Below are 57,671 nucleotides of genomic sequence, written 5' to 3'. Positions count from 1 at the left end.
AGCACAACGAACAGTTTTGCACGTTCCAAATTAAAACAATCTGTTTAAACAAAACGGCTCAATACTTGGTAAAATCGTATCATTTTTGGGGCAAAAGGGCGCTTAGACTAAAGAAAACGGTAATTATAGCACCACCATATAATCGATATCATTAATTAAGCTATGGCGTAGTTAAATTTATTATTGAACATTATACCGATACACCAATCGCCCTAAATTGCCATCTTCATCAATCCCCTCAATAGCTATGCGATATGAGCCCGTTCCGTCGGCATTGAAATAATTAAACAGCGCCTGGCCATTTTTATCTGTCATCAACTCCGGTTGCCAATAAATAGTACTCCGCAAGTCGGGGCGGTTACCGGCTTGTTCAAGATTTTCATATTTAGGAGAGTAAAATACACGCGCCTTATAAAATCCGGGGACCGAAATTGGCAATATCCCGGTTGATGTGATTTCTTTTTCGGTAAGCCCTCCTTTTGCTTTTGTGGTTACCACAATTACTCCATGGCCACCCCGCACTCCATACAATGCGGCATTTGCATTGTAAAAAAACTCTACCGTTTCAACATCCGAGGCGCTTATGAAATCAAGCGAACCTCCGCCCGGTATTCCGCTCGCTGTAATATGACTATCCATTGCCACCCCATCCAAAATTACTAAACCATCAAAATCGCCCTTTAACATTGCGTACGCTCGTCCGCCGTGTACTCTGCTTTCTAACATTTGAGTTAACGAACCCGAAACAGGAAGCTGCCCCAGTTGTATCACCTGATCGGCACTACCCGGCCCTCCTAATACCGAAGAGCGGTATTCATTCTTTTTAACGGCCTTGATCTTCACCTCTTTCAGCATTTTTATTTTGCTATACTTCAAATAATCGTCTTGCCGTAACTTGTTATTTTCAAGATAGTTCGTCATTGATAAATTAATATCATTTGGCACAGTATTTAAACCCAATGACGACACTGGCAGTTTTTGATTATTTTTGTTATAAGTCAATCTTGTTGAGTTATCGCCTTTAGCTGTAACAGCCTGTAAAATGAACCTGCCGGTATCGGTAAAAAACAAGTTACTAAACGCAAAATCGCCCCTATCGTCTACCGGTTGACTTAACACCGTTGTTGGTTGCGAAGAGATTAGAGAAACAGTGCCTTCATGCATGGCGCTCCCTCCCGAACGCTTTACACTACCACTTATTTCCAAACCTTTTTCGGGCTGGTAGGCTATGGCCGGATAAGAGCCGCTTAATAAAGGCTTCCATTCAAAACCACGATAACCATTAGTAAGCATTACCAAGTCCAGGTTTTTCGTTGTTTCGCCATTCACATTAGCAAAATAATAGTTTGGTTGCTCTACATTTCCCTTCAGATCTGAAGTTAACAACAGATCAGTTAGTATAGTATGTTCTGAATTTTCAACTACCGGGACTTTATTTTCATCTATAACAGATACCGAAAAATGGCCAACTGACGGATCACCCGCCCTGTTCTTTACATTCAGGCTGATGTCAACCCGTTCCCTTTTTTTGTAATCTGCTTTGGGGCTGTTAATGGCCAGGCTCATTTGATCGTAGTTTTGCACAAAAATCAGGCGTTCGCAAAGGGGCTCATTAGCGGCAGAAAACAATGTTATGGTAGCTATCCCGGTTTTTAAACGCCGCTTTAAAATATCACGTGTTATTGTCTGACTATCTAACCTGCAGGCAATGGTTGAAGCCGTGCCGCCGGAATAAATGAGTAATGTAAACTCCCTTCCATTGTTTTGCTTGTAAAAAGCATCAGCAGCATTTATTTTAACAATGGCACGGGGAATTTCACTATTATCAACAGATAAGCTAATTCCGTTCTCTATAGGCATCGGAAGATTGATAGTATTTTTTGTTCCGTCGGCGTAATTGAGTTCGGCTTTATAGCTTTTACCCGGTTGGGCTTTCAGGTAAAAAGATCCCATCCCCAAATGCGATGAAGCAAATGTGGCTACGTGATTGTTTTCATTATCAGTAATAATCCCGCTAACATTTACCCCCGCTCCGTCGGCACCAATAGCCTTGAAGGCTATTTTAGACTGAATGCCGGTAATCATATTGCCACCTTCGGCAAAGAACTGCACATCAATTTTATTAGTGGCAACCGGCAGCGGCGCTTTAGCAGCGCTTTCAGCTATTTTATTATTTGTTGATCCAATTTTAATTTCCCGGTCGAAATAATTGTTATTACCCTGATTTTGCATCCATTTAGTATACGCCCGAATATGGTAATTCCCTTTAGGCAAAGTATCCGGCAGAGCGAAATCCCCCCAGGCCACACCATCAGTTATCTGTAATTTAACAGCCTGATCGATGCTGTTTGCTGTATTGATCAACTCGGCATGCAACACGCTGCTTATATCCGACAGTTCGTGACGATCGCCCGCGGTTATGTATGCTTTAAAATAAACAGTATCGCCGGCTGCATAGTAGGGTTTATCAAAATGCAAATAAACTTTTTCGGCAGTATATGAAGAGTTGTAATTTCTAAGCTTATTTATTACATCGGTCAATCCTGGTTTTTCACTTACAGCCCGAGTGTTTAAAGGCTCGTAATCAATTGGCAAAAGTTCGGCTACCCGGTTATTGCCCCATGCGCCGCTATATGTTACACTATTAGGATCAAGCAGGGTCCCGTTACCATCAAACAGGGCGTAAGGCACGTTAAAACTCAAAACCGTTACATCATGGTTATCGGTGCCATTTATATTATTCATTTGCCCACGTTTCGGAAAACGATGATCTTCATTATAAGTGATATGGAACGAATCAAAATCGCAACCGAGGGCATGCACACCAGGCAGATCGGTTTTAGCCATCATTTCATCCTCATTTAAAGGATAGGTCATAAGTATTGGGCGCATCTTTTTGCTTAACTGCGATTCAGGCACATCCCTTCGTTCGGGGTTAGCATACTGCAATACACGAAAGCCCTCCTCATCCAAATGTTTAGCCTGCAGCGCACGTAAAAAATGCATAGCAGATCCTTTGTAAACCTGCAATCTTGCCCTTTGCCAATCTTTCTGTTGTGATGGCGTGCCTTTTAACTCTTCAAACAGTACAAAACCTTCATAGTGCAATTTCCTGTTTGAAATGTCTTTATCATTATAAGTAAAACTTGTAATGAGATACTTTACCCGGTAACCAAGTCCGCGATTTTCAACATTCAAAAAATCAATGGAGGATGCGGTGAGTGTTTTCGTGTCATCATCGTAGGCAAAATCAAGCATTTCCGGATTCAGAAGTTTACATTGATCGGCCAGTTCAGATTTGCCTAAAAACTGCTCTTTAAAAGCTGCTAAATACTGTGCCCGATTGGGATCGGTGCGTTGCTTTATGGTTACCTCCTTTAAAGCATAGGTTTTCGGCGACACGATAATATCAGGTAAAACCATATCACTACCCATTATCGTTATGTTTTGCTTATAGGTTTCAAACCCAACAATGGAAACTACCAGTTCATATTTGCCATTTTTGGCATCAGCGAGGGTAAAAGTTCCTTCCGGTGTTGTTTTTGTCCCTACAGTAGCATTACTTAAAAATACACTTGCATTCGCGATAGCTGTTTTATCTGTTGCATTGACAACCCTGCCTGTTATCCTGGTTTGAGCCAGGCACCAAAAAGGTGTAACCAGCAAATAAAACAGAAACAATTTCTTTAACATAATGCAAACGATTTAGGTATATAACAAAGTAAACAGCTGGCGCCGTTACCTTTAGGAGGCTTTGGGTAATGATAAAGTTATTAAATATCATTACTAAAACCAATACAGCATTTTATACTAACTTTCAGTTTTATCGCGAACATGAAAATGTATAATTCACTCACCGAAAGATTAAGAAACCAACACCTTGCTATAGCAGAATTGGTTGCAGGTACAAGCAACGATAAACTGACTTTACCTTCAATGCCCGGAAAATGGAGTGCATTGGATAATGTAGCTCACCTCACCCGTTACCAAAAAATATTTATAGACAGGATGCACCAAATACTTAACGAAGATGTACCGGTATTTGATCGTTATAATGGTGACCTTGATCCTGAATTTACGCCTTTCAGATCGATGGAGCTACCTGACCTGCTGGATATTATAAAGGCAGACAGAGTAACAATTATCGATCTGGTCTCTGGGCTCACTGATACGGAGCTACCGCGCATTGGCGTACACCCTAAATACGGCAGGCTTACCATTTCAAAATGGGCCGAGTTTTTTGTACTGCACGAAGCCCATCACCTATTCACCATTTTTCAACTGGTAAACAGTACCGAATAATTTTACCCAACAAAAAAGGCAGCCCGATGGACTGCCTTTTACTTTTATTAAAAGTTTTTATTTACTGTGCTAACTTTACTTCAACACGACGGTTAAGTACACGGCCTTCTTCGGTAGAGTTATCAGCAATTGGTTTGCTTTCGCCCCAACCTTTTACAGTCAGGTTATCGCCATTAACACCACTGTTAACTAAATACAATTTTACAGAGTTTGCCCTGTCAACAGATAATGACTGATTGTGCTCGGCAGAGCCTTCGGCAGACGCATTACCATTCAAAATGAATTTAGCCGATGGATCTAATTTCAGTTCTTTAACAATGTGGTCTAACGTTTGGTAAGAGGCAGTTTTTAACACTGCCGAGTTAAATTCAAACTGAATATTTGTAAAGTTATAGTCTGGTTTTTCAGGAGCCGGAGCTGGTGGTGGTGGCGGAGTTGGCGCTGGTTTTGGAGCAGGCGGCGGTGTTGCCGGTTGTGCAGGCTGAGCCGGAGGCGGTGTTTGCACTACGGCTTTTTTGGTTTTGCAGGCTTGGGTAGTGATAGCTAAAACAGCTATTGCAAGAGCTAATAAAGGTGTTTTTAGAGTTTTCATATCTAATGATTTGCGTAAACATAAAAAACGTTGGCATAATGTTTATAGTGCCTAACCATAATTTTATGGTTAAATAATGCTTTTTACGTACAGATGTAGTTTATTTAATCAATAGTTATGCCATTTGCCTTGGGGGACTTACAAATCCTGATGAAGAATCGCCTTTAAGGGTCCTCTTACTTCAACGTTTTCGTTAAAAAAAGCCTCTGCAAATCCCCTACACACTAAAAACACCAACCCAATTCCCTTGGCTATTCTTATCTTGCCGACACCATTATAAACCATCGCCATGAAAAAAATATTTGCTGCAATTTTAATTGCAGTTACAACCCTTACGCAATTTGCGTTTACGCCTGACCAAGCCAAGCCAGATAAATCTCCTGCGGAAAAAGTAGCCGGACAAACCCTCAAAAAACAAATAATAACAGAAGCTGCCTGGGCTATGCAACAGCAGCCGGTTACAGTAACCGCGTCATCATCGCCAAGAAGCGCGGGCGGCAAACACGATTTTTTTTCGGAGGCTGATTATTTCTGGCCAGATCCTAAAAATCCCGACGGTCCTTACATTAACCGCGATGGAATGACTAACCCGGACAACTTTGTTGAACACCGTAAAGCCATGATCCGATTCAGCAAGATCATTGGCGCACTGGCTTCGGCTTATAAACTAACCGGGGATGTAAAATATGTTAACCAGGCCGTCATTCACCTCAAAGCCTGGTTTCTTGATCCCGAAACCTTGATGAACCCGAGCCTTTGGTTTGCACAGGCAGTTAAAGGGCAATTTACCGGTCGCAATTATGGCATTATCGATACCATTCACCTGATGGAAGTTGCACAGGGCATCATTGTGATGGAAAAGGCCATGGATGCTGAAACCACCGCAGGCGTTAAAAAATGGTTTGCCGACTATACCCAATGGCTCATGACGAGCAAACCGGGCATCCAGGAAAGAGATGTCAAAAACAATCATGCCACCTGCTGGGCCATGCAGGTAGCCTCTTTTGCCAAACTTTGCCAAAATAATGCAGTGCTTGATTCAATACGGGTACGTTATAAAACCATATTACTTCCGCGCCAAATGGGTACTGACGGCAGCTTCCCTTTAGAACTGGAACGAACCAAGCCCTATGGCTATTCTATTTTTAACCTTGATGCCATGACCATGCTTTGCCAGATTCTTTCAAGCCAACAGGATAATCTATGGGATTTTGAAACAGCAGACGGGAAATCCATTAAAAAAGGGATAAACTACCTGTACCCTTTTGTGGCAGATAAAACCAAATGGACTTTAAAACCAGATGTAATGTATTGGAATAACTGGCCGGTGGCGCAGCCCTTCCTGCTATTTGGGGCTAACGCTTACAGTGAAAACACATGGTTAACAACCTGGAGAAAACTGGATCACAACCCTCAGGTTGAAGAAGTTATCCGCAATTTACCCATCAGGCACCCGCTTATCTGGTTTTAAACCAGATAGGCGATTTATCCCAATAGCTCATTTTCTCCAGCTATAATAATATATAACTGTGAGTTAAGCGTATCACAAAAATATTTCTTTGCAAAAAAGGTGGATTTTCCCTGTTAAGGTTGCACTACAAAAGCACTACTACGCTTGTGATTGAATCGTATTGAGGTTATTATTAGGTATTTATAATTAGATGTTTATATAATTTTACTCGTACCAAAACATCTATTACACCTATTAACGCGCCTTTCCTGATATTAGTATATGATATTCATAAGTATCATGAATTTGGTTAACAGGTTTGTGTTTTATTGCCCGGCTTATTTATAAACCAAATAATACATCAAAAACCACTTAACAAACTTAACTTATGAGATCAAAATCTAACTCTTACCTCCTTGGGCTATTCCTGGTCGCGATGGCGGCACTCTCATCCTGTAAAAAGGATAACATGAACCAGTTTAAAACCGGGGGCGACGCTAACACCGATAACAGCAATAAAACAGTAGCTGTTAACAACGCGGTTCCGATTGCTTCATTTAAAGTAGTTGGCTACCTCCCCAGCTGGCAGGGCGATGTAAATACGGTACAGTACAGCAAATTAACCCATGTTAACTACGCCTTCCTTACCCCAACAAACACCGGGGGACTAAACCCGCTTGATAACCTTTCAAAATTTACTACCCTGGTATCAAACGCGCACAATAACAATGTTAAAGTAATTATATCTGTTGGCGGCGGCGGTGGCGGTGATGCCTTTCACCCCATTGTAGCTAATGCAGGGTACCGTACCGCATTTGTTAATAACATGGTTAATTTTTGTAACCAATATAATGTTGACGGTGTAGACATCGACTGGGAATTTCCGTCTGCAGGTACCGAAACCAATAATTTTTATCTGCTATTACAGGAATTATCAACCGCCATGCACAACAGCGGCAGGGTATGTACTATTGCTTCCATTTCGGTTGGCGCAAGCTATGTTACCAACAACATGTTCAGCATCCTTGACTGGATCAACATCATGGATTATGATGATAACAACTTTCAGCACTCTACCTATCAATCGGCAGTTGATTGCTTGAGTTACTGGGCTGGCCGCGGTTTACCTGTTGCCAAAACCATACTGGGCGTTCCATTCTATGCAAGGGATAACCGGTACGATTATTCGACCATGAACTATGTTGATGTATTGGCTGCGGGAGGCAGTCCCAATTCCGATACCTTCCAAACTTTTGGCTATAACGGCATCCCAACCATTAAAAGCAAAACCACACTGGCGCTTAACCAGGCCGGTGGTATGATGATCTGGGACTTGGGCGGCGACGCCACCGGGGCTAATTCATTGCTTTCGGCCATTAACTCCGTTATTACAGGTGGTACTACTACCCCTCCCAATACGCCGCCAATTGGCACTGTAATTTCGCTGAAAGGCTTTAACGGCAAATATGTAAGCGGCGAAAATGGCACCCAGGCCATGACCTGTACCCGAACTACAGCGGGCGACTGGGAACACTTCACGGTGCTTGATGCAGGCAGCGGTAAAATTTATCTGCGCAGCATGGGTAAATACGTATCCTCAGAAAACGGCACACAAGCCATCACCTGTAACCGCACAACTCCCAGCGACTGGGAAAAATTTGACTGGATAGTTACTACCGATGGCAAAATTACCCTCCGTGGCAACAACGGTAAATTCATTTCCAGCGAAAACGGCACCCAGGCCATGACTTGTAACCGGGCGACAGCATCGGGCTGGGAAGCTTTTGGGTTAAACCAATAAAACTACTAACTGCTTATATAAAATGCCGGGGCTATGATACTGAAATCATAGCCCCGGCTGCTTTTATTTTCTTTAATGTAGAGACGCATAATTGCGTCTCCGAATATGCAGGTCTTGTGATGCCTTCTTATCCTGCGGGAGACGCAATTATGCGTCTCTACGACGTGCTCTTACTTCACAAACCTCGGCAGCAGATTAATCGCGGCCCCCATCATTTTTATTTTATATCGATAACCTCCGCCAAAAGCATCTTCTTCTTTTAAAAACTCGTGGTTCTTTTTACTGATCCAGTATGTTTCGGTAAAGTGACGGCCATTGTAATCACTTTCATTGTACAGCTTCCAGCAATCAACTTTGCTACCATTTAAAGTTGATATTACTTCGCTGCCGGTTACTTTATAAAGCACATAAAGCGGTGCAGGGATTCCAGCCTCGTAAAAAGGGATGGCGAAACTTTTGCCTTCGGCCAGCGGTAACATCTCAAAGGTTTCAATGTCTAAATTCCAGTTAAGGTTAGGGAAAGTAAAATCAAGCTCAAAACTCTTCGCCTCGTTGTTGGCAACGGTATCGGCACTTGTAATTTTGTCAGAAGCCCAGTTAAATGCTTTTGTTTTTTTGCCGATAGTTTCTGAATGATAAAGAGGTGCAAAATCGGCGGCCCTGTTAATAGAGTAAACAGAGCGGTACGATGAACTATCGTTACCATACCAATGCTGGGTTACAGTAAATACTTTTTCGCCGTTACGGGTTTCGAGGTTTATATCACGCAGCCAAAGCCAGAATTTTAGGCTATGACTATCTTTGGTATTTTGAAAATATACAAGGTATTGTCTTAAGCCCGGTTTAAGCGTTGAGGTAAGCAAACGCTTATCTTTTACGCGGATGGTATCGGTTTGGGCCAGTACTTTAGGCGTGTGCGAAAGCAATAGCAAAAGGCTGAGACTGACAGCTATGATCTTTTCGGCTAAGTGTTCGGGTTTCATGATAACTGATTGTTTGATAAGGATAATTTTCTGTTAATAGTTCAAAACTGTCCTTTATCAACCGGCAGATAAAATCAGTTAAACCACTGCCGCTTTCTTTTTAACCCGATACGGTATTTATTCAACAATGTGCCTGTAGCAATGTTTATTGAACCAATAACGCCATTTATTGAATAAATGCAGGCAATGGTTTAAAGCCGGCACCAGCAAACAAAAAGCTTAGTAATTTTAAAAATGCAACTATTTAAAGCCAGACCATCCATTAAAAAACTCCAGCTTTTGGTATGGATATCAGTATGTCTGCTCCTGTTTTTTTCTTATTTGCCCATGGATGGCGTAGCCCAGTCGGCTATGTACGCCAGTGTAACTACCGCTTTTTACGCCATCATTATATATGGCAACATATTGGTTTTATATCCCCTTTTTTATCAAACAGGCAAATATGTTTGGTACGTACTCCTGGTGATCATATTCATAGTGGCAACCGGTGCGCTGCGCGGATATATTACTTTATTACTCTACAATAGCTACTTTGCAAAAACGCCGGAACCGGTCAACTTAAAAGCTATTACCAACTATATTTCGGGCGGCGTACTTATTTATATGCTGAGCCTGATATTCCGGATAGCGCTGGAATATTTTAAGCTGAAACAACAAACCGAAGAGATTATCATACAAAAAAGCCAGGCCGAACTGAACCTCTTAAAATCTCAGGTTCAGCCGCATTTTTTGTTCAATACCCTCAACAATATTTATTATGAAGCCTATCGCGAAGCACCCCGGACGGCGGCATTGATCGAAAGACTTTCGGATATCATGCGCTATTTTGTTGATGAAAGTCCGAAGGATGATGTAACCATCGGTACCGAGGTACAATTCATTGAAAATTATATAGCGTTAGAAAAAATCAGGATAAGGCACGAGGTGGTAGTGTTTTTTGAAAAAAATTTCAATTCAGATCTCCGCATTCCGCCTATGTTGCTGATGACCTTTGTAGAGAATATTTTTAAACATGGCATCGATAAATCGAGCGAACAAAACCTTATTGGCATATCTTTGATTCAGCAGGATGGTTACCTGTTTTTTAAAACCAATAACACCATCCATGTTCAGACAACAAGCAAACGTGTAACAGGCTTTGGTATTGCCAATTTAACCAAAAGGCTAACCATGTTATATGGCGCGGACTTCGACCTGAAAATTGACAACAGCAATAACACCTTTTCTGCATTTTTAAAGATCCCGGTAGCATGAACTTAAGTTGTATCATAATTGACGACGAACCCAACGCGGTAAACCTGCTCGAAATCCTGGTGCAGCAAAGTACCCAGTGGCAGCTGAAAGCCAAATGCTACAACGCGCTTGAGGCATTGGCTTTCCTGAAAAACCAGAAGGTCGATTTCATTTTCCTGGATATCAACATGCCACAGCTAACCGGTATGGAATTGGCCGGTCTGCTGCCGCCCCAAACCAAAATCGTGTTCACAACTGCCTATTCGGAATATGCCGCCGAAAGCTATACCTATCAAACTATTGATTACCTGCTTAAACCCATCACGCTGAAGCGCTTCCTGGCAGCCATGCAAAAAATTGAAGCCTATTTTGGTAAGACCGACCAAGTGATGCCTAAAAGCCAAACCGCAGATGAGGGTTATTTCTTCGTAAAATCGGGCAAGGTATTACGCCGAATCTTATTGGATGAGATCCTGTATTTTGAAGGCGAAAAAGAATACGTGCGTCTTGTTACAGGGCAGGAGCAGTTACTTATTTACCGTCGGCTTAAAGATATTGAAGAACAATTATCCGCTCCATTTGTCCGGGTACATAACTCCTATATTGTAAATACTAAACAGCTGGCAAAAATCCAGGACAATCATATTTATATCGCCGATAAACATATCCCTGTAAGCGAAAAATTTAAAGAAGGTTTTATGGCGATAATTAATAAAAGGATATTTTAAATCCGTCAGCACTCTACTTTCTTCCCATCATCTCAAAGTCATTTGAAATAAAAATATAATAAGTAAATAAACATTTACTTATTATTGTATCATAATTCAACTTACTTGTGTTATGAGGCCAAAGAATTTAGAGAAAGAGCAAGCCATTCGCACCATTGCCCTTGATATTATTGCCAAAGAAGGACTGGAAAACCTGAGTATGCAAAAGCTGGCTAAGGCGGCCAATGTATCGCCCCGTACCATCTACATCAAATACGAGGATAAGGATGACCTGCTGATCAAGCTTTTCATTACCGAAGTTTTAGGAGCTTATGAAGCAGCAACTCTGAAGGGGTTTGATGAAAGAATGGATTTTAAGACCGGCATTAAGAAACTCTGGGATAACGGTTTTCAGTACCTAAAAAACAACCGTACACACTTCGCCTTAATCTTGTATGGCAAATCATCTCCGATGCTTAATAAAGCCTATCAACGGGAAAATATTCAGCAGGGACAGTTCTTTGCCCCTATTCATCGTTTCATTCAGGTAAATGTTGAGGCAGGCATAATCCAAGATCTTCCGTTCGATGCACAACGGGCGCTGATGTTTTCGCCGCTGCTTGACCTGGTGAACGAGTATTTTGACCATCTCAACAGACCTGTACAAATCATCACAGACGAAGTGATAGCGAACTGCTGTGATGCGGTAATAAAAGGTATGATGAAATAATTAAACAACATGAAAGCAATTAAAAACAAAAATATAGCTATAATGGGCGGCGGCCCGGGTGGACTTACACTCGCACGCATTTTACAAATGAACGGCGCCAACGTAAAAGTTTACGAGCGCGACTTAAACCGTGAAGTGCGGGTTCAGGGCGCTACGCTTGACTTGCATGAAGAATCGGGCCTAAAAGCTTTGGAAGTGGCCGGGCTGATGGACTCCTTTAACGCCAACTATCGTCCCGGTGCCGACAAACTAAGGGTTGTGGATAAACACGGTAACATTGTGCTTGATGAGCATGGAGCCGACGGAGGTTCCTATAATCGCCCCGAAATTGACCGCGGACCATTAAGGAAAATCCTGCTTGACTCCCTGCAACCGGATACTGTTGTTTGGGATAGCCAGTTTGCCACACTTCATGAACAGGAAGGCAGAATTAACTTGGAGTTTAAAAACGGCTCAACGGCCTGGGCTGATCTGGTGATAGCCGCCGATGGTGCCAATTCAAAGATCCGACCATACATTACACCTATCAAACCATTTTATGCCGGAGTAAGTGTAATTGAAGGTGCTGTTTATAACTCAGAAAAAGCAAGTTCCCGGATTCACGAGCTACTGAATGGTGGTAAAATATTTGCGATGGGCGATGAGAAAACACTGATAGTAAGCTCTAAAGGAGATGGCAGCCTGGTATTTTATGCGGGTATTAAATCAGCGGAAACATGGCTGCAGGATAGCGGAATTGATTTTAAAGATAGGGCGTCGGTATTTACCTGGTTTAAGCAGGAGTTTGCCGGCTGGGACAATATCTGGGATGAATTGTTTGAAAACGCCGAACCCGTATTTATTCCCCGCCCGCAATATTGCATGCCTTTAGACCAAACCTGGGAAGCCTTCCCCAACCTGACTATGCTTGGCGATGCTGCTCACCTGATGCCACCTTACGCAGGTGAAGGCGTTAACATGGCCATGCTTGATGCATTGGAACTGGCCCAACACTTATTAAGTGACAAGTTTGAAAATACCCGGGATGCTATAGCCGACTACGAAAAAGAAATGCGCGCAAGAGCATCCGAAACCGCCGCTATGACATTAGAACAAACAGATTCACTGCATTCGGCTGATGGGCTAAAGAATTTGGTGGCGATGTTTAATCCGGAAGACAATTAGCAGAGTTTACCGAGAGACCGCCAAAAACGTCATTGCGAGGTACGAAGCAATCCCAAACTATACAGGGCGGACCTGCTTATAGGGGATTGCTTCGTACCTCGCAATGACGTTTCTTAATATATTATCTTTCTGTAGTGATATCGAAAAAATTTACGATACTGTCAACTCGCCGCGCAAATCGGTCTCCAGCCACTCCCTAACCTGGGCAGGGTTATCACTCTGACCAAGCAGGTACATCATTTTAGTAACTGCGGCTTCAAAGGTCATGTCGTAACCGTTGGCTACACCAATATCTTTCAGATGCTTACTGGTCTCGTAACGGCCAAGTTCTACTGTGCCCACCTTACATTGCGAAATATCAAGGATCACCTTGCCGCTATCGATGGCGTTTTTCAACAAATCAATAAACCAGGCATCGGTAGTGGTATTACCCGCACCAAAGGTTTCCATTACTATACCACGCACATCGGCGCTTAATATATTTTCAACCACTTTAGGGCTTATGCCCGGGTACAGTTTCAACACGCCAACATCGCTAACCAGGTTATTGTGGATAATAAGAGCGCTTTCATCTTCAGGGTGCCTGATGTCGTTTACACTAAAACGTAAATGCACACCCGATTCCGCCAATATTGGATAGTTTGGGGAACGGAAAGCCTCGAATTTTGATGAATTATATTTAAAAGCCCTGTTACCGCGGAAAAGTTTATAATCAAAATAGATACAAACTTCAGGCACACGGGCACGGTCGTTCTTTTTTGCTTTGGCTATCTCAATAGCCGTCATCAGGTTCTCCTTCGCATCCGTACGGATAGCGCTGATAGGCAATTGTGAGCCTGTGAAAATGATTGGCTTGCCTAAGTTCTCTAACATAAAACTTAATGCCGATGCAGTATAAGCCATGGTATCTGATCCATGCAAAATTACAAAGCCATCGTTATCATGGTAGTTGGACTGGATAAGTCCTGCCAGTTCGCTCCATATCTCAGGGTTCATGTTTGATGAATCGATGATCTCATCAAATGAATGCACTTTGATACGGCAGTTAAGCTTTTCAAGCTCGGGCACATTATCCATTATTTGCTCAAAGTTGATAGGCTTGAGCACCTTTGTAACCGGATCACTCATCATACCTATTGTCCCTCCGGTATAGATGATTAAAATTTGGCTCATTAATTAAGTTTATGCTGTGGTAAAATATTAAACAATTTAAATTCCGAACACAAGCCTGGAATTTTCAGTAGTGACCTCGGCCACTTTTTCAATGCTTGTGTGGTGAAGCTCGGCTACTTTTTCGGCAATATACACCAGGTACGAGCTTTCATTAGGTTTACCCCTGAACGGAACGGGCGTAAGGTACGGAGAATCTGTTTCTAAAACTATATGCTTTAAGTCAATTTCCGGTATTACTTTATCAAGTCCCGAGTTCTTATAAGTCACAACTCCACCTATCCCAAGATAAAAGTTAAGGTCGATCACCTGTTGCGCCTGCTCAACCGTACCGCCAAAGCAATGAAAAATACCGCGCAGTTTTTCATCAGCCTCCTGTTTCAGCACTTCGTATACCTCGTCAAAAGCATCACGGCAGTGGATCACTATTGACAGGTCAAGACTTTTAGCCCAATTGATCTGCTTTACAAAGGCATCTACCTGTTCCTTTAAATGTGTTTTATCCCAATAAAGGTCGATACCGATCTCGCCTATGGCATAAATTTTATTTTGCTGATGGGCATCCATAATCACAGCAAGCTCGGCCTCCCAATTCTCCTTTACATCGCAGGGGTGTAAACCAAGCATGGGGTAGCAATATTGAGGATAATCGTTTACCAGGCCATATACTAATGGCACAGAAGCAGCATCAACATTGGGCAAAAATAAACGGGTGATGTTATTATCGATACAACGCTGCATTAAAGCTGCGCGCTTTTCAGGAATGGCTTCGTAATATAGATGGGTGTGCGTGTCGGTTAAAACCATGCTGCAAAAATAAACCTTGAATACTTAATAACGAATTTATAGCTGCAAAGTATAAACCCGCTTAATTAAAAATTGCCTCCTGTAAACAAAAAACCTCCTGCTTTTTGGGCAGAAGGTTGATTATGATGCATTTTCAATCTATTAATTGGTCTTTTTGGCAGGTTTCACCTTTACCAGTTCCATGTCAAACGCCAGCGTACTGTTTGGCGGGATAGCTCCCGAACCTCTTTCGCCATAAGCAAGCCCCGACGGAATGATGAAGGTAGCTTTTGAGCCTTCGTTCATCAACAGTAAGGCTTCTTCCCATCCAGGTATTACCCGGCCTTCGCCAACAACAACACTGATAGGCTCATAAGGGCGGCCAGGCTGATCTAAACCTGCAGCTTTAGCGTTAGCTTCGATACTGCTGTCAAATACCTTCCCGTTAAGTAATTTACCTGTGTAATTTACCAGTACGGTATCGCCATTTACCGGTTTGTATTTATCGGTAGGCGCTGTAATAACATATTGAAGGCCAGAGCTTGTGCTGGTAGTTTTAAGTCCGTGTGAGGTTACGTATTCATTAGCCGCAGCAACTTCAGCTTGCTTTTGTTTTTCCATCGCAGCATTTCTTTCGGCCATAGCCTCATTTATTGACTGGATTTTTTCCATTTTCAAAATAAAGGTCAGGAAACTGCCTTTGGGGAAAAATGGCGGACGGGCTTCTTCATGGCCTTTAAATATCGAATCGGCAGGGATCTTCACCAATGCGCTGTCTTTAACGGCAAGCAATGGAAAAACATCCATCATATCGCCTAAGCCACGCGAAGGCTGAATTTGCGCCTGTGCCGGGTGTCCGGCAGTATAACTGCTAAACAGCACAGAATCCTTACCTGTTTTTTGAATAAAATTAAAAGTGATCACATCGCTGATCTTAGCCTTTGGACCAGGGTTTGCCGTGTAGATTTTATAAAATGAACCTTTACTTGTTTTAAGCATTCCGGCCACCTCGGCAGGAGTAATGCTTTTTTTCACAACAGCGGGCTTTTTTACAGCTCCGCTTTTAGCGGTAGCAGGACGTTTTTTCACAGCACCTGTTTGCGCATTGACAGTTAAAGCCGAAACGGTTAGCAGAGGGGCTATAAAATAAAAGATGTATTTTTTCATAAGCTATAAATAAAAAAGCCTTTCCTGTTTTGAGCAGGAAAGGCTTTGTAAAATAGTATTATTATTTCGTGGCCGGTGCTGCCGTTGGAGTTGGCATTTGCATTTGCGGAACAACCGGTTTTGGTGCGTTTGGATTTGGATGAACGATATTTACCAGCTCAACCTCAAATACAAGCGGGGTATATGGCTGCATTTGCGGGCTGCCCTGATCGCCATAACCTAATGATGACGGAACAACCAATACTGCTTTGGTACCTTTGTTAAACAATTGGAAAGCTTCATCCCAACCTTTAATCACTTTACCTTCACCTACCGGGATACGGATTGGCTGATAAGGGTTCATTGGGTTGATCTGCATTTTTTCTTTTACAGCAACTTCTTTAACACTTGTTTCCAAAACTTTGCCGCTAACAAGCCTTAAAGTATAGTTGATTACTGCAGTATCACCAACCGCTACATTTGCACCACTGCCCGGAGTAGTAACAGCATAGTTTAAGCCTGAAGCTGTTTTTACAAATTTCAGATCTTTATGACCATCTAAATAACCCTGGATTTTAGCAGGCTCCTTACCTTTAAGCGCATCGGTTTGACCTTTCATGTATTGAGTAACACGATCGCGGAAAGCTTGCTCATTAAGAGCGCCTTTTTGAATAACCTTTTCAATTTTAATTGTATAAACCAGGTATTTGCCTTTAAAGCCCGGCGGGCGTTGCTGGCCACCTTTAAATACTGAGTCGGCAGCTATTTTGAATGTAGCACTATCGCCTTCGCCCAGTAAGCTTAAACCAGAAACAATATCACCTTTAGTTTGAGGCTTAGGCATCAGTGTTGGTATAGGCTGGCCATTATCATATGAGTTATTGATAATAGAATCCTTATCCGTTTTAAGGATCATGTTCAGTGTTATAAAATCACCTTCCTTAACTTTAGGATTGCCTTTTGAAGTGTGGATATTGTAAAGCAAGCCGCCTTCGCCCTGCTTAAACCCACCGTTGCAACTTGCAAATCCTATAGCCGCAAGTGACAGAAACATCAGTTTTTTTTTCATCATTACTTTTTTACTGTATTAATAGCTTTTTATATTCGGGTAAAATTTGTTTAAATTGAGTTATAACCTCTTCGAGGCTATGTTCAGAATGGCCCCCGGCAGCATTACGGTGACCTCCTCCATTAAAGTATCTTTTGCAAATCTCATTGGCCGGAAACTCTCCTTTTGACCGTAACGAAAGTTTTACCCTATCGCTGCGTTCAACTATAAAGGCGGCCAAACGAATGCTTGCCATTGATAAAGCATAATTCACTACACCTTCTGTATCGCCGGTTTCAACGTCAAACCGTTCCAGATCTTGTTTGCTAACCGCAATAATAGCAGTATTAAATTCGGGCAGTACTTCCAGGCAATTAGCCAGGCAATGGCCCAAAAAGCGAAGCCTGTTTTCAGACGCACTATTATATACTAATTCATGGATACGCCAGTTCACCGCACCTGCATCAATCAGATCAGCTACTATGCGATGTACTCCAGAAGTTGTATTAGGAAGTCTGAATGAAGCGGAGTCGGTCATGATACCTGTATATAGACAGGTTGCCACATCCTTGTTTACAAGCTCTTTATGGTGAAGTTCATTAACAATAAAATCATATACCAGTTGCGCTGTTGCGCAGGCGTTGATATCCCAGTGCCTGTAATCGTCAAAATCGGCAGGCTCCAGGTGATGATCGATCATGATTTTGTAGGCACTGCTTTCGCCTACCAGCTCGCCCATATCATTGATACGGCTCAAGGCATTAAAGTCAAGGCAAAATATAAGATTGGCGTCGGCTATCAGCGCGGCAGCTTCTTCGCGGTGCTCAGTATAAATAATAACATTCTCATTACCGGGCAGCCAGCTTAAAAAGTCAGGATAATCTGTAGGGGCAATAACCCTGGCATGATGGCCCTGCTGTATTAAATAATTATATAAGCCCAATGACGAACCCATAGCATCACCATCAGGTTTATGATGGGTAGTGATCACTATTTTTTGAGGTTTCGTTAAAAGGTCAGTAAGCGAAGCTAAATCTAACATCAATTCTTAAAAAAAGAGTTGCAAAGCTAAATAAATAAATGAAATACAAACCATCTAATTTAATTCAAAAAGCTTTATGATACAGTTACAAAAGCCTATTTTTGCCGCAAATTTTAAATATCTGCACAAGTGCGGATTAAAACTAACCCAACAAAGGCAATTAGTTTATTAATAACCCAAAAAAGAAACAATTATTTCAATGAAAACTAACAGAACATTTACTATGATCAAGCCTGATGCTGTTGCTGACGGCCATATCGGTGCTATTTTAGACATTATAACCAAAAACGGCTTCAAAATCGTAGCTCTTAAATACACTAAACTATCTGCAGAAAAAGCCGGACAGTTTTACGAAGTACACAAAGAGCGTCCTTTTTATGCCGGTCTTGTTGAGTTTATGTCATCAGGTCCTATCGTAGCAGCTATCCTTGAAAAAGACAATGCTATTACCGAGTTCCGTACTTTGATTGGCGCTACTAACCCGGCTGATGCTGCTGAAGGTACTATCCGTAACCTTTATGCAAGGTCAATTGGCGAAAATGCTGTTCATGGTTCAGATTCTGACGAAAATGCAGACATCGAAGGAAACTTCTTTTTCTCGGCTTTTGAAAGGTTTTAATTAGCCTTATTTCGGGCGCAATCAGGCAATCAGCGGGTTGCACCCGAAATGTTTACGTTTTTCTTGCAAGTATGGTTACATTTTTTTTAACTTTACATCCGCACCTGAACTGTATTGCATATTTAGAAAAACCGATAACCCAGAACACCATGAAACCACTATTCAAATACATATTTTACGTACTAATACTGGTATTATTGGTTATTGGCTCTATAATGCTTTACAGAACACACCCTGAAGCCCAGCTTGCCTTCACTATTCCCGGCTTGTTCATTCTTGCCTATTCAAAGCTTACCGACGATCTTAAATTGAAACAGCACGGCTTGCGCATGCTTAGAGGAAGATAATCTCTTCGACAATAATACTTTTAGCTTCGTTATTTATCTTTTCAATTATCTGGTTACGCATCAGCATCAGTTCATTTTTTATTACTGATGATTCTATCCGCAGAAATAATTTCTTATCGCGTACAAATAACTCTTTAGTACGGTTAGCTACCGATTTACCAACCAGGCCTGGCCATGCTGTAACCACACCGGTTTCGTCAAAACGCCGTTTGATCTTATATACATTAAGCATTTGCTCAATAGCTTCCTTAAGTGTTTTGTCGTTGGTTTTACGCATCAATCGTTCCTCCCTTTACTTTAAATAGTTTAACCGGTACTCCTATTTTATTAAAAACATTTTCAACACGCTCAACCCCGGTATCGGTTATAAAAACCTGTCCAAAATCATTGTTAGATACCATTTGCATTAACTTGGTAACCCGCCCGTCATCAAGCTTATCAAAAATATCATCAAGTAAAAGTAAGGGCTTAAACCCTTTTTGCTGATACAGGAAAGTATACTGGGCAAGCTTGAGTGCAATCAAAAACGATTTTTGCTGTCCCTGCGATCCAAATTTCTTCATAGCCATGCCGTGTATGTTGAATTGCAGATCGTCTTTATGAATACCGGCAGTAGTACGTTGCAAGGCCTTATCCCTGTCAATGCTTTTCTTTAATAAGTGATCAAAATCATCATTAAGCAATTGCGATTCGTATACCAGTTCAACACGTTCGGCGTTATCACTTAAAAAATCATAATGCCTGTTAAATACGGGCACAAAAGTCTCCATAAAAGCACGTCGCCTTTCAAAAATACGCATACCTGAATCTATCAGTTGCTCATTAATCACTTCAAACAGGCCCACATCATAACGGCCCGAGTCAGCAACCTGCTTTAAAAGCGCATTACGGTTAGTCAGTATCTTATTATAAACAATCAGCTCATCTAAGTAATGGTTATCTGTTTGCGATATCACATTATCAATAAACTTGCGTCGCTCTTCACTCCCCTCCGTTATGATGCTGGTATCGTTCGGTGATATCATAACCAGCGGCAACAGCCCGATATGATCGGCCAGGCGCGGATAATCCTTTTTATTGCGTTTAAACTGTTTTTTCTGATTACGTTTTACCGAACAGGCAACTGCCTCAGACTGGTCATTTTTGTTAAAAACCCCGGTAATGATAAAAAAATCTGCATCCTGCTTAATCTGCTGGCTATCTATCGGGTTAAAATAGCTTTTGCATAACGACAGGTAATGAATGGCATCGAGTAAATTAGTTTTACCTGCACCGTTATTACCCGTAAAAGCATTAACCCCCTCGCTGAAAACCAGTTCGGCCTCATCGTAATTTTTAAAGTTAATAATTGACAGTTGCTGAAGGTGCATGGGATGGCAAATTTACGGTTTTTCCGTTCATTTGTTCACTGGTTCATTAGTTCATTAGTAGGTTAGCGGCAACTTTATCAAACCCATTGCCGTATTTTTGACTTTAAGAAGGCTTGATATCCGACATAAAAGCACTAATGAACTAATGAACCAGTGAACCGATGAACCTCTTTAAAGATTTAATACAAAAGGTATTGCCAGTAAATTTGAAAACCGTATTTTTGCAAACTTAATTTTAGAACAACAATGTCAAAAACCCAGGCGAACACCAAAATTGCAGCACCAGAAAACAATTTTGGTCAGAGTGGCAAATTTGTACGCGAGAACCAAAAAAGCTTACTGTTTATTGTAGGGGCTATTATTGCCCTTATTGCTATTTATTTCATTTACATTAAATTATACTTAGGTCCGCGTGAAGTAACTGCTGCTAACCAAATGTATAAAGCGCAGGATTTTTGGCAACAAAAAAACTGGGATAAAGCTATTAAAGGTGATGCCGGTTTCCCTGGTTTTGAAAAGATCATCAGCGACTACAGCAATACCAAAGCTGCTAACCTTGCTTATTTTTATTTAGGTACAGCTTATTTAAACAAAGGTGATTACCGTAAAGCTATTGATAACCTTACCAACTACCGCGGTGACGACAACATGTTAGCAGCCGAAGCCTTTGGCAGCACCGGCGACGCTTATGTTGAACTGAAAGATTACGAAAAAGCAGAAACTTATTTCAGCAAAGCTGCTGATAAAGCAAAAAATAAATTTTTATCTCCGCTTTACCTTAAAAAGTTGGGTTTAACTTACGAAGCTCAGAAAAACAACAAAGATGCGGCTGAAGCATACAAGAGAATAAAAACTGAATATCCTGAAAGCGCAGAGGCTCAAAATATCGACGAATATATAGCCCGCGCCGAAGCAAAACAATAATTTTAATATCGGATTTCGGATGTTCGATTTCGGATTTATGAAGTAGTGATATTACAACTTACATAATTCAGAGATCGAACATTTTTTATTTATGGCCTTTTATTTACATATGTGCCATAAGCTAAATCCGAAATTCGAAATAAAAAATATCCGAAATCGAAATTCCCAAATCCGAAATCAAAATGGCTACCCATCTTAAAAACCTTTCCGACTTTTCGAATACCGAAATACCATCAGCAGCACCATACCGTTTTGGCATAGTTGTAGCCGAATGGAATGCCGAAATTACCAATGCTCTTTACCAGGGCGCATATCAAAGCCTGGTAAGTAATGGTGCACTGGCCGAAAACATTTTTTCATACCAGGTGCCCGGCAGCTTTGAACTTACATCTGGTGCCGAACTATTGTTTAAAAAAGGTGGTCTTGATGCGGTTATTTGTCTGGGCTGTGTAATTCAGGGCGAAACAAGGCATTTTGATTTTATTTGTGATGCAGTGGCAAACGGCGTAAGCAATGTTGCTATAAAGTATTCAAAACCTGTTATATTTGGCGTATTAACTACTGATAATCAGCAACAGGCTATTGACAGGGCCGGCGGCAAACATGGCAACAAAGGCGATGAGGCAGCTATCACCGCAATCAAAATGGCCGCCCTTGCTGAAACATTAAACAGTTAAAACCCGTTAAAGCAGTTAATTTAGCTCAATATGAAAAAATTAGTTTATATAGCACTTATAGCCGCAGCAGTTGCAACAGTATCATCCTGCTCAAATAAATTATGCCCGGCTTACGGTTCATATCCTAAAACAGGTCGTTAACAGATAATTGTCATTTTTAAACCTGCTTAAACACACTACACAGTTTTTGTGTTATAATTACGTTATAGCATTTTAACTATTAATAATATGAACTGGATTTCGTTGGAGACGGCCGATCAGCTAATGGCGATCAAACAACAAGAAGGCTATAGCCTTATATTTAAACATAGTACGCGCTGCTCCATCAGCATGATGGCCAAAAGGCGTTTTGAGCTTGACTGGGATAATCTTCCCGAAAATATGCCTCTTTACTTTTTAGACCTGATCAAATATCGCGACCTGTCAAACCAGGTGGCACAACTATTCCAGGTACACCATGAATCGCCTCAGCTGCTACTGATAAAAGATGGCGAATGCATCCTTGACCAATCGCACAGTGGCATCTCTGTTGATGAAACGTTAGAAGTATTAAATTAATTTTGTTCATGGATCATAATTCATGGTTCATGGGTTCATAAAGTATTAGTGTTAGCACGTTACAGCAAATGATCATTTTGCAGTCATTTGCTGCTACTATGAACTATGAACCATTCCCCATCAACTAAATATTTAACTACATTTGCATTATGATAGAATTGCCGGTAGTTCCTGCTGTTAGTCAGCCCGTACGCAAGCCCGATTGGCTTAGGGTTAAACTTCCTACAGGAAAAGAATATGCTCATGTTCGCAGCCTGGTTGATACCCATAAGCTGCACACTATATGCGAAAGTGGTAATTGCCCCAATATGGGCGAGTGCTGGGGAGCCGGTACAGCTACTTTCATGATCCTTGGTAACATTTGTACCCGTTCGTGTTCGTTTTGTGCTGTTGCAACGGGCAGGCCTTTAGCTGTTGATGTTGATGAGCCAAACCGCGTAGCAACCTCGGTACAATTAATGCAGGTAAAACATTGTGTTATTACCTCGGTCGACCGCGACGATTTAAAAGATGGAGGTTCTATCATTTGGGCCGAGACCATCAATGCTATCCGCCGTCAAAGCCCTGATACTACTTTAGAAACCCTGCTGCCTGATTTCAAAGGCAATTGGGACAACCTTGCCCGTGTTTTGGAAACCAGGCCCGAGGTAGTATCACACAACCTGGAAACTGTAAGGCGCCTTACCAAAGAGGTGCGGATACAGGCAAAATACGACCGCAGCCTTGAAGCCCTGAAGCACATTTCAGAAGCGGGCTTACGTACAAAATCGGGCATCATGCTGGGTTTGGGTGAAACTGAAGACGACGTACTGGAAGCGATGGATGATTTGCTTGCGGCCGGCGTACATATCCTTACGTTAGGGCAATACTTACAACCTACACGCAACCACCACCCGGTGATAGACTGGATCCACCCCGATCAGTTTGCCCGTTACAAACAATTTGGACTTGATAAAGGTTTTAGATATGTGGAAAGCGGCCCGTTGGTTCGCTCATCCTATCATGCAGAAAAACATCTGTTTGAAATGTGATAATTCCTTTATATCTTCACTACGTTGAGTAAAAAACGAAAAATATCGCTGTCGGAAGAAGAACTGGTGCTATCCCTGCAGCACCGGGAAAAAATTGCCGTTGAAGCTTTATATGATATGTATTCTGCCTCGTTATTCGGGGTAATATCACGCATTATAAATGACACCGCTATTGCCGAAGATGTTTTACAGGAAACTTTTGTAAAAATCTGGCATTCCTTTTCAAGCTACAGTACTGAAAAAGGCCGTTTATTTACCTGGATGGTTAATATCGCACGCAACCTTGCGATAGATAAGATCAGATCAAAAGATTTTAAAAATCAAAACAAAAACCAGGAGATTGAAAATAACGTAACTTTCATTGACGAGCAAAGAAATACAGTTTACAAGCCTGAATTAACGGGAGTTAAGGATTTAGTGCAAACACTAAAACCTGAACAAAAGCTGATTATTGATCTGGTATATTTTAAAGGTTATACCCACGTGGAAGCTGCCGAAGAATTGGGCATTCCGTTGGGCACCATTAAAACCAGGTTACGGATGGCTATCCAGGAACTCAGAAAACATTTTAATTGAAAGTGGAAGATTTAAAAGCATATATAGAATCAGGGATACTGGAACTTTACGTTTTGGGGGATGTAACCTCAGCCGAAAAGTTACAGGTTGAAGAGATGGCTTCAAAGCATCCGGCTATTAAGGCTGAGCTGGATGAAATTGAGCGCTCAATAGAACTGTATGCTGAAGAAAATGCCATTGAACCATCTGAACAATTACGTAACCGTATATTAGGCAGCTTACTTACCAACTTTGGCGACGACAATAACTTTCCTACACAAACGCACGTAGAACGTGAAAACGTTGTTGTTATGCAGCCGGGAAAAGAAACCAATTTTTATAAATATGCATTTGCAGCCTGTCTTGCTTTATTAATAGCAAGCGCCGTGGCGTTGTATAATCTTTATAACCGTCTTAACGATACAAACACGCAGCTAAATGCCATGCAGGTTCAAAACCAGCATTTCAGCACTACAGTTAGCGCAAAGGATAATGAGCTGAACCTGTTAAGGGATACTTCATACAAACTGATCCACCTGAAAGGTACTGCTAAATCGCCTGAATCAATAATGACTGTGGCCTTTAGCCCATCTAAACAAAAAGTGGTTATTGACATGGGAAGCCTTAAACTCCCTGCAAATGATAAAACCCATCAATACCAGCTTTGGGCATTGGTAGGCGGCAAACCGGTTGACCTGGGTGTATTTGATTCGACAGTAGATTCAAGTGGATTTAAGAACATGAAAGCAATAGCCTCTGCCGACGCCTTTGCAGTAACACTGGAACCAAGAGGCGGCAGTGCGAGCCCAACATTATCAGAAATGATGGTGCTCGGCAAATACTAAAGCGATTAAAAAGGCGCCGAAAAGTGCCTAAAAATAAAAAAGCTTACATTTTTTTCAGATTTATTCCGAAAACGATGTAAGCTTTTTGTTTTTTATCCGTTAGGTACTTATATTTCGTGTAAACCTAATGTGCACTGAATAAATAATTTAACATATCTTTAACGAAAACCAAAACCAATTATTAGTTTTTTTGTAACTAATAAGTACGTGTAAGCGTCTTATGAATAGTTAGGAAATAAAACGAGAAAGAAAACCTAAAAATCCTAACCCCCAGATTTGAGTATTTAGTTCTTTATAAGATCAGTTAATAGTTAATTAAAACGGCTGTATGATACTTGCAGCCGTTTTTTTATGCCCTTAATTTTGCCATGGTAACCGGCAATTGCATAATAAGCTTACCCGGCAAAACTACGTGCATCCGGTTTGGCAGCGCCAACTCGTCTCCCGCTTTACCATGAATATAAGCACCAATGATACATGCCTGCTGAGGTGAGTATTTCTGTCCGAGTAATGCAGCTATAATTCCTGTAAGCACATCGCCCATTCCCCCACTTGCCATGGCAGCATTTCCGGATGAATTAAAATAAGCCGTACCATCAGGTGTGGCAACAATGGTGTAATCATTTTTGAGCAGGATACACAGATTTAGTTCCTTCGCTTTCTTTAACGCAGTTTGCAGTCGTTGCCACCAGTTGGTATGTTCACCAAAAAGCCTATCAAACTCTTTCATGTGCGGGGTTAGTATACTTCCGGCAGGTAATTCTTTTAACAATTCCTTATTTTCGGCAAGCAGGTTCAACGCATCAGCATCGATGACCATTGGCTTTTTATAGCTTTTGACGATAGCTTTTAAGAGTGATAACGAGTCATCATCTTTGCCTAAGCCGGGCCCAACGGCTATCGAACTAAATTTATCCCATTCAATATCGGGCAGTTGATTACCACTCCTTACTATGGCCATAATTTCAGGGAGATAACTATTAAGTGCTGTTAAACCGCCTTCGGGAATGCAGGCTGTTGTAAGGCCAGCCCCGGCATGTGCAGCTGCTGATGAGCTTAGCAACGCTGCTCCCATAGTTTTAGCTTGCCCCGCAACAATCAGCGCATGCCCATAAGTTCCTTTATTACTGAAACGGCGCCGGGGTTTCAGCATTTGCCGGATATCTTTTTCTTCAACAAACTGATACGGTGAATGCAGCCCTTGTACAAATTTTTCGCTGATGCCAATATTTACTGCTTCCCAGCAATTGATGTAAGGGGCAGATTCCGGTAACAGAAAATTGATCTTGGGTTGTTGAAAGGTAATTACCAGGTCGGCTTTTATTGCGATTGCATCTTTAGCAACCTCTCCTTCCGAAAAGAAACCAGTAGGCACATCAACGGCAACAACCGTGCGTTCAAGACCATTGATATATTTAACCAGCCTTTCGTAGTCGCCGGAAAGCGGTTTGTTTAAGCCGCTGCCAAGCAAGGCATCGATGATTACCTGACTGTCATCAGCCAGAATTTCTTCGCCTTTGGCAAGTTCAGATAACTTTACACATGTTTTTTTGATCCTTTGCAGGTTGGTATTAAAATCATCCGATACTTTGCCCGAAAACCTTGCAACAACAACATTCAGTTTGTTGTAATGATGCTCGCAAAGCAAGCGGGCAATAGCCAACCCGTCGCCGCCGTTATTACCGGTTCCGCAATAAAACGTTATGCCCTGATTTCTATCGGGGAAATGGTTAGCAAACCAACCAACAAAAGCCCGTGAGGCACGTTCCATCAGGTCGACGGAGGATATCGGTTCATTGGCAATGGTATAGGCATCGCCCTCTCGAATTTGTTCGGCAATTAATAAAGGAAGCATATATCCTAAAGTAAGGATTTATAGAATTTGTTTGAGGAGAAAATATCGGAAGACCGGGCAACCTTTAAAGCAACTTAATTATATCTAAAAATCCATCAATCAAAATTATCCCAACAAAAGGAAAAACAAGCTGATTCACAAAACAAAAAGGCGGCCGATACCGGCCGCCCTTAATTATTAGAACAGTAGGGGTTAAACAGTTTGAGGCATTTGCTTCATGGTTTCGGCCAAATCAAGTTCGAGGCCTTTGGCAACAGCCATACCTAAATTGATATCGGCCCTAAACCAGTGACAAAGCTGCCGGTTAACGATCATATCCTTTTTAGGCCCATCAATACCGCTCATTGAATTTACGATATTGGCGATCAGGTCTTTCTTTTGCTGGGCATCCATCAGGCGGTAAAGGTCGCCAGGTTGGGTATAATGATCATTTTCGCCTTCAGCGTTGCGATCATACCAATCACCTACCGGGCTGCCAAAATCCCAGGCTGGTTCTTTATAGCTTTGATCAACTTCAATATCATCAAAACTATTAGGGAAATAGTTAGGGCTTGAACCTCCGTTGCCGTTAACAGTCATCTGGCCGTCGCGCTGATAATTACTTACCAGGTAAGGGCATTTGTTTACCGGGATTTGTTCATAGTTGCCCCCTAAGCGGTAACGATGTGCATCCGGGTAGGAAAGAATGCGCCCCTGCAGCATTTTATCGGGCGAATAGCCTACACCATCAATAACATGTGCCGGTGCAAATGCCGCTTGTTCAACATGGGCAAAATAGTTATCAGGGTTCTCATTTAATTCCAATACCCCTACGTCAATCAACGGATAATCGGCATGCGGCCACACTTTAGTTAAATCGAACGGATTGATGTGGTATGTTTTAGCATCCGCTTCCGGCATCACCTGTATCTTAAGTGTCCATTTAGGGAAGTCGCCGTTATCAATGGCTGTTAGCAAGTCATGTTGTGCAAAATCGGGATTTTTACCGCGCATTTCGCCGGCTTCGGCATCGGTAAAGTTTTTAATGCCCTGCTGGGTTTTAAAGTGGAATTTAACCCAAAACCTTTCATTGCCGGCATTAATAAACGAGAACGTATGGCTGCCGAAGCCATCCATGTGGCGATAGCCGTAAGGAGTACCGCGGTCGCTCATTAAAATAGTTACCTGGTGTAAACTTTCGGGGTTCAATGACCAAAAATCCCACACCATGGTTGCGCTTTTACAATTGGTATATGGATCGCGTTTTTGGGTATGAATAAAGTCACCGAATTTCTTGGGATCTTTTATAAAAAACACAGGCGTATTGTTACCAACCAAATCCCAGTTGCCGTCTTCGGTATAAAATTTAATGGCAAAACCACGTGGGTCGCGTTCTGTATCTGCCGAACCTTTTTCGCCGCCTACGGTAGAAAAACGCAGGAATAATTTGGTTTGCTTACCTATTGTGTTAAATATTTTGGCGCGGGTATATTTTGAAATATCGTGGGTAACAGTAAACGTACCATAAGCACCAGACCCTTTAGCGTGAACCACGCGTTCAGGAATCCTTTCGCGGTTAAAATGCGCCATTTTTTCATGCAGAATAAAGTCCTGTAACAATATCGGCCCGCGCGGACCGGCAGTCATGGAGTTTTCATTTTCTACATAAGGTTTACCCGATGCAGTGGTCAGTTTCTTTTTATTTGTTTCCATATTTAGTTGCGTTTGATAATTCAAACCTCACGAAAATATTTCAATAGAAAAAATCAATAATTATTATCTTTACATAGTATTTATCTATATTACATGACTATTACACAACTGGAGTATATTGTGGCTGTTGATACTTATCGCAGCTTTGTTTTGGCGGCCGAAAAGTGTTTTGTTACCCAGCCAACTTTGAGTATGCAGGTACAAAAGCTGGAAGACACGCTTGGCGTTAAGATCTTTGACCGGAGCAAACAACCTGTAGTACCTACCGAAATAGGAGTTGAAATAATTAGCCAGGCACGTGTCATGTTATCCGAAAGTGAAAAGATTAAAGAGATCATTTCCGACAGGCAAAAGGAACTTTCGGGCGAATTAAAAGTTGGCATTATCCCTACCGTTTCGCCTTATATATTACCAAAGATCATTCACGGTTTTATTGAAAAATATCCGCAGGTAAAACTCATTGTATGGGAACAAACCACTGAAGAGATCATTCAACAACTAAAACTGGGCATGCTTGATTGCGGTATCCTCTCTACCCCGCTGCATGAAAGCAACCTGACCGAGATCCCTGTATTTTATGAAAACTTTGTAGCCTATGTATCCAAAAACAGCAGGCTCTCAAAAAAGAAAAACATTGTTCCGGATGATATAGACATGGAGGAGATCTGGATATTGAACGAAGGCCATTGCATGCGCGAGCAGGTATTGAACATTTGCCAGCGACGTAAATCAACCAAAGGCTTTCAGCATTTTGAATACAATACCGGCAGCGTTGAAACCCTTAAACGCATGGTTGACCAAAATAACGGAGCTACCATATTACCTGAACTCGCCCTGTCTGAATTGAGCGACAAGCAGCTGGATAAAGTACGCTATTTTAAATCGCCAGAGCCAGCCCGCGAGGTAAGCATTGTTATACAACGCAACTTTTTAAAACGCCGCATGATCGAGGCATTAAAAGCCGAGATCCTTGAGTTTGTACCTAAACGCATGAAAAGTAAAAAGAAAAAAGAAGTGATGGATATTTAGGTGTTTACCAGTTCAGTCCGCCAGACTTACGAAGTTTTAAAAACTTCGTAAGTTTTTTCTTTCTTCTCTTTTGAGCTATTTCCATATTGGAAACAGTTGCCTTTGCAATACAAACTATCCTACATAATCCACTGTATAACAGAGCTTAAACCACATCTATTTAGATTTATTATAAATAATTTGCATCGTAACGCCTGCCTGATTACTTTTGCGCAATTATTTATATTTAGTCTAAATAAAATGGATCAATCCCAACTATCTTTCCAAAAGATATTTCTTCTCTCATTTTTTTCAATTCTGCTGCTTATCAATACAATTCCCGCACTTGCGCAGCAAACTAAAGGAACAATCAAAGGTCATGTAGGCATTCAGGGCGACGGTCCGGCCGAAAACGTTTCCGTTTCATTAAAAGGAACCAAATACGGAACCATCACTAATGAAAACGGAGACTTTACATTAAGAGTACCTCAAGGCACATATATTATTGTGATATCCCAGGTGGGTAGCAAAAGCCAGGAAACCCCTGTTGAGCTTGCAGCCGGGCAAACTGTTGTGTTACCAAAATTCACTGTAAACAATGCTACCAATAACCTGCAGGAGGTAAGCGTAAGCGGCAATAAGGTAAATAAGTTTAAACGCACTAAAAGCCAGGATGTGGCTAAAATGCCGTTAAATAACTTAGAAAACCCACAAGTTTATACTACTGTAAGTAAAGAGCTGATACTGGAACAAGCAGTATTTTCTGCAGACGACGCTATAAAAAACTCACCTGGAATTACCAAATTATGGACTCCAACTAATCGTACAGGTGACGGAGGTTCGTACTTTACACTACGTGGTTTCCCTGTGCAGGCAAAATTAAGAAATGGCTTAAGCGGCAACATATCAAATGCTGCCGATGCCGCTAATCTTGAAAAACTTGAAGTGATCAAGGGCCCATCGGGCACCCTGTACGGTAGCAGCCTTGTATCTTATGGCGGCTTACTGAACAGAGTAACCAAAAAACCATTCGATGCCGAAGCCGGCGAAATAAGCTACTCTTTTGGCAGTTATTCATTTAACCGGGCAAGCATTGATTATAATACGCCTATTGACCAGGAAAAGAAAGCACTGTTACGCATTAATTCAGCATATACCAACGCAGGGAGTTTCCAGGACGTAGGCATCAACAAAAGCTTTGTATTTGACCCAAGCTTTTCTTACAAAGTTAATGACCGCCTGAATTTATCATTCGAGGCCGAAATAAGCCACACCAGGAGTACTACCCCTCCTATATTCTACTTTGGCTCAACCATTGCCGATCTGGGGGTAACACGTGCAGATCAGCTGAATATTGATTATAAAAGAGCTTACCAGTCAAACGATCTGGTACAAACTTCAGATAATGCCAACTTTTTTGCGCAGGCTGATTATAAAATTTCTGATCAATGGCACTCGCAAACCAGCATCAGCACAACTCATAGCAGTGGTGACGGGCCCGAGCCTTATTTTTACCTGCTTGCCGGTAATAACAGCATTTCACGCAATGTATGGGACGTTACCGGTAACACCAACACCTTGCAAATTCAGCAAAACTTTACCGGCGACTTCAAACTTGGCAAGTTAAGAAACCGCATCGTGGCCGGCCTTGATTTCCTTAACGAAAAATCAAACATTAAATACACCGACCCAAATAACGGAAGCGACGCATTTGATGTTATCAACATAACCGGCCCTATCCCGGCTTATAACCACTTTAACAAAGCCAAAGTCGACTCGTTGTTTCAAAATGTTCCCGTAACAAGCTCTTACAGCCGTTATAACAATTACACTTACAGTGCATATGCATCTGATGTGCTGAACATAACTGACAACCTGTTGGCTATGGCAAGTTTGAGGGTTGACCACTTTGTTACCAAATCCATCAATGACCCGGTAAGCGGCACATCAACTCAAGGTTATAACCAAACTACTTTATCGCCCAAATTCGGTCTGGTTTACCAGGTTGTAAAAGATAAAGTATCTCTATTTGGTAACTACATGAATGGCTTTAGCAATCCGGGCTATTACCTGGCTTATGATGCCGCATCTAACTCAAATGCATCTAAACTGTTTAAATCTGAGCAGGCAAACCAATGGGAAGGTGGCGTTAAGATCGACATTTTCGATGGCAAACTGAGCAGTACCATCAGCTACTATGATATCAGCGTTAAAAACAAAGTAAGGGCCGATGCAGCTCACGCCAACGCTTACGTACAGGATGGCACCCAAAAAAGCAAAGGCATCGAAGCCGAAGTAATAGCCAATCCTTTTAAAGGCTTTAACATCATTGCCGGTTATGCACATAATAACAGCCTGATGGAAAAATCAGGAGATTATGACAATGGCCGCAGACCACAAACTGCCGGCCCGGCAAATTCGGCCAACCTTTGGTTAAGCTATACCCTTACCGCCGGTCAGGTTAAAGGGCTGGGCATTGGTTTTGGCGGTAACTACTCTGGCGATAACCAGGTTATCAACAACTCATACAACGGCGTGTTTACCCTTCCATCATTCACCGTGTTAAACACCGGAGTTTTTTACAATAAAGAAAAATATCGCTTTGCGCTGAATGTAAATAACCTCACCAATAAAGAGTACTGGATCGGTTACACTACAGTTAGTCCGCAAATGTTACGTCAGATCATCGGCAGCGTAGCCTTTAAATTTTAACAACATTGCCTGAAGCCGGTGCAACAGCGTGCCGGCTTCAAGCTTAAACACCCCATATCAATCACATTAACCCCAAACACAATGTCAAAACCTTTACGCATATTTGACAAACTATCATCCCTTTTATTATGGATGGTTTTGCTGATTGTTAATATCAGCCCCGCCCTGGCCGACATTAAACCGGGCACCATTACCGGAACCATTACCACTGCCGACGGCCAAACCGTTCCCGGTGTTACCGTAAACCTTAAAGGTGGTGGCATTGCTAACTGTTACCAATGAAAGCGGACGATTTACATTCAACAAAGTAAAGCCGGGCACCTATACCATCAAAGCAACATTCGTTGGTTTAGCCCCTGAAGAAAAAACAGTTGAACTGGCCGATGGACAGCGTACTACCGTAAACTTTATGCTGCGCGAAAACGCCAATCAAATTGGTGAGGTTTTGATTTCGGGCCGCAAACAAAAATATAAGATCGACGACCCTTCACCCAGCCTGAGGTTAAACGAGCCCTTACTTGAGGTAGCACAGAATATCCAGGTAGTATCTTCTGATCAGATCAAAGATCAGCAGATCTTTAACATGCTTGAAGGTGTATCACGCAACGTGAGCGGTTTAACTATGCAGGAGCACTGGGGCAACTATGCCCGTGTAAACGCCCGCGGCGACAGGTTAGCACCATTCCGCAACGGTATGAATATCGAAGCCACCTGGGGCCCGCTTACCGAGGATATGTCGTTTGTTGACCGTATTGAATTTGTGAAAGGTCCTGCCGCTTTCATGCTGGCTAATGGCAACCCATCAGGTTTTTATAACGTTGTTACTAAAAAGCCTACCGGTACTACCAGTCAGGCATTCAATTTCACGGCAGGCAGCTTTAACAGCTACCGCGCCACTGCCGATTTTGACGGTGTACTTACCAAAGATGGCAAACTACAATACCGTCTTAACTTAATGGGACAAATGTCAAAATCATGGAGGCCTTATGATTTCACTAACAGAACGGCTATTGCCCCTGTACTGCGCTACAAATTCGACAGCAAAAATACCCTGACTGCTGAGTATACTTATCAGTACCAGCGCATGAACGCATTTGGTACGGCCTACCTGTTCTCTACCGATGGCTATGCGACATTACCGCGTAATTTTACCAATGCACCTTCAAATTCGCCATCATCAGGCATACAGGACCAAAGCGCATTCTTAACCTATGAACACGCTTTTAACAGCAAGTGGAAAGTTACCGCGCAGGGGGCTTACTTTTACTACAAACAAACCGCATACAGCTATTGGATAAACAGCATCAACTCCAACGGTGATATTGACCGTAACCTTGGTCTATGGGATGCTGTTAACAAAAACAAATTTGCCCAGGCCTTTTTAAATGGAGAGTTTAATACCGGTAAAGTTGTTCACCGTTTGTTAGGCGGTGTTGATATTGGTGATAAATATTATATTCCCGACTATCTTCAATCAGGTTCGCTTGATCCCGATTCAACAAAACTTTTCAATATTCATCATCCAAACAACGGCCCTGTTACTTTACCTACGTTTGACAGGTCGACCCCGCTTAGCGTGCGTGGCGCAGGCTCTGTATCTACCGAAAAATACCAATCATTTTATGCACAGGATGAGTTAGGTTTCTTTGATCAGAAACTACGCCTAACCATCGCCGCCCGCTATACTCATGCCACCACTACCGATCCTTATGCCGGCAATACCAACGACAGAAAATTTACGCCCCGTGTTGGCCTAAGTTATAGCATCGACCCTAACACAAGTGCTTATGCTGTATATGACCAATCGTTTGTACCACAAACAGGCAGAATATTCGGCGGAGAAAAAGTTAAGCCTATCACCGGCAATAACATGGAGCTTGGTTTAAAACGCGATTGGTTTGGCGGCAAATGGAACACAACATTATCTGCTTACCAGATCTTGAAAAATAACCAGCTGGTAACTGATCCCGATAAACATGGAGAATCGGCGGCAAATTATGTACTGCAGTTAGGTCAAACTAAAACTAAAGGTATCGAGTTTGACGCCCGCGGCGAGATCATAACCGGCCTGAGCCTGATGGTTAACTATGCTTATACTGATTCGAAGATATCTAAGGATACCGATCCTACAAATGTTGGCAACCCTGTTCCCGGCTTTGCAAAACATGTTACCAATGCCTGGTTAACTTACCGTTTACAGCAAGGCAGCCTGAAAGGTTTAGGATTTTCAACCGGCTACCAGTGGCAGCTTGACCGTTTACCATGGAGCCTTGGTACAGGCACTTCCGATCTGCCAAACTATTTCCGTTTAGATGCAGGTGCATCGTACCAGATCAAAAAGGTGAGTTTTGCGTTAAATGTAAACAACGTACTTAACGCATATCTTTATTCAGGTGGCCACGAGGGTGTAAGTACTGATGGAAAAACCATTTACAGTTGGCAGGCCGAAGCACCAACAAACGTACGTTTAAGCATCGGCTATAAATTTTAATGAATGACGCCATTTAAAAAAACACTACTATTCATACATCGCTGGCTCGGATTTATATCCGGGCTCGTGGTGTTTATAGTGAGTATCACCGGTTGTATTTTTTGCTTCCAGGACGAGATCCAGGATGCCATATACAGTTACCGCAAGGTTGAGGTACAAAGTAAGCCATACCTTGCCCCCTCCATCCTTAAGGCTGAGGCACTAAAAGACTATAAAGGCGCAACTTCCAGTTATATTTACTACTATGGCGTAGATCGCCCGGCGGGAGTATTGGTAAGTGACCCTAAAAAAGGCCTGCTGTATGTTTACATGAACCCCTACACCGGCAAAATCACCCATACGGAAAGCCCTACCACCAATTTTTTTATTATTGTTGAATACATACACCTGTACCTATTACTCCCGGCCAATATAGGCGGCATGGTAGTTGGCATATCGGTAATTGTTTTTGTGGTGCTGATGATAACCGGTATCGTACTCTGGTGGCCTAAACGCAAAAGCGACCGTAAGCGCAGCTTCACCATTAAGTGGAATGGCCGCTGGCGCAGAGTGAATTACGATTTGCATAATGTACTGGGGTTTTATGCCACCAGTGTGGCCATCATTCTGGCCATAACCGGCCTTTCCATTGCTTTCGACTGGATGCGCGAAGGCATTTATGCAACCGCCAACCTCGGCAAAGCACACCCCGAAGAAAAGGTAGTTTTAAAATCCGACTCGTTATTGCATGGAAAAATGGATACCACCCAGGTTATCAACAAAACGTTTCTGGCAGCAAAAGCAGCTTCGCCAAAAGCCGAAATGTTTCTGATTTATGATGACGCCGCAAAAGCAGGAGCAATAGGTATAACCGCTTACGCGCAGGCCCTGCACTACTATGAAAGCGATAGTTATACATTTGATAAATACACCGGGAAGTTATTGAACCGTACAGCTCATGAGCAAAAAAGTGCCGGCATGAAGATGAATGAAATGAATTATGATATTCATGTTGGCCAGATCCTGGGCCTTCCGGGCAAGATCATTGCTTTTTTGGTGAGTCTCATTTGTGCCAGTTTGCCAATCACCGGTTTTATCATCTGGCTGGGTAAACGTAAAAAGTCCAAATCAAAAAAGGTAAAAACAGTGGTACACCGGAGAACTGTAAGGCAACATTTACCTGCTAAGTAACCGACTCTCACTTACCCCCCGTCATTGCGAGGCACGAAGCAATCCCCTACTTTACAGGGCGAATCTGCATAACTACTCTGCTTATTGGGGATTGCTTCGTACCTCGCAATGACGTTTTCTTTAATCATAGTTCAACTACTACCCCATCATCCAGCGGATGCCCTGTGCAGGTCAAAATCCATCCCTGCGCAAGATCTGCATCGGTAAGCACATCATTCTTCACCATTTCAACTTTGCCGCCGGCACATTTCATCATACACGTTGAGCATACGCCACCGCGGCAACTGTAAGGCAGCGGGATATTATTCTGCAAAGCCGCCTGTAGTATGGATTGGTTTTCGCCCACTACTATGTCATGCGGCTCTCCCCGGTATTTTATTTTGATATTTTTAGGAGGAAAGCTGGTATAGCTGCTTGTAACGGCAACCGTTTCGAGTACGAAATTTTCACGGCGGATCCTTGCCCGATCAATTCCCATGTATACCAGATCGAACCGGATCATACGCATATAAGCAAACGGCCCGCAGAGGTAAAACTCCGCATCTGCCAAATTAAAACGGGAGTGTTGTTTCACCAGCTTTTCTACCTTATCGGTATTGAGGCGGTTTGCTTCGCTGCTCAGCAGGTGAATGATAGTTAACCTTTCAGGATGCTCAGCAGCTAATTTATCCAGCTCATCCTTAAATAAAATAGAAGCCGCATTTTGACTGCTGTAAATAAGCACCAGTCTGCTCTCGCCTTCCCGGTTCAAAATATATTTCAGTTGTGAAAATATGGGAGTAATCCCGCTGCCGGCGGCAAATAAAAAAATATCTTTTTGTTGCTGATCATCACTAATGATAAAACGCCCTGCCGGAGCCAAAGCATTCAGCACATCGCCCTCTTTTATTTTGGTGAGCATAAACCGGGAGATCTCACCATTGGTAATCCGCTTAACGGTTATAGCCAAATAAGGTTCATCGGGCGACGAGCTTAACGAATACGAGCGCCTGATCTCTTCCTGACGGTGATTAAATATCAGGGTAATAAATTGGCCAGCTGTATACGGAATGGGATTACCTTTAACACTAATTAAATAAAATGTAGCGGTATCAGGAGTTTCCCATTTTATACGATCAACTTTTAGTTTTAAAATATCTTCAGTCATCAATTAATAGCGCTGGTGCTTATCGGCAAGCATTCTGCGGATAACGCTGTTCTTTTTGCCGTAAGTATAATAGATAACCAAACCAATTGCAAGCCATATGATCAAACGCAACCAGGTATCGCCAGGTAAAAATGTCATCATGGCAAAACAGGTAAGGATACCCAATATAGGTACCAGTGGAACAAGCGGCGTTTTAAACGGGCGGTGAATATCAGGCTGCTGCTTACGTAAAATAAGTACACCGGCACAAACCATAACAAATGCAAGCAAGGTGCCAATGCTGGTCATTTCACCAACCACGCGTATCGGCACAAAAGCAGCAAATAGGGCGATGAAAGTGCAAAGCACAATATTAGATTTCCACGGCGTGCGGAACCTGGGATGAATCTCAGAAAATACTTTTGGCAGCAAACCATCTTTCGACATAGAAAAGAAAACCCTTGATTGGCCCAATAAATCGACCAAAATAACCGAGGTGTAACCTATTAATATCGCCAATACAATTGCCTTGCTTAACCACTGATAATGTGTTTTTTCAATGGCGATAGCTACCGGAGCGCCAGAGCCGATAAATTCTTTATAATTAGCCATGCCGGTCATTACATGCGCAAACACAATAAATAATACTGTACATATCAGCAATGAACCAATGATCCCGATAGGCATATTACGCTGTGGGTTCTTGGCTTCCTGTGCCGCGGTTGATACAGCATCAAAACCGATAAATACAAAAAACACAAGTCCTGCGCCTCTCAATATACCCGACCAGCCATAATCGCCCCAAACGCCTGTATTTTGCGGGATGTATGGATGATAGTTCTGCGGATTAATGAACGACCAGCCCACCGCTATAAATACCAGCACTACACCTACTTTCAATGTTACAATAATGGCATTAACCAATGCCGAACCTTTTGTCCCGCGGATAATGATACTCGTAACCAAGATCACAATCAGTGCAGCGGGCAAATTGATTATACCATTAATAACCTCGCCATTAGCTGCTTTGGCAGTTTCAAAAGGCGAAAGCGTTAGCTGCGGCGGCAGGTACAAATCAAACCAGGATAAAAATTTGGTAAGGTATTGCGACCAGCTGATGGCCACTGTTGCTGCACCAACGGCATATTCAAGCGCCAGGTCCCAGCCTATGATCCAGGCAAAAAGTTCGCCCATGGTGGCGTATGAGTAAGTGTAGGCACTCCCGGCAACAGGTATCATTGCCGAAAACTCGGCGTAACAAAGTGCAGCAAAAGCACAACCTAAAGCAGCTATTAAGAAAGATATAGTTACCGCAGGACCCGAATGCTGGCCTGCTGCTATGCCTGTTAATGAAAATAAACCGGCCCCTATGATAATGCCTATCCCGATTAAAATTAGGTTAACCGGCCCAAGCGAGCGTTTAAGTGAATGTTCTCCTTCTTCCTTCGATTCGCGGAGCAAGGTTTCTATGGGCTTTTTGATCATGATATAAAAAAGTCCACAAAGTTAGTAGATTATTGGAGAGGTAGGGTATGGTGATATAATTGGGAGGTAAAATAAGTAATAAATAAATATGTCATTGCGAGGCACGAAGTAACCGCACAGAAGCATTGCCTCTCTGTATAGCATGCGATTGCCGCGTCGCCCCAAGGCTCATTCCCGTTTTGCTCCTCGCAATGACATATTTTTAAGCCTCTTACCCAACAAAAAAGCGACAGGACCATCAGACCCTGCCGCTTCAAATTTATAAGCTTAAATAAAATTAAGCAGTTGCTTTTGCGTAAAGCTCAGCAACGTGGTTCCAGTTAATAACATTCCAGATAGCCGCTAAGTAATCCGGGCGACGGTTTTGATATTTCAGGTAGTAAGCGTGTTCCCAAACATCGATACCTAAAATTGGAGTGCCTTTTACTTCAGCGATATCCATTAATGGATTATCCTGGTTAGGAGTTGAAGTTACAGCTAATTTTTTATCAGCAGTAACAATTAACCAAGCCCAGCCCGAACCGAAACGGGTTGCACCAGCTTCAGATACTTTAGTTTTGAAATCGGCAAATGAACCGAAAGTGCTTTTAATAGCATCAGCTAAAGCACCTGTAGGCTCACCGCCACCGTTTGGTGATAACAAAGTCCAGAATAAAGTATGGTTGTAGTGACCACCGCCGTTGTTACGTACAGCAGCAGGGAATTTAGAAATGTTTTTGATGATATCGTCGATATTGCTATCGGCTTCCGGCTTGCCCTCCAAAGCTTTGTTTAAGTTGGTAACATAAGCCTGGTGGTGTTTGCCATGGTGAATTTCCATGGTCAGTTTATCAATGTGCGGTTCCAGAGCATCGGTAGCGTAGGATAACGCCGGTAGTGTAAATGCCATAATTTTAAGTTGTTAATTTTAAAGTTTAATGTTTGTTGTGACGTAACAAATATAAGGGTTGACAGAACTATTTGTTCTAAATAATTGTCATGTTTTTGAGTTTGTCTGAACTCGAATTAAACTAATTTTTAGAATTTATTGGATTTGCCTTGCATTCTGTCAATTCCTTAATTCAATAAATTCCGGTTCAGACAACTAACCTACTTCTTCCTCTTCCCCTTAAAGAAATCTTTTACCAGCTGGCTGCATTCGGCTTCGCGAATGCCACCGGTAATCACTGTTTTGGGATGGGTTATTTTTTGATTGATACGGCCAAAGCCTAACTTGTTGTCATAAGCACCGAATACAATCTTACTTACCTGGAACCAGTATGACGCCCCTGCGCACATAACACAGGGTTCCATAGTAACATATAGCGTACAGCCCTGCAGGTATTTACCGCCAATTAGGTTTGCCGCCGCAGTAAGTGCCTGCATTTCTGCATGCGCGGATACGTCGTTAAGCCTTTCTGTAAGGTTATGCCCCTTTCCTATGATTCGTCCGTTGTAAACTACTACGGCCCCAATCGGGATCTCATCTTCTTCAAGCGCGTAGCGGGCTTCCTTTAAAGCTTCACCCATAAAATACTCATCGGGCGATATCGAAGTTTCATCCTCAAAACTGATGTATCTCATTTAAATAAGTTTGCTGCCGTTTGGCACAGGTTTTTCAACTGCAGTTAGCACGATATCTCCGTTTTCGTCGGCAAATCCTGTTACCAGAAATTCCGACATAAAATTGGCGATTTGTTTTTTTGGAAAGTTTGTTACACCTACTATTTGCCTGCCTATCAGCTGCTCTTTGGTGTAGTGTTTGGTGATCTGTGCACTTGACCACCTAATGCCAAACTCACCAAAATCAACCCTTACTTTAAACGCAGGTTTACGGGCTTCAGGAAAATCTATAGCTTCCAGTACAGTGCCTACACGCAGTTCTACTTTTTCAAAATCATGCCAGGTGATGGTTTCCATAGGGGCAAAGGTAAAAAAATGCCTATTACTGTAGTTACAAACTACATGCATAAAAAATCCGTAGACTCCGTCTACGGATAGCGCGTATAGCATTTATGTTATCGCGAGGAGCGGGCGGGGCAATGCATCAGGGCGACGTGGCAGTCGCGAACTATGCAAGGACATCCTGTATAGCAAGCGGCTGCTACGCTTGCAATGCACATGATTTAAAATCATTTACTATATTTAATCGCATCAGCCCTGATGGTAGCATTGGCATTATTGCCTTCCACCTGAAAAATAATGATACCGTTGGCACCTTGTGTTTTTGCCTTATCAGAAAGTAGTTTTTTTGCCACCGCCGAGTCTTCAGTATAAGCAATAGCCAAATGACCTATTACTTTGTAATCCTGCTTAACATCTTTGGCATCATAGTACACATCAATGTTATCAGTTACAGGATAGGTATCGCCTAAATAAACCGCTGCAGGTACGGCACATGACGTAAGAAAAAGAGTAAATGCAATGATTAAGTAACGGAGTTTTAAGGTTTTCATAAGGATAAGTGTTTATTCTTATGAGCCAAAAAAGGAGTGCGGGTTTAATGGATAAGGGGTAACAAGTTTGTTAGCCAACTCCGTCATCCCGAATTTATTTCGGGATCCCACAGGATAGGTTCTGCGGCATACTTAACCGTGGCTTTGCTCAACGCATACTAAGCGCGTAGGGTACTGAAACAAGTTCAGCACGACATTTTTTATCTTTTCAACGGTTTACAACCCTTTCCTCCTCGTGATCCCCTGCTTCCTTGTTTTCCGTTCGGCAGGTTCGGGAACACCTTCCGCGCCGTAGCTGCGGGCCATTTTAGCTATGCGTTCTTCCATGGTTTCGGTAGTTAGCTTTTCACGGCCGAGGCTATCAACCATGATCGGGAAGGCAAAAGGTGTTGGGCGCTCTATCACTTTTAAAATGATGTTCTGTGTTTGGATCCGTTGCAAAGCAGCCCTTAACCGAAACTCCTCCAGCTGAAAAGCAAGCGCTTCATTATAGGCCTGGCGCACCAGTAAGTTATCCGGCTCGTACTCGCTAAAAACTTCAAACAGCAATGAGGTTGATGCCTGCAAATGTTTGTTCTTAACCTGCTGACCGGGATAACCGGTAAATACAAGGCCGCCGATATGGGCTATATCCCTAAATCGCCGGCGGGCCATTTCATTGGCATTTAAACTATGCTGAATATCATCTATCAGGTTATCTATCGAAAAAAAGCCGGTATCTTCCAGTGCTTGTTCAATCGGGATATCCTCATCAGTAAGCAGCTCAAAGCCATAGTCATTCATGGCGATGGAGAAACTGGCCGGTTTAATTTTACTGATACGGAAAGCCAGCAATGAAGCCATACCCTCGTGAACCAACCGTCCTTCAAAAGGATAAAACAACAGGTGGTGCCCCTCTTTCGATTTAAATGACTCTATTAAAAACTCATGACTTTGAGGCAGGTGCGATAACTGTTGCTGCAAATCAAAAAGGGGCTTCAGAGCCTTAACCTCTATATCCTTTTCGATACCATGCGCCACTTCATCAAGCTTGAGCCTGAACACAGCTGCCAGCTGCGATGAAAGAGGCATCCGTCCGCCGTTCCAACTCGGGATGATACCTTTTGTTGAATTTGATTTTTTGACATAGGCCGTCATTTCTTTTACCCGTACAAACTCCAAACTCCGGCCAGCAAACCAAAAGGTATTACCCGGTTTTAGCTTGGACACAAATGATTCTTCAATAGTGCCCAAACTCCCTCCACTAAGCCATTTCACCCGGATGCTCAGTTCGCTGGTGATTGTGCCAATGCTTAACCTATGCCGCATGGCTACCCTGCGGCTGTTTACTTTATACAATCCGTTTTCAACCTCAACCTTTAAAAATTCATCATACTGCGCAAGTGTTTTGCCACCACTGGTAATGAAATCAAGTAACTGACCAAATTCGTTCCGGCTCAGATCGGCAAAAGCATAAGTAGTTTTAACTTCTTTAAAAAGCTCATCGGCCCGGAAACCATCTGACACTGCCAGCGTGACCATGTATTGGATCAATACGTCCATAGTAAGCAGCATGGGGTCGCGACTTTCAAAGATCTTATCCTTGATAGCTTCTTTTAACGCCGCCCCCTCCAATAATTCGAGCGAATGTGTTGGTACAAAATATGCCAGTGATGTGGCCCCGGGATGGTGACCACTTCGCCCCGCACGCTGCATAAACCTTGCAACACCTTTCGGACTGCCAACCTGCACAACAGTGTCTACGGGGCGAAAATCCACCCCCAAATCCAAACTTGATGTACATACCACCAACTTTAAAGCCTCGGCGTGCAGGGCAGCCTCCACCCAGTTGCGCAGCTCATTATCCAGCGATCCGTGATGCATGGCCATGATACCGGCATATTCCGGGTAATTATCTAAAATGGCATGGTACCAGATTTCCGACTGGGAACGGGTATTGGTAAATATCAAGGTGGTTTTACTTTTGGCTACGATCTCCATTACCTCGGGCAAAAGCTTTAAACCAATGTGCCCTGCCCACGAGTAACTCTCGATATTTTGCGGAATGATGGAACGGATGTCCAACTTTTTCTCCAGGTTGGCCCGCACCATTTTTACCTGTTCCGGCGGAAAATCATTGCCCAATAAAACCTCGGCAGCTTGTTCGAGGTTACCTATGGTAGCGCTTATGCCCCAAATTTTCAGTCTTAAGTCTGAAGTTGAAAGTCCTAAGTCTTTAGCTACATTTTCATTCGCCTCTTCCGACTTAAGACTTAAGACTTTTAACTTAGAAACCCCCAACTCCACCTGCACCCCACGTTTCGTTCCCAACAGCTCATGCCATTCATCAATTACCACTACCTGCAGCTGATTAAATAACTTTGGATACTCTTTTTGGGCGAGCATCAGGTGCAGGCTTTCGGGGGTAGTAAGCAGCACTTCCGGCAACTTTTTTTTGAGGGCCTGTTTTTCTGCAGCTGGCGTATCGCCTGTGCGGGTGGCTATACGCCATGGCAGGCCTATCTCATCACAGGCCTCCTGCATAGCCTTGCGGATATCATTGGTAAGCGCCCGCAACGGGGTTATCCAAAGCATCAGCAAACCATTATTCTGTTTTATTTTATAAGTATCCGGATTGGCATTGATAAAGCCTGCCAAAAAAGGCAGGAATAAGGCAAAAGTTTTACCGCTGCCGGTTGGGGCATTCAACAAACCCGAATATCCGCCAAGGTAAGCGTCCATCATTTCGGACTGGAACGGAAACTGCTCCCAGTTTTTCTCCTTGTACCATTGCTGTATAACCTGTTGGCCGATGCTTGTCATTATCCCTTTAACAATTTTTTTATTGTTTGGTTATGGCTGGATAACCGAGCCAACAAAATAACCATTTAATTGGTTATAGTTATATGATCAGAAATAGCTTAATAATCGTTTCAATAGCCATCTGCCTTTTGGCCTGTGGAAATAACTCCAAAAAAGAAACAACTCTGGCCGATACCAATAAAGTGCCTAAAGATACTACAGGGCAACATATCAGCGATAAAAACGACACTACTACCCACCATACTATGGCCTCGGATACCGGCACGGCCAACACTTCACAATCCGATTGGCTTATCACTCCCGGCAAAAGCATCGGGTACATTGTTTTAAACGATGATGTTAAAAATGCGATCAAGCGGTTAGGAAAACCAGATAGTTCGGATGCTGCTATGGGTAGTTCATTAATGGCATGGTTTGCCAATCACAATCCTGCGGGTAACCGTACATCGGTTTTCGCTCATCACAATATGGGCGGCAAGGATGAACAGGTAAGTTATGTGCAAAAGATCCTGGTAACATCGCCACAGTTTAAAACCGGTGACGGAATTGGTGTTGGTTCATCTAAACAGGAAATACAAAAAAACTATACGTTAAAGCCAATGTCAACTTATAGTAGCAAAAGCGGCAAGGTGCAGGTTTACACCGATCTGGCTAAAGGGATTTCTTTTGAAATAGATGGCAGTGGTAAATGCGTTGGCGTGGTAGTGCATAAAGCCAATGATACGGCCGTCGCTTATTTGAATATGCATTGAGGTTGTTACCGTTTGTCATGAGTGTTTAAATCCAGCTAACACTGAAGATGAAATTACAAAAGAGGGCTGGTCAGTCTGAGCCTGTCGAAGACTCGTGCGGAGAGGCCCACCCACCATGCTTCGACAAGTTCAGCATGACAGCCGCTTTCAAACACGTCATTGATAAAAAAAGAAGGCCTTCCACAGTGGGAAAGGCCTTCTTTTTTTTCGTTAACATCCTACTTCTTTTCAGGCATCAAAATCAGTTTAATCAAATTTTTACCGCTCAGGTATTTGTTGGCGGCGTCTTTAGTGGTTTGAGGGGTTATTTGTTCAAGACTGTTTACATGCGCCAGTATCTGATCTGGATTTTCGCCGTTTTGTGACGATGATGCAAGGTATCCTGTCCAGAAAACATTTTGCTTAAGCTGTTGCTGTGTTGAACGTGCTTCTTCAGCAACAAATTTCTGGATATCGGCCGGTAGTGCGCCATTCTGTTTAATTTTACCGATCTCTTCCATTGTGGCATTGATCAGCTTATCCACGTTTTCGGGAGCGCAACCGAAAGAAATAGTAAAGGAATAACGGGCGCCCGGAATTTTGCGGTAACTTGCCCTTACACCCGGCGCATAAACACCGCTTTCCTGCTCTCTTAAACGTTCAATCAGTTTAATGTTCAGTACTTCTTCAAGCGCATCAACCTGTATGTTGTTAGCTTCGTTATATTCATAGTGGCCGCTGAAAACCAATTGCACGGTACTTTTATCCCCAACGCCCTTATTTACCGTTTTTGTTATTACACCCGCGGCTGGCTGGATATTCATATTTTTATAGGTCTCCTTGCTGTTGGTTGATGGTAAACCGCCAAGATAATGCTCAAGGTAGGGTTTAACTGTTTCTACGTCAAAGTTGCCAACCAGCGTAAAGGTAAAGGCACTGGCATCAGCAAAGCGTTTTTTATAAAAATCGTAAGCTTTATCAAGCGTTGCCGCGTTTAGCCTTGGAATAGTTGTAACCATACCGCGGAAATTATAGTTACTTAATACAGCCGACACCGTATCCTGGTAAACACTTCCCGGGTCAAGACCACGGTTTGCGAGTACGGCCCTGGTCTGCTCCATATTGGCATCCCAAATATCTTTGTCTTTACGGGGCTGGGTAAAGTACAGGTAAATCAGTTGCAGTGCGGTTTCAAAATCGGCAGGTGAGGTATTCCCGGAAATGCCTTGTGCAAACTCGCTGATATATGGCGAAATGCTTAGGTTTTTGCCTGCCAGCTTTTTATCAAGCATGCCCTGGTTAAACTGCGCTATACCGCTGCCGCTGATAATAGATGAAGCCAGGTTTGCCGATGTAAATTCATCATCACTTGCCAGCGATGTACCGCCAAAAGCATACCCGCTTATCAGGATCTGATCGTTACGGTAATCTGTTGGCTTTAATATCACCTTTAAACCGTTACCTAACGTAAGGGTGGTTGTGCCGATGGCTGCGTCTGTATCTTGCTTGGCAACTTTGCTACCTTCAGGTATTTTGGCTAATAGCGGCTCGCTCGATACGTTGTCAACATAGGCAGTAACGTTTTGGCCACCTGTGGCTATCCAGTTCAGCAACGTCTTGTCATCAGGTAAATTGGCTTTTTCTTTATCCGGGGCCTGTACTATTACCACGCGGTTTTGATCGCTGATAAATTTGCCAGCCATGGCATTCATATCCGCCAGGCTAACTTTATAGATATTGCCGATATAAAAATTGTATTCAAAGTTGATACCCGGAATAGCCTCACCGGTTAAAAAGTTGGCCTGGTATTCACGCACAAAATTTGCCGATGGTGTTTTATCCCTTTCACGGTAAGCATTGCCAATGCCTACCAGCGCATCCTGCTTGGCGCGCTCCAGTTCGGTAAGGGTAAACCCAAATTTACGGGCACGTTCTGATTCGGCCACTACGGCTTTAACAGCCTTTTCCAGTTCGCCCGGTTTAGCAACAACCAATGAAGTATAAGCATCCTGATCGCCTATAAAATTACCGTAGCTGGTACGACCGTATAAAAACGGTGGATTAGGCCTTTGAAGCAACTCGTTTAAACGCGCGTTAAGCATCTGGTTAAATAGTTGCACCCTTACCTGCTGCATATAATCGCCGGTGGTTTTGGTAACAGTGCCGGGATGTTTAACAATGATTTGTGCTATGGTGTACGGGTATTCAGGATCGGTAACAATTTTTACCGCTGTACCTGGCGTAGCAGGCACTGAATATTTTGTCCTTGGTTTTTCGGCAGCCGGATTTTTAAGCTGCGAAAAATTTTGTTTAATAAGCGCCTCAACGCGTTTAGGGTCGAAATCGCCCACAGCAATTACTGCCTGCAAATCGGGACGGTACCAATCCTGGTAAAATGCCTTGATGGTTTCGGGTTTAAAGTTTTTCAGGATGTCTTCCTTACCGATAGGCAAACGTAACGCATATCTTGAGTTATTAAGCAATACCGGCAGTGTTTGTTGTTGAATGCGCTCCTGCGCATTTTTACCACGCAGGCGTTCCTCTTCCAAAACAACACCACGCTCTTTATCAATTTCGGAAGGGTCAAAACTTACATAACCCGCCCAGTTAGCTAATATGTTAAATCCTTTTTCAAATACGCTGGCAGTGTCAGTTGGCAAAGGCAGCTGGAAAACGGTTTCATTAAATGAAGTGTAAGCATTTAAATCGGCTCCAAATTTCACACCTGCTTTTTGAAGGTAATCAACCATCTGATTTTTAGGAAAATCACGTGTTCCGTTAAAAGCCATGTGTTCGGTAAAATGGGCCAACCCCTGCTGATCATCATTTTCCAAAACAGAACCGGCTTTGTTAACCAAATAAAGCTCGGCCCTGCTTTTAGGCTCGGCATTGGCACGGATATAATAAGTTAAACCATTAGGCAACTTACCGATGATCACGCTTTGATCAACCGGTAAAACGTCACTTTTAGGAGCAATTGCCGGGGCTCCGGGTTTATTTTTAGGAGATGGAACAGGTTTCTTTTTAACTTGTGCAAAAGCACTACCCGCCGAAAGAGTTAAAGCCAATAAGGCCAACGGAACGTATTTGTTCAGGTTCATTATAAAGTTTGAATAATCAGGGTACTAAGATGCAAAACGAAAATCTTAGTTACAAAGTATGATTCGGGAAATTTAATGTTTTACAGGTGCTTTTGAGGCCGGTTTGTTAGCGGCAGGTGATACCTGTTCTTTTACCGCAGGCGAATCATTTTTATCAGCAAACTCCGTTTCCATCATTTGCTGTAACTCGTCTTTATGCTGACCAACTACTTCCTGACCAACCATCATCCCTTTTTGCATCAAAGAAGGCAATTTTGAGCTTACTTTTTGCCCTATTGGCGAGTTATAAAAGGCTGTTATCTGGCCAAGTTCTTCTTCGCTAAATTCATTGGCATAAATAGCGGCCATTTTATCCTTAAGCAAATCCCAGGTAAAATATTTGCCCATAAAGGTTCTCATAACTTTAATATAACCCGATCGGTTATTTTCAGGCATCTGGCTGCTTGATGCCGTTATCAGGTTGTTTACCATGTTATCAAACTGTTTATCGATACCTATAGACTGAAGCATTTGTACAGCTTTTCCTAATGTGCCGGGGTAATAGTTAGATTAGTTGTTTGCGCTTCTACCCTTGAAAAAGAGAACAGGATTACACCCGCAAGTACGATAAGTTTAAGTTTTAGGTTCATTTTAAATTTTAATAAAGATTTTTTTGATGTAGAATATCCACATCACCACCCATAAAATGAGTACCGTAAATATAGCACTTACCAGCGAAGCATTTACCGGCGAAAAATAAGGAGCAAAAAATGTTTGATAAATTGAATGACCGCCTATTTTGATCATCCCCATATAATGCGGGATAAAACCAGATAACACATAAGCCGTAATTGCATTTGTACCAAATACCACAAATGGATAAGTAAACCGTTTGTACCCTTGTATATCAATAAGCCAGTAGCTTAACGCCAGTGCAATGGTTGCCAGGCCACCGGTATACAATACAAACGAACTTGTCCACAAGGCTTTGTTAATAGGGAAAAACAAATCCCAGAACAAACCAGCCATAACGGCTATTATTCCATACGTAAACATCCAGTTTGTTTTTACCTGGTCATCGCGGTCCTTACGTTTAAGCCAGCTGCCAACCCGTATGCCAAACAAGGCTGTGGCTACTGCGGGTATAGTACCCAGCAAACCTTCCGGGTCCCAGGTATGCGATTCGCGCCAGAGGTGATCGGGCGTAAATACCAGCCTGTCTATCCAGGCGCCCATATTGGTTTCGGGCTCAAGATTGGCGTAGCCCACACCCGGTACCGGGGCAAAGGTCATGATGATGAAATACCCAACAAGCGCAATGGCAAAAATCCAGTCGCGTGTTTTTTGCGATGTCTTGAGATAAAGTATGGTGCTGATGAAATATACCAGCGCTATGCGCGGCAGCACACCCGGCAGGCGCAAATGGGCCAGTCCACCATCCGGGTGAAAGATGTATTGAGTTATCCAGGGGATCAACAACAGGACCCCAGTACGGTACAGCGCTTTCAGAATGAGTCTGCTATGCGATACGGTATCCTTTTTGCTTTCCATAGCATATATAACCGATACGCCAACCATAAACAAAAAGAAAGGAAAAACCAGGTCGGTAGGTGTACATCCGTTCCATTTGGAATGTTCAAGCGGGGCGTAGATGTGCCCCCAGTCACCAGGATCATTAACAAGGATCATCATAGCGATGGTTATCCCGCGAAATACATCGAGGGAAAGGAGCCGTTTCGGTTTTTCGGTTATCGTTGAGGTCATAAATATTGTCTGATCGTTATCCAATATCATATGCCATTTCAACGAGCCTCGCGTTGGGAATGCGCGAGCGGGTGAGGATAAATCTTATACGCCCTACAAAGCCGCTATATATAGTTCGCATGCATGGCGTATAAGATTTCTCTTTCGCCCCTGCGCTTAAACCCACCCATTGCGCTATCGAAATGACATATTTGTTAAAGATGGGCTTTATTCATCGTGTACTCACGGTAAATTATGCAAAGCGCCCGTGTTGTCACGGGCGCCGGTTCATTAAAACATATATCGTTTAAACGCTTCCATTGCCTCATACTCAGCAAGGCCAAGGCGGTCGTAGCGTTGAGCAGTGTCGCGGGTGCGGTCTTCTGCACGTACCCAGAATTCCCTTGCATCATCGCCCGGGAATACCGGCCTGTCTTTTTGCGACTGGTGTTTGAAGATCGCGTTACGCTTGCGAATTACCTCTTGTGGTGACAATGGTACGGCCATTTCTATCTCGTAGGTTTCAAACTCATGCCATGCGCCGCGGTACATCCATAACCAGCAGTCTTCTACCCAGGCTTCTTTGCCTTTCAGCCTGTCCAATGCAGCTAAGATGATCTTGAAGCACACGAGGTGGGTTCCGTTAGGATCGGCAAAATCACCTGCCGCAAAGATTTGTTGTGGTTTTATTTTCTGCAGCAAATCGATAGTCAGCTGGATATCTTCCTCGCCTACTGAGTTCTTTTTGGTTTTACCTGTTTCATAGAAGGGTAGGGCCATGAAGTGGATATGATCATCTTGCAAACCTGCATACCTTGCACCAGAGATTGCTTCTGTTTTCCTGATGAAGCCTTTTACATTCCTGATCTCCTGGGTATCAATCTCGTTTGGCTGCTTGGTTGGGAAAAATGCACGCATATCTTCATATGATTTCTGAAGATGAGTAGTGTCTTCGCCGATACTGTTCGTAAAGTCGATGGCAAATTCCATGTACCTCAACACATCATCATCCCATACCGCAGTATTGCCTGAAGTTTGGTAAGCTACGTGTACATCGTGGCCCTGGTCTACCAAACGGATAAATGTACCGCCCATTGAGATCACATCATCATCCGGGTGTGGTGAAAAAATGATGGAACGTTTCTTAGCAGGCAATGCCCTTTCCGGTCTCTGTGAATCATCAGCATCCGGTTTACCGCCCGGCCAGCCAGTGATGGTATGCTGGATCTGGTTAAAGATATCGATGTTGATATTGTATACAGGGCCCTGCTCCACAGCAAGCTGCGCCATACCGTGATTGTTATAATCTTCTTCGGTTAGTTTCAGTACCGGTTTATTGATTTCATTAGCAAGCCAGATCACTGCTTTCTTTTTCAACTGGTTATCCCATACACAATCTTTAACTAACCATGGGGTATCAAACCTCGTTAATTCTGATGCCGCTGCCTCGTCCAATACAAATTCCACATGCTGCGATAATTGCAGGTAAGTTGCAGGTACTTCGCCCGAAATCTCCCCTTCTACAGCTTTCTTGATGATCGGTGCTTTTTTCTTGCTCCAGGCCATCAGGATGATTTCCCTTGCTTTGAAAATAGTACCGATACCCATGGTGATCGCTTTGGTTGGAACATTCGCTTTACCACCGAAATCCCTTGAAGCATCACTCCTGGTTAAATCATCCAGGGTTACCATTCTGGTACCAGAGTTAGGTGCGGAGCCCGGCTCGTTGAAGCCGATGTGACCTGTACGACCAATACCCAGGATCTGAAGGTCTAAACCTCCCAATTCTTCAATCTGCTTTTCGTAGGCCAGGCAGTAACCTGCTACCGCATCTTTATCCAGCGTGCCATCGGGGATGTGCACATTGGCTTTGTCTATATCAATATGGCCGAACAGATTTTCGTACATGAAGGTCACATAGCTTTGGGCCGCTGTGGGTTTCATCGGGTAGTACTCATCCAGGTTGAAAGTGATCACATTTTTAAAGCTTAAGCCTGCTTCTTTGTGCAGCCTTACCAGTTCGGCATATACCCCAATCGGGGTTACACCCGTAGCAAGGCCTAATACCGCTTTTTCGCCTTTAGCTTGTTTTGCGCGGATCAGATCGGCTATCCGGTTAGCTACAGCCACCGAGGCCTCATGTTGGTTGTTGTACACGCTTACAGGTAACTTCTCGTAACGCGTCTCTTCCAATAAATTTAATCGTGCCATGAATTTTAGGAAATGTAAAATGAGGTTAGTTGTTCAAAACAAATATATCAGATATTTACATAGTGCAGCTATTATTTTAACTTTTGCAGTTGCCGCACAAATAGTAATTTAAGCCCATGATCCCATTAAACCATAACCTGCAGCGCCTGTTCAGCATCGCTCAAAAACCATCAAAATTGGGTATCGGCCTTATGTCGGGCACATCGCTGGATGGGCTTGATATTGCTTTATGTAAATTTACCGGGCACGGTTTAGGTACTCATTTCGAACTGGTGCAATTTATCACCATCCCTTATCCGGATGATTTTAAGCAGGAAGTTCAGCAGGTATTTGCAAAGCGTAATGCCGATCTGGAAAAGGTGACTTTACTCAATGCTTATATCGGTAGCTATCACGCGGAGTTAATACTGCAGGCAATGAGCCAATGGCATATCGAGCCACACAACGTCGATTTCATCGCCAGTCACGGCCAAACCATTTACCATGCGCCGCAGCGTTTACATCAGCACAAAAGCTCACCTAACGCCACCCTGCAAATTGGCGATGGTGATCATATTGCCATAAAAACCGGCATATTAACCATTAGCGATTTCAGACAGAAACATATTGCTGCCGGAGGTGAAGGTGCCCCGTTGGCATTGTATGGAGATGTGTTATTGGGCAGCAAAACCGGCGAAAACCGGGTACTGTTAAACATTGGTGGCATTGCCAATTTAACCTGGCTGCCTGGTGACGGCGATTTTAGCCGCGTCCTCTGCACTGATATCGCCCCCGGTAATACACTCATTGATGCAGCCTGCCGCAAATATTTTGATAAACCATATGATGAGGATTCGGCAATTGCTTACAGTGGGAAGGTGAATGAAAACTTGTTGAAAGCGCTCCTCTCCCATCCATTTTTTAAAGAGAAAGCCCCAAAAACCACCGGACCAGAATTGTTTAACCTTAATATGGTTACCGAAGCTCAACAACAATCGGGCACCGGCGCGATTAGTAATGCAGATCTCGTTTGTACCTTAAGCGCCTTCACAGCGGCATCCATAGCCGGCTTTATCAAGGAAAATATCGCTGGTGGTGATATTAAAATTTTCACCAGCGGCGGCGGAGCAAGGAACCCGTTTGTTATTGGCAAATTAAAGAAGTTGTTGCCACAAGCAGCTATTGGAGATAGCAGTGCATTGGGGATTAATCCCGATGCCAAGGAAGCCATATTATTTGCCCTGTTAGGCAATGAAGCCTTATGTGGCGAACCAATCAGCATTGGAGCCAATCCGGCGGTGCTGATGGGGAAATTTTGTTTCCCGGTTTAAGGCTTTCAAACACGATTAATCTTGCTCTCGTTTGCAACGACCACTTAATATGGCTTAGCGATTGCATCGCCTTTGCGTTATAAACGCAAACCCAGCTTACGCACTCGTTACAAACGAGCGCGAGCTGATTTACAGATAGATAAGATTTCATTGCCGTTGGCTTTAACCAACGGAATAAGAATTAGCGGCAGGAGGGCTTCAGCCTAAATCCGCTTGCATAATTGGGCTAAAGCCAAGATTTTTCAGTTCTTTCACCGTTGGTTAAAACCAACGGCAATGAATACTTTGCATTTTTTAAACTACTTACCGGGAATTAAAACAAGCAATCAACGCCCCATCTGCTGCCTCACAAAGCGCCTAACCCGCTGTAGCAGTGTTCCTTTTCTGTTAGCCAGAAAATGTTTGATAGCCCTGTAAGCCTGCTCATTTTCCTGTATCAAATCCGGGAATTGCGTTACCTGTTTACGGGCCATTTGCACGTGATATATATCTTCATTATTGGAGTGTACACCCGTGCCATCGTGGCCTATGTTTTGAATCAGCGATTGCGACGGGTTCAGTGTCAACCCGTTTTTTAAAAAGATGGAGGCGTACCAACGGATGGCCCATGAGTTATTTTTGCCTGCTTTAAACTGCTCAATCTGTTTCCAGAAATTCATTTTCCCTTCTATCGAAAAGCGGGCTATTTTCAAATTATCAAACTGGGCTATCAGCTTATCAACATCGGGCTCAAAGTTTTTCCATGCGCGGGCCCAGGTTGCCCAGCCCCAGCTGGTGGCAGCACGGTAAAAGAAGGTTTCGGGCAGGGTTTTATCGTGCAGGTTGTACATATATGCGCCAATATGCATTACCTGCTCCTGGTTTGCATACTTTGTTAGTGCGTTGTTGAAATACTGCAGGGTGTACGGAGAAGACAATAAATCATCCTCAAATACAATCACCTTACCATACTCATAAACCAGCTGCGTTACCCCGCTAATGATAGATTCGGCCAAGCCAAGGTTGTGATCGCGCAAAATAACTTTTACCGATTTAAAACCGCTTACATCCTGCGCCAATTGCCTCACCTGCTCAACTTTGGCTTTATCAGCATCAGTTTTAGCCGCATCGCAAAAAATATAAAGGCGCGACTCGTCAGCCAGTAAATTTTGCTGCAAATAACTGATAGTACGGCGCGTATGATCGGGCCGGTTATAAACAAAAAGGGCTATCGGGGCAAGATTTTGCATGGTATGATTTCAGCAGATCGGTATTGAAATTAAATGCCCTGCATATAGCAGGGCATTTAACTTGCGAAGACAAAATTATATCATAACCATGCCATCGCCAACAAATAAAATAATTTGTTTTTAGTCTGCCGATTTTACGGTGAATGTGGTACGACGATTTAGCTGTCTGCCCGCCGGGTTATCCTTTCCGTTAGGTAATTGGTTAGGTGCGATAGGCATCCTTTTACCATAGCCTTTGGCGGTAATGCGGGTAGATTTAATTCCCTTGAGCAACAAATAATCAACACAAGTTTCGGCCCGTGCCTGCGATAGTTTCAGGTTACCTGCGTCGCTGCCTATATTATCAGTGTGCGAACCAAGCTCAATCTTTATTTTAGGGTTATCGCTCATAATGGCAACTAGTTTATCCAGTACATCATATGATTCGGACCGGAGATGGGCATTGCCAAAATCGAAATAAATATCTTCAATAACTATCGGTACATTAACCTTATAATTCTGCAGGCATATTTCGGGGTTAATGAGCGTATCAATACCTGGCTTTACTAAAGGCGCGGGGACAACCTTAGTAAAATATCCCTTTTGCGAAATTTCCAGCTTATAGCTTGGCAGCTTTTCTTTTACCTGGAAAACATAGTCGCCTTTATCATCGGTAACCTTGGCAACCAGGCCCATTTTAACATTCGGATCCTTTAAAATCACCCTTGCACCGGCCATCCCACTATTGGTGTGGCAATCAATTATACGGCCGCTGATGTATAAAAACTTGTATTGCCCGGTGAATAAACTCAAACAACAATCAGAACCACGGGCCGAGCTCAGATAAAACTTGTTTGGATTAGTTGGATCAATGCTGTAGTACAAATCATCTTTAGATGAGTTAACCGGATAGCCTAAATTAACCGGGGTTGCCCAATGCCCAAAGTCACCATCGCTGCGGTAAACATCAAAGCCTCCCATACCGGTAAAACCATTCGAGCTAAAAAACAATACTTTATCCGGCCCGTCATAATAGGGCGATTGCTCATCATAAGGCGTGTTTACAGTACTACCCAAATTGCTCACCGTTTTTGGCTGCCCGGCGTCATCAAGGTTACTTTCCCAGATGTCATCGCCGCCCTCGCCTCCCGGCCTGTCGGATGAAAAGAACAGCCGCCTGCCATCGGCACTAACAAAAGGATGTTTGGAATTATAACCTTCGGCGTTAACGGTGCTGTTGAGCCTCACAGGTTGCTGCCAAACGCCACTCGCCAACTGGCTGAAGTAAATAGCCGATACCGTTTTTCCGTTCTTTTTATACCAGCGGGTGAGGTACATTTTAGTGCCGGTGCCATCAAGCGAAGGCGTAGCATATTCAATTTGCCCTTCTTTATCAAAGACATTAAAATTTGTAGCAAGCGCTTTTGTCGAATCTAAAATAGCCGAACTATAAATCCTGTTGGTGAAAAATTTATCCTTATCAACCATACGTGATGAGGTAAACCAATATCGGCCCAAATTCACGGTGAGGGCATAATCGCCCTGATCTTTATTCAGAAATACCAGAGGAGATACATCAACGGCACGCGGATGCTCCAATTGTTTCAACGCGTACTCACATGAAGTAATTTCTTTATTGGCCAGGGTTGTATATTTTGGATCCTGGTTGTTTGCTGCAAATTGCTTTAGCTGTGCAAGAGCATCATCATATTTCCCGTTTGCCTGCAAACATATGCCATACCAAAGCGGGGTTAAAGGGTACTTTTCTATTGATCCTTCCTGGCTCATTTTGGTGTACCAGATAGTAGCATCTGTATAATCCTTATATAGACGGTACGATTCGGCCAGTTGGTAAATTATATATTGATTGGTTGTTTCCTTTTTTGAGCCGCTCTTTTTATTGGGTGAAAGAGGTACGCTGTTTTTTGATTCAATGGTTGTACCATCGACAATATGCCTGTAATAATAGGCCGCTGTATAGTATTCATGCCTGTTAAAAGCAGTATCGGCCAGGGCTTTATAATTTTTAGCCTGCCCAAATGCAACAGCCGGAAAAAACGATAGTAGAAAATAAGGTAATAGTTTTTTCATATTATATCCTTGGACAAATTGGAGCCGGAGAATCAGTATAGCGACTAAATATATAACTTATTGATAATTCGAAACCGCCACGGCCTGATGTAACTGCACGCAGTCCTGAGGTATTAAAATCGTAGCTTGCGCCTATAACCATTTGCCTTATATGGTAGCCAACGTTAGCAATGGCAGCGTCCTGTAGGCGCATCATACCACCAAGTACAAGGCCATTGTCATCAGCAAACTTAAGCTCAGAGTACACACCTAAAGCTTTGATCTGGCCCTGGCCCTGTTTTATGTAAACAACGTTAGGAATAAGGTCGAAAAAATCAGAAGCCTTGATACGGATCCCTCCATGTGCAGTAAACCGCATAGGCAGCTTGCTGCTTATACCTCCGGCTGCAAAAGGGTCGGTTACATCATTAATGTGGTTAATGGCAAGCCCGCCAAAAAAATTAGCTTTGTTCATCGGGTCGGCATTATAATAATAGATACCAGCGCCGGCATCAAATACCGTTTTTGATGAATATCCAAAATTTTCAAAATTGGGCAATGTTGGGTCAAAGCCACTGTTAGGATCGTACTGGTTATCAGACTGGAGTTTGCCCGGATCAAAACTGCGACTGATAACGCCTGCCTGTAAACCGAAATGCAAACGCTGGTTACCATCGTCAGACAGGGTTATCCCATAACCGAATGATCCGTAAGCTGTAAAGTAATTATAACCGGCCGTACCTGCCTTCTGATCGAGTATGTTGATGCCAATGCCAACTTTATCGGTCGGTTTAAAATCGGCCGATACACCGGCTGTACGGTAACCGTTGCTGATATTTGTCCACTGGTCCCTGAAATTAGCAGACAGGCGCGTATCGCCGTCAAAAACACCGGTAAGGGCCGGGTTGAGCCAAAGTGGATACGCATAAAATTGTGAAAAATGCGGATCAACCTGCGCCTTCACTGTTCCGGCAACTGCAAGCTGCAGTGCTATGGTGATAATTAGTAGTAATTTCTTCATCGTAATAGCGTAATTGTTCCTTTTTTAGTCAATTGCGCCCCATTATTCATAGTTGCTTTTAAATAATATACGTACACGCCCACGGGCATTAATGAGCCTTTAAAATAGCCATCCCATCCTTTACTAACATCGGTTGAGGTAAAAAGCAATTGCCCCCATTGGTCATATACATAAAATGAAAGCGTATTGATGTTTTTACCGTGTACATAAACAATATCATTATTTCCATCGCCATTGGGGGTAAAATTGTTGGCTACGTATATCACATTATTATTATCAATGGTAGAGGCCGTAACCGCTGCCGAAGCATCGCTGAGTGTACATGAGTTAGCCCCCAAAGCCTTTACCCTAATTGTCACCGACTGGTTAATATCAAGACCGCTCACCTTGTGTGTTAAACCGGCACTTCCCGAATTTGGTTCAACATAAGTTAAGCCGTTA

Annotated in this window: 49 protein-coding genes (1 of these 49 only partly in view); 22 read left to right on the top strand and 27 right to left on the bottom strand. The window is 42.9% G+C overall.

Annotation, left to right across the window (positions count from 1 at the left end):
* Window positions 1-180: 180 nt before the first annotated feature.
* Window positions 181-3,693 carry a carboxypeptidase-like regulatory domain-containing protein gene (locus tag BMX50_RS30290; RefSeq protein ID WP_091220224.1) on the bottom strand — a complete coding sequence of 1,171 codons (3,513 nt, stop codon included), beginning with the start codon at window positions 3,691-3,693 and terminating at the stop codon, window positions 181-183.
* Window positions 3,694-3,840: 147 nt separating this feature from the next.
* Between BMX50_RS30290 and BMX50_RS30285 the strand changes: the two genes are divergently transcribed.
* The gene (locus BMX50_RS30285) at window positions 3,841-4,302 is read left to right on the top strand and encodes a DinB family protein (RefSeq protein WP_167668148.1); all 462 of its coding nucleotides are present in this window, start codon (window positions 3,841-3,843) and stop codon (window positions 4,300-4,302) included.
* 61 nt (window positions 4,303-4,363) lie between these two features.
* Here BMX50_RS30285 and BMX50_RS35090 read toward each other — a convergent pair whose 3' ends face one another.
* The gene (locus tag BMX50_RS35090; protein ID WP_091220216.1) at window positions 4,364-4,894 is read right to left on the bottom strand and encodes an OmpA family protein; all 531 of its coding nucleotides are present in this window, start codon (window positions 4,892-4,894) and stop codon (window positions 4,364-4,366) included.
* 289 nt (window positions 4,895-5,183) lie between these two features.
* Between BMX50_RS35090 and BMX50_RS30275 the strand changes: the two genes are divergently transcribed.
* Complete coding sequence (locus BMX50_RS30275; protein WP_091220213.1) at window positions 5,184-6,365, top strand: alginate lyase family protein; 1,182 nt, start codon at window positions 5,184-5,186, stop codon at window positions 6,363-6,365.
* A 367-nt stretch (window positions 6,366-6,732) separates the two neighbouring features.
* Window positions 6,733-8,145 carry a glycosyl hydrolase family 18 protein gene (locus tag BMX50_RS30270; protein WP_091220210.1) on the top strand — a complete coding sequence of 471 codons (1,413 nt, stop codon included), beginning with the start codon at window positions 6,733-6,735 and terminating at the stop codon, window positions 8,143-8,145.
* A 170-nt stretch (window positions 8,146-8,315) separates the two neighbouring features.
* On the opposite strand, the gene BMX50_RS30265 is transcribed toward BMX50_RS30270, so the two are convergent.
* On the bottom strand, window positions 8,316-9,128 hold the full coding sequence (locus BMX50_RS30265) for a DUF3108 domain-containing protein (RefSeq protein WP_091220206.1): 813 nt from the start codon (window positions 9,126-9,128) through the stop codon (window positions 8,316-8,318).
* 234 nt (window positions 9,129-9,362) lie between these two features.
* On the opposite strand from BMX50_RS30265, the gene BMX50_RS30260 reads away from it, so the two are divergent.
* From BMX50_RS30260 to BMX50_RS30245, 4 genes are all read left to right on the top strand, one after another.
* Window positions 9,363-10,382 carry a sensor histidine kinase gene (locus BMX50_RS30260; protein ID WP_091220203.1) on the top strand — a complete coding sequence of 340 codons (1,020 nt, stop codon included), beginning with the start codon at window positions 9,363-9,365 and terminating at the stop codon, window positions 10,380-10,382.
* Window positions 10,379-11,089 (top strand): LytR/AlgR family response regulator transcription factor, encoded by a 711-nt coding sequence (locus BMX50_RS30255; RefSeq protein ID WP_091220200.1) that lies wholly within the window; start codon window positions 10,379-10,381, stop codon window positions 11,087-11,089. The genes BMX50_RS30260 and BMX50_RS30255 overlap by 4 nt, the downstream gene beginning before the upstream one ends.
* Before the next feature lie 112 nt (window positions 11,090-11,201).
* On the top strand, window positions 11,202-11,798 hold the full coding sequence (locus BMX50_RS30250; RefSeq protein ID WP_091220195.1) for a TetR/AcrR family transcriptional regulator: 597 nt from the start codon (window positions 11,202-11,204) through the stop codon (window positions 11,796-11,798).
* A 9-nt stretch (window positions 11,799-11,807) separates the two neighbouring features.
* Window positions 11,808-12,962 carry an FAD-dependent oxidoreductase gene (locus BMX50_RS30245; protein ID WP_091220192.1) on the top strand — a complete coding sequence of 385 codons (1,155 nt, stop codon included), beginning with the start codon at window positions 11,808-11,810 and terminating at the stop codon, window positions 12,960-12,962.
* Between the two features lie 150 nt (window positions 12,963-13,112).
* On the opposite strand, the gene BMX50_RS30240 is transcribed toward BMX50_RS30245, so the two are convergent.
* From BMX50_RS30240 to BMX50_RS30220, 5 genes are all read right to left on the bottom strand, one after another.
* The gene (locus BMX50_RS30240) at window positions 13,113-14,135 is read right to left on the bottom strand and encodes an asparaginase (protein ID WP_091220189.1); all 1,023 of its coding nucleotides are present in this window, start codon (window positions 14,133-14,135) and stop codon (window positions 13,113-13,115) included.
* Window positions 14,136-14,171: 36 nt separating this feature from the next.
* The gene (locus BMX50_RS30235) at window positions 14,172-14,939 is read right to left on the bottom strand and encodes a TatD family hydrolase (protein ID WP_091220185.1); all 768 of its coding nucleotides are present in this window, start codon (window positions 14,937-14,939) and stop codon (window positions 14,172-14,174) included.
* A 141-nt stretch (window positions 14,940-15,080) separates the two neighbouring features.
* Window positions 15,081-16,085 carry an FKBP-type peptidyl-prolyl cis-trans isomerase gene (locus tag BMX50_RS30230; protein ID WP_244281143.1) on the bottom strand — a complete coding sequence of 335 codons (1,005 nt, stop codon included), beginning with the start codon at window positions 16,083-16,085 and terminating at the stop codon, window positions 15,081-15,083.
* A gap of 61 nt (window positions 16,086-16,146) precedes the next feature.
* Window positions 16,147-17,136 carry an FKBP-type peptidyl-prolyl cis-trans isomerase gene (locus BMX50_RS30225; protein WP_091220181.1) on the bottom strand — a complete coding sequence of 330 codons (990 nt, stop codon included), beginning with the start codon at window positions 17,134-17,136 and terminating at the stop codon, window positions 16,147-16,149.
* Between the two features lie 7 nt (window positions 17,137-17,143).
* A complete protein-coding gene (locus tag BMX50_RS30220; RefSeq protein ID WP_091220177.1) occupies window positions 17,144-18,154 on the bottom strand; it encodes a DHH family phosphoesterase in 1,011 nt (336 codons plus the stop codon).
* 199 nt (window positions 18,155-18,353) lie between these two features.
* On the opposite strand from BMX50_RS30220, the gene BMX50_RS30215 reads away from it, so the two are divergent.
* Both BMX50_RS30215 and BMX50_RS30210 read left to right on the top strand, forming a co-directional pair.
* Window positions 18,354-18,773 carry a nucleoside-diphosphate kinase gene (locus BMX50_RS30215; protein WP_091220172.1) on the top strand — a complete coding sequence of 140 codons (420 nt, stop codon included), beginning with the start codon at window positions 18,354-18,356 and terminating at the stop codon, window positions 18,771-18,773.
* A 149-nt stretch (window positions 18,774-18,922) separates the two neighbouring features.
* Window positions 18,923-19,120 carry a hypothetical protein gene (locus BMX50_RS30210; RefSeq protein ID WP_143065300.1) on the top strand — a complete coding sequence of 66 codons (198 nt, stop codon included), beginning with the start codon at window positions 18,923-18,925 and terminating at the stop codon, window positions 19,118-19,120.
* Here the strand turns inward: BMX50_RS30210 and BMX50_RS30205 are convergent.
* Both BMX50_RS30205 and recF read right to left on the bottom strand, forming a co-directional pair.
* Window positions 19,107-19,397: a DciA family protein gene (locus BMX50_RS30205; protein WP_091220163.1), complete on the bottom strand. Its 291-nt coding sequence runs from the start codon at window positions 19,395-19,397 to the stop codon at window positions 19,107-19,109. The two genes, BMX50_RS30210 and BMX50_RS30205, sit on opposite strands and share 14 nt — an antisense overlap.
* A complete protein-coding gene (gene recF, locus BMX50_RS30200) occupies window positions 19,390-20,490 on the bottom strand; it encodes a DNA replication/repair protein RecF (protein ID WP_091220156.1) in 1,101 nt (366 codons plus the stop codon). The genes BMX50_RS30205 and recF overlap by 8 nt, the downstream gene beginning before the upstream one ends.
* Window positions 20,491-20,736: 246 nt before the next feature.
* Here recF and BMX50_RS30195 point away from each other — a divergent pair, with 246 nt between their 5' ends.
* The 6 genes from BMX50_RS30195 (at window position 20,737) to BMX50_RS30170 (ending at window position 25,080) form a co-directional block, all read left to right on the top strand.
* Window positions 20,737-21,414 carry a tetratricopeptide repeat protein gene (locus BMX50_RS30195; protein WP_091220152.1) on the top strand — a complete coding sequence of 226 codons (678 nt, stop codon included), beginning with the start codon at window positions 20,737-20,739 and terminating at the stop codon, window positions 21,412-21,414.
* A 182-nt stretch (window positions 21,415-21,596) separates the two neighbouring features.
* On the top strand, window positions 21,597-22,091 hold the full coding sequence (gene ribH, locus BMX50_RS30190; protein ID WP_091220146.1) for a 6,7-dimethyl-8-ribityllumazine synthase: 495 nt from the start codon (window positions 21,597-21,599) through the stop codon (window positions 22,089-22,091).
* Between the two features lie 228 nt (window positions 22,092-22,319).
* Window positions 22,320-22,649 (top strand): bacillithiol system redox-active protein YtxJ, encoded by a 330-nt coding sequence (ytxJ, locus tag BMX50_RS30185; RefSeq protein WP_091220141.1) that lies wholly within the window; start codon window positions 22,320-22,322, stop codon window positions 22,647-22,649.
* 149 nt (window positions 22,650-22,798) lie between these two features.
* On the top strand, window positions 22,799-23,680 hold the full coding sequence (lipA, locus tag BMX50_RS30180) for a lipoyl synthase (RefSeq protein WP_091220137.1): 882 nt from the start codon (window positions 22,799-22,801) through the stop codon (window positions 23,678-23,680).
* A 24-nt stretch (window positions 23,681-23,704) separates the two neighbouring features.
* Window positions 23,705-24,256 carry an RNA polymerase sigma factor gene (locus tag BMX50_RS30175; RefSeq protein ID WP_091220133.1) on the top strand — a complete coding sequence of 184 codons (552 nt, stop codon included), beginning with the start codon at window positions 23,705-23,707 and terminating at the stop codon, window positions 24,254-24,256.
* Window positions 24,257-24,258: 2 nt separating this feature from the next.
* Window positions 24,259-25,080 carry an anti-sigma factor gene (locus tag BMX50_RS30170; protein WP_091220128.1) on the top strand — a complete coding sequence of 274 codons (822 nt, stop codon included), beginning with the start codon at window positions 24,259-24,261 and terminating at the stop codon, window positions 25,078-25,080.
* 349 nt (window positions 25,081-25,429) lie between these two features.
* On the opposite strand, the gene BMX50_RS30165 is transcribed toward BMX50_RS30170, so the two are convergent.
* Both BMX50_RS30165 and BMX50_RS30160 read right to left on the bottom strand, forming a co-directional pair.
* A complete protein-coding gene (locus BMX50_RS30165; protein ID WP_091220121.1) occupies window positions 25,430-26,935 on the bottom strand; it encodes an NAD(P)H-hydrate dehydratase in 1,506 nt (501 codons plus the stop codon).
* Between the two features lie 192 nt (window positions 26,936-27,127).
* Window positions 27,128-28,627 (bottom strand): catalase, encoded by a 1,500-nt coding sequence (locus tag BMX50_RS30160; protein WP_091220116.1) that lies wholly within the window; start codon window positions 28,625-28,627, stop codon window positions 27,128-27,130.
* A gap of 93 nt (window positions 28,628-28,720) precedes the next feature.
* On the opposite strand from BMX50_RS30160, the gene BMX50_RS30155 reads away from it, so the two are divergent.
* The 5 genes from BMX50_RS30155 to BMX50_RS30140 all read left to right on the top strand — a co-directional run bounded on the left by BMX50_RS30155 (window position 28,721) and on the right by BMX50_RS30140 (window position 36,008).
* Window positions 28,721-29,656 carry a hydrogen peroxide-inducible genes activator gene (locus BMX50_RS30155; protein ID WP_091220111.1) on the top strand — a complete coding sequence of 312 codons (936 nt, stop codon included), beginning with the start codon at window positions 28,721-28,723 and terminating at the stop codon, window positions 29,654-29,656.
* Window positions 29,657-29,896: 240 nt separating this feature from the next.
* Entirely contained in the window at window positions 29,897-32,347 is a 2,451-nt protein-coding gene (locus tag BMX50_RS30150; protein ID WP_091220105.1) for a TonB-dependent receptor, read from the top strand.
* A gap of 81 nt (window positions 32,348-32,428) precedes the next feature.
* The gene (locus tag BMX50_RS34360) at window positions 32,429-32,629 is read left to right on the top strand and encodes a hypothetical protein (protein ID WP_143065299.1); all 201 of its coding nucleotides are present in this window, start codon (window positions 32,429-32,431) and stop codon (window positions 32,627-32,629) included.
* On the top strand, window positions 32,604-34,838 hold the full coding sequence (locus BMX50_RS30145; protein WP_167668147.1) for a TonB-dependent receptor: 2,235 nt from the start codon (window positions 32,604-32,606) through the stop codon (window positions 34,836-34,838). The genes BMX50_RS34360 and BMX50_RS30145 overlap by 26 nt, the downstream gene beginning before the upstream one ends.
* Window positions 34,839-34,841: 3 nt before the next feature.
* A complete protein-coding gene (locus tag BMX50_RS30140) occupies window positions 34,842-36,008 on the top strand; it encodes a PepSY-associated TM helix domain-containing protein (RefSeq protein ID WP_091220095.1) in 1,167 nt (388 codons plus the stop codon).
* A 124-nt stretch (window positions 36,009-36,132) separates the two neighbouring features.
* On the opposite strand, the gene BMX50_RS30135 is transcribed toward BMX50_RS30140, so the two are convergent.
* The 7 genes from BMX50_RS30135 to BMX50_RS30105 all read right to left on the bottom strand — a co-directional run bounded on the left by BMX50_RS30135 (window position 36,133) and on the right by BMX50_RS30105 (window position 43,856).
* Window positions 36,133-37,155: a ferredoxin--NADP reductase gene (locus tag BMX50_RS30135; protein ID WP_091220091.1), complete on the bottom strand. Its 1,023-nt coding sequence runs from the start codon at window positions 37,153-37,155 to the stop codon at window positions 36,133-36,135.
* A 3-nt stretch (window positions 37,156-37,158) separates the two neighbouring features.
* Window positions 37,159-38,619 (bottom strand): amino acid permease, encoded by a 1,461-nt coding sequence (locus BMX50_RS30130; protein ID WP_091220082.1) that lies wholly within the window; start codon window positions 38,617-38,619, stop codon window positions 37,159-37,161.
* Window positions 38,620-38,896: 277 nt separating this feature from the next.
* Window positions 38,897-39,508 carry a superoxide dismutase gene (locus tag BMX50_RS30125; protein ID WP_091220078.1) on the bottom strand — a complete coding sequence of 204 codons (612 nt, stop codon included), beginning with the start codon at window positions 39,506-39,508 and terminating at the stop codon, window positions 38,897-38,899.
* Between the two features lie 200 nt (window positions 39,509-39,708).
* Window positions 39,709-40,182: a nucleoside deaminase gene (locus BMX50_RS30120; protein ID WP_208864832.1), complete on the bottom strand. Its 474-nt coding sequence runs from the start codon at window positions 40,180-40,182 to the stop codon at window positions 39,709-39,711.
* A complete protein-coding gene (locus BMX50_RS30115) occupies window positions 40,183-40,518 on the bottom strand; it encodes a tRNA-binding protein (RefSeq protein ID WP_091220075.1) in 336 nt (111 codons plus the stop codon).
* Window positions 40,519-40,730: 212 nt separating this feature from the next.
* The gene (locus tag BMX50_RS30110) at window positions 40,731-41,054 is read right to left on the bottom strand and encodes a hypothetical protein (RefSeq protein WP_091220070.1); all 324 of its coding nucleotides are present in this window, start codon (window positions 41,052-41,054) and stop codon (window positions 40,731-40,733) included.
* A gap of 216 nt (window positions 41,055-41,270) precedes the next feature.
* Window positions 41,271-43,856: a ligase-associated DNA damage response DEXH box helicase gene (locus BMX50_RS30105; RefSeq protein WP_091220066.1), complete on the bottom strand. Its 2,586-nt coding sequence runs from the start codon at window positions 43,854-43,856 to the stop codon at window positions 41,271-41,273.
* 83 nt (window positions 43,857-43,939) lie between these two features.
* Here BMX50_RS30105 and BMX50_RS30100 point away from each other — a divergent pair, with 83 nt between their 5' ends.
* Window positions 43,940-44,608, top strand: a complete 669-nt coding sequence (locus BMX50_RS30100; protein ID WP_091220061.1) for a hypothetical protein — start codon at window positions 43,940-43,942, stop codon at window positions 44,606-44,608.
* A gap of 218 nt (window positions 44,609-44,826) precedes the next feature.
* Here the strand turns inward: BMX50_RS30100 and BMX50_RS30095 are convergent, their stop codons facing one another.
* From BMX50_RS30095 to nagB, 4 genes are all read right to left on the bottom strand, one after another.
* A complete protein-coding gene (locus BMX50_RS30095) occupies window positions 44,827-47,688 on the bottom strand; it encodes a M16 family metallopeptidase (RefSeq protein WP_091220058.1) in 2,862 nt (953 codons plus the stop codon).
* Between the two features lie 72 nt (window positions 47,689-47,760).
* Complete coding sequence (locus BMX50_RS30090) at window positions 47,761-48,198, bottom strand: DUF2059 domain-containing protein (RefSeq protein WP_091220055.1); 438 nt, start codon at window positions 48,196-48,198, stop codon at window positions 47,761-47,763.
* Window positions 48,199-48,318: 120 nt separating this feature from the next.
* Complete coding sequence (locus BMX50_RS30085; RefSeq protein ID WP_091220051.1) at window positions 48,319-49,431, bottom strand: acyltransferase family protein; 1,113 nt, start codon at window positions 49,429-49,431, stop codon at window positions 48,319-48,321.
* 270 nt (window positions 49,432-49,701) lie between these two features.
* Window positions 49,702-51,621: a glucosamine-6-phosphate deaminase gene (nagB, locus tag BMX50_RS30080; protein WP_091220048.1), complete on the bottom strand. Its 1,920-nt coding sequence runs from the start codon at window positions 51,619-51,621 to the stop codon at window positions 49,702-49,704.
* A gap of 116 nt (window positions 51,622-51,737) precedes the next feature.
* Here nagB and BMX50_RS30075 point away from each other — a divergent pair, with 116 nt between their 5' ends.
* Window positions 51,738-52,931 carry an anhydro-N-acetylmuramic acid kinase gene (locus BMX50_RS30075; RefSeq protein WP_091220044.1) on the top strand — a complete coding sequence of 398 codons (1,194 nt, stop codon included), beginning with the start codon at window positions 51,738-51,740 and terminating at the stop codon, window positions 52,929-52,931.
* Window positions 52,932-53,257: 326 nt separating this feature from the next.
* Here the strand turns inward: BMX50_RS30075 and BMX50_RS30070 are convergent, their stop codons facing one another.
* From BMX50_RS30070 to BMX50_RS30055, 4 genes are all read right to left on the bottom strand, one after another.
* Window positions 53,258-54,160 carry a glycosyltransferase family protein gene (locus BMX50_RS30070; protein ID WP_091220041.1) on the bottom strand — a complete coding sequence of 301 codons (903 nt, stop codon included), beginning with the start codon at window positions 54,158-54,160 and terminating at the stop codon, window positions 53,258-53,260.
* Window positions 54,161-54,280: 120 nt separating this feature from the next.
* Window positions 54,281-56,230 (bottom strand): OmpA family protein, encoded by a 1,950-nt coding sequence (locus BMX50_RS30065; protein WP_091220038.1) that lies wholly within the window; start codon window positions 56,228-56,230, stop codon window positions 54,281-54,283.
* Between the two features lies 1 nt (window position 56,231).
* Window positions 56,232-57,230 (bottom strand): PorP/SprF family type IX secretion system membrane protein, encoded by a 999-nt coding sequence (locus tag BMX50_RS30060; RefSeq protein WP_091220035.1) that lies wholly within the window; start codon window positions 57,228-57,230, stop codon window positions 56,232-56,234.
* Window positions 57,227-57,671: the 3' portion of an Ig-like domain-containing protein gene (locus tag BMX50_RS30055; RefSeq protein ID WP_091220032.1), read on the bottom strand. It continues 1,592 nt past the right edge of the window; the window shows 445 of its 2,037 coding nt (coding positions 1,593-2,037); its start codon lies off the right edge, out of view — the gene reads right to left on this strand; the stop codon is at window positions 57,227-57,229. The genes BMX50_RS30060 and BMX50_RS30055 overlap by 4 nt, the downstream gene beginning before the upstream one ends.

The organism is Mucilaginibacter gossypiicola (assembly GCF_900110105.1).
In the GTDB taxonomy this organism is placed as follows: Bacteria; Bacteroidota; Bacteroidia; order Sphingobacteriales; family Sphingobacteriaceae; genus Mucilaginibacter; species Mucilaginibacter gossypiicola.
This window is presented reverse-complemented; position numbering and strand designations above follow the sequence as displayed.

What these genes read in the sequence shown, in the direction of transcription:
- lipA (WP_091220137.1), top strand. Translation starts at nt 22,799, where the DNA reads ATGATAGAATTGCCGGTAGTTCCTGCTGTTAGTCAGCCCGTACGCAAG.
- BMX50_RS30095 (WP_091220058.1), bottom strand. Translation starts at nt 47,688, where the DNA reads ATGAACCTGAACAAATACGTTCCGTTGGCCTTATTGGCTTTAACTCTT.
- BMX50_RS30270 (WP_091220210.1), top strand. Translation starts at nt 6,733, where the DNA reads ATGAGATCAAAATCTAACTCTTACCTCCTTGGGCTATTCCTGGTCGCG.
- BMX50_RS30130 (WP_091220082.1), bottom strand. Translation starts at nt 38,619, where the DNA reads ATGATCAAAAAGCCCATAGAAACCTTGCTCCGCGAATCGAAGGAAGAA.
- BMX50_RS30120 (WP_208864832.1), bottom strand. Translation starts at nt 40,182, where the DNA reads ATGAGATACATCAGTTTTGAGGATGAAACTTCGATATCGCCCGATGAG.
- BMX50_RS30240 (WP_091220189.1), bottom strand. Translation starts at nt 14,135, where the DNA reads ATGAGCCAAATTTTAATCATCTATACCGGAGGGACAATAGGTATGATG.
- BMX50_RS30105 (WP_091220066.1), bottom strand. Translation starts at nt 43,856, where the DNA reads ATGACAAGCATCGGCCAACAGGTTATACAGCAATGGTACAAGGAGAAA.
- BMX50_RS30230 (WP_244281143.1), bottom strand. Translation starts at nt 16,085, where the DNA reads ATGAAAAAATACATCTTTTATTTTATAGCCCCTCTGCTAACCGTTTCG.
- BMX50_RS30285 (WP_167668148.1), top strand. Translation starts at nt 3,841, where the DNA reads ATGTATAATTCACTCACCGAAAGATTAAGAAACCAACACCTTGCTATA.
- BMX50_RS30225 (WP_091220181.1), bottom strand. Translation starts at nt 17,136, where the DNA reads ATGATGAAAAAAAAACTGATGTTTCTGTCACTTGCGGCTATAGGATTT.
- BMX50_RS30140 (WP_091220095.1), top strand. Translation starts at nt 34,842, where the DNA reads ATGACGCCATTTAAAAAAACACTACTATTCATACATCGCTGGCTCGGA.
- BMX50_RS30290 (WP_091220224.1), bottom strand. Translation starts at nt 3,693, where the DNA reads ATGTTAAAGAAATTGTTTCTGTTTTATTTGCTGGTTACACCTTTTTGG.
- BMX50_RS30215 (WP_091220172.1), top strand. Translation starts at nt 18,354, where the DNA reads ATGAAAACTAACAGAACATTTACTATGATCAAGCCTGATGCTGTTGCT.
- BMX50_RS30065 (WP_091220038.1), bottom strand. Translation starts at nt 56,230, where the DNA reads ATGAAAAAACTATTACCTTATTTTCTACTATCGTTTTTTCCGGCTGTT.
- BMX50_RS30160 (WP_091220116.1), bottom strand. Translation starts at nt 28,627, where the DNA reads ATGGAAACAAATAAAAAGAAACTGACCACTGCATCGGGTAAACCTTAT.
- BMX50_RS30265 (WP_091220206.1), bottom strand. Translation starts at nt 9,128, where the DNA reads ATGAAACCCGAACACTTAGCCGAAAAGATCATAGCTGTCAGTCTCAGC.
- BMX50_RS30210 (WP_143065300.1), top strand. Translation starts at nt 18,923, where the DNA reads ATGAAACCACTATTCAAATACATATTTTACGTACTAATACTGGTATTA.
- BMX50_RS30275 (WP_091220213.1), top strand. Translation starts at nt 5,184, where the DNA reads ATGAAAAAAATATTTGCTGCAATTTTAATTGCAGTTACAACCCTTACG.
- BMX50_RS30195 (WP_091220152.1), top strand. Translation starts at nt 20,737, where the DNA reads ATGTCAAAAACCCAGGCGAACACCAAAATTGCAGCACCAGAAAACAAT.
- BMX50_RS30260 (WP_091220203.1), top strand. Translation starts at nt 9,363, where the DNA reads ATGCAACTATTTAAAGCCAGACCATCCATTAAAAAACTCCAGCTTTTG.
- nagB (WP_091220048.1), bottom strand. Translation starts at nt 51,621, where the DNA reads ATGGCACGATTAAATTTATTGGAAGAGACGCGTTACGAGAAGTTACCT.
- BMX50_RS30125 (WP_091220078.1), bottom strand. Translation starts at nt 39,508, where the DNA reads ATGGCATTTACACTACCGGCGTTATCCTACGCTACCGATGCTCTGGAA.
- BMX50_RS30250 (WP_091220195.1), top strand. Translation starts at nt 11,202, where the DNA reads ATGAGGCCAAAGAATTTAGAGAAAGAGCAAGCCATTCGCACCATTGCC.
- BMX50_RS30255 (WP_091220200.1), top strand. Translation starts at nt 10,379, where the DNA reads ATGAACTTAAGTTGTATCATAATTGACGACGAACCCAACGCGGTAAAC.
- BMX50_RS30165 (WP_091220121.1), bottom strand. Translation starts at nt 26,935, where the DNA reads ATGCTTCCTTTATTAATTGCCGAACAAATTCGAGAGGGCGATGCCTAT.
- BMX50_RS30205 (WP_091220163.1), bottom strand. Translation starts at nt 19,397, where the DNA reads ATGCGTAAAACCAACGACAAAACACTTAAGGAAGCTATTGAGCAAATG.
- BMX50_RS30110 (WP_091220070.1), bottom strand. Translation starts at nt 41,054, where the DNA reads ATGAAAACCTTAAAACTCCGTTACTTAATCATTGCATTTACTCTTTTT.
- BMX50_RS30115 (WP_091220075.1), bottom strand. Translation starts at nt 40,518, where the DNA reads ATGGAAACCATCACCTGGCATGATTTTGAAAAAGTAGAACTGCGTGTA.
- BMX50_RS30245 (WP_091220192.1), top strand. Translation starts at nt 11,808, where the DNA reads ATGAAAGCAATTAAAAACAAAAATATAGCTATAATGGGCGGCGGCCCG.
- BMX50_RS30075 (WP_091220044.1), top strand. Translation starts at nt 51,738, where the DNA reads ATGATCCCATTAAACCATAACCTGCAGCGCCTGTTCAGCATCGCTCAA.
- BMX50_RS30235 (WP_091220185.1), bottom strand. Translation starts at nt 14,939, where the DNA reads ATGGTTTTAACCGACACGCACACCCATCTATATTACGAAGCCATTCCT.
- BMX50_RS30085 (WP_091220051.1), bottom strand. Translation starts at nt 49,431, where the DNA reads ATGACCTCAACGATAACCGAAAAACCGAAACGGCTCCTTTCCCTCGAT.
- BMX50_RS30100 (WP_091220061.1), top strand. Translation starts at nt 43,940, where the DNA reads ATGATCAGAAATAGCTTAATAATCGTTTCAATAGCCATCTGCCTTTTG.
- BMX50_RS30150 (WP_091220105.1), top strand. Translation starts at nt 29,897, where the DNA reads ATGGATCAATCCCAACTATCTTTCCAAAAGATATTTCTTCTCTCATTT.
- BMX50_RS30070 (WP_091220041.1), bottom strand. Translation starts at nt 54,160, where the DNA reads ATGCAAAATCTTGCCCCGATAGCCCTTTTTGTTTATAACCGGCCCGAT.
- BMX50_RS34360 (WP_143065299.1), top strand. Translation starts at nt 32,429, where the DNA reads ATGTCAAAACCTTTACGCATATTTGACAAACTATCATCCCTTTTATTA.
- BMX50_RS30155 (WP_091220111.1), top strand. Translation starts at nt 28,721, where the DNA reads ATGACTATTACACAACTGGAGTATATTGTGGCTGTTGATACTTATCGC.
- BMX50_RS35090 (WP_091220216.1), bottom strand. Translation starts at nt 4,894, where the DNA reads ATGAAAACTCTAAAAACACCTTTATTAGCTCTTGCAATAGCTGTTTTA.
- BMX50_RS30090 (WP_091220055.1), bottom strand. Translation starts at nt 48,198, where the DNA reads ATGCTTCAGTCTATAGGTATCGATAAACAGTTTGATAACATGGTAAAC.
- recF (WP_091220156.1), bottom strand. Translation starts at nt 20,490, where the DNA reads ATGCACCTTCAGCAACTGTCAATTATTAACTTTAAAAATTACGATGAG.
- BMX50_RS30220 (WP_091220177.1), bottom strand. Translation starts at nt 18,154, where the DNA reads ATGTTAGATTTAGCTTCGCTTACTGACCTTTTAACGAAACCTCAAAAA.
- ytxJ (WP_091220141.1), top strand. Translation starts at nt 22,320, where the DNA reads ATGAACTGGATTTCGTTGGAGACGGCCGATCAGCTAATGGCGATCAAA.
- ribH (WP_091220146.1), top strand. Translation starts at nt 21,597, where the DNA reads ATGGCTACCCATCTTAAAAACCTTTCCGACTTTTCGAATACCGAAATA.
- BMX50_RS30135 (WP_091220091.1), bottom strand. Translation starts at nt 37,155, where the DNA reads ATGACTGAAGATATTTTAAAACTAAAAGTTGATCGTATAAAATGGGAA.
- BMX50_RS30060 (WP_091220035.1), bottom strand. Translation starts at nt 57,230, where the DNA reads ATGAAGAAATTACTACTAATTATCACCATAGCACTGCAGCTTGCAGTT.